The 55208-nt window shown below is 71.4% G+C and carries 56 protein-coding genes and 1 pseudogene (1 of these 57 running past the window's edge); 24 read left to right on the forward strand and 33 right to left on the reverse strand.

From position 1 onward, the window contains the following. Window positions 1-699: 699 nt before the first annotated feature. On the reverse strand, window positions 700-1353 hold the full coding sequence (locus tag ACH4UK_RS00005; RefSeq protein ID WP_398353795.1) for a DNA-3-methyladenine glycosylase: 654 nt from the start codon (window positions 1351-1353) through the stop codon (window positions 700-702). A gap of 87 nt (window positions 1354-1440) precedes the next feature. On the opposite strand from ACH4UK_RS00005, the gene ACH4UK_RS00010 reads away from it, so the two are divergent. From ACH4UK_RS00010 to ACH4UK_RS00020, 3 genes are all read left to right on the forward strand, one after another. Continuing rightward, window positions 1441-2223 carry a sporulation protein gene (locus ACH4UK_RS00010; protein ID WP_398353796.1) on the forward strand — a complete coding sequence of 261 codons (783 nt, stop codon included), beginning with the start codon at window positions 1441-1443 and terminating at the stop codon, window positions 2221-2223. A gap of 65 nt (window positions 2224-2288) precedes the next feature. Next, window positions 2289-2825, forward strand: coding sequence for a YbhB/YbcL family Raf kinase inhibitor-like protein (locus ACH4UK_RS00015; RefSeq protein ID WP_398353797.1), 537 nt, complete (start codon window positions 2289-2291; stop codon window positions 2823-2825). Between the two features lie 137 nt (window positions 2826-2962). Further along, window positions 2963-3472: an HNH endonuclease gene (locus ACH4UK_RS00020; RefSeq protein WP_398353798.1), complete on the forward strand. Its 510-nt coding sequence runs from the start codon at window positions 2963-2965 to the stop codon at window positions 3470-3472. Between the two features lie 109 nt (window positions 3473-3581). Here ACH4UK_RS00020 and ACH4UK_RS00025 read toward each other — a convergent pair whose 3' ends face one another. From ACH4UK_RS00025 to ACH4UK_RS00040, 4 genes are all read right to left on the reverse strand, one after another. After that, window positions 3582-4349: a sulfite exporter TauE/SafE family protein gene (locus ACH4UK_RS00025; RefSeq protein ID WP_398353799.1), complete on the reverse strand. Its 768-nt coding sequence runs from the start codon at window positions 4347-4349 to the stop codon at window positions 3582-3584. 84 nt (window positions 4350-4433) lie between these two features. Next, complete coding sequence (locus ACH4UK_RS00030) at window positions 4434-5423, reverse strand: SPFH domain-containing protein (protein WP_398353800.1); 990 nt, start codon at window positions 5421-5423, stop codon at window positions 4434-4436. A 164-nt stretch (window positions 5424-5587) separates the two neighbouring features. Continuing rightward, window positions 5588-6016 (reverse strand): NfeD family protein, encoded by a 429-nt coding sequence (locus tag ACH4UK_RS00035; protein WP_398353801.1) that lies wholly within the window; start codon window positions 6014-6016, stop codon window positions 5588-5590. A gap of 132 nt (window positions 6017-6148) precedes the next feature. Further along, window positions 6149-6946, reverse strand: coding sequence for an ABC transporter ATP-binding protein (locus tag ACH4UK_RS00040; protein ID WP_398353802.1), 798 nt, complete (start codon window positions 6944-6946; stop codon window positions 6149-6151). A 133-nt stretch (window positions 6947-7079) separates the two neighbouring features. Between ACH4UK_RS00040 and ACH4UK_RS00045 the strand changes: the two genes are divergently transcribed. Beyond that, on the forward strand, window positions 7080-7865 hold the full coding sequence (locus ACH4UK_RS00045; RefSeq protein WP_398353803.1) for a hypothetical protein: 786 nt from the start codon (window positions 7080-7082) through the stop codon (window positions 7863-7865). Window positions 7866-8018: 153 nt separating this feature from the next. Here the strand turns inward: ACH4UK_RS00045 and ACH4UK_RS00050 are convergent, their stop codons facing one another. The 3 genes from ACH4UK_RS00050 to ACH4UK_RS00060 all read right to left on the reverse strand — a co-directional run bounded on the left by ACH4UK_RS00050 (window position 8019) and on the right by ACH4UK_RS00060 (window position 10199). Then, complete coding sequence (locus ACH4UK_RS00050; RefSeq protein ID WP_371622721.1) at window positions 8019-8270, reverse strand: chaplin family protein; 252 nt, start codon at window positions 8268-8270, stop codon at window positions 8019-8021. Between the two features lie 146 nt (window positions 8271-8416). Further along, on the reverse strand, window positions 8417-9061 hold the full coding sequence (locus ACH4UK_RS00055; RefSeq protein ID WP_398353804.1) for a response regulator: 645 nt from the start codon (window positions 9059-9061) through the stop codon (window positions 8417-8419). Further along, the gene (locus tag ACH4UK_RS00060; protein ID WP_398353805.1) at window positions 9054-10199 is read right to left on the reverse strand and encodes a GAF domain-containing sensor histidine kinase; all 1146 of its coding nucleotides are present in this window, start codon (window positions 10197-10199) and stop codon (window positions 9054-9056) included. Before ACH4UK_RS00060 ends, ACH4UK_RS00055 begins: the two co-directional genes overlap by 8 nt. A gap of 241 nt (window positions 10200-10440) precedes the next feature. Between ACH4UK_RS00060 and ACH4UK_RS00065 the strand changes: the two genes are divergently transcribed. The 3 genes from ACH4UK_RS00065 to ACH4UK_RS00075 all read left to right on the forward strand — a co-directional run bounded on the left by ACH4UK_RS00065 (window position 10441) and on the right by ACH4UK_RS00075 (window position 13411). Continuing rightward, complete coding sequence (locus ACH4UK_RS00065; protein ID WP_398353806.1) at window positions 10441-11166, forward strand: SDR family NAD(P)-dependent oxidoreductase; 726 nt, start codon at window positions 10441-10443, stop codon at window positions 11164-11166. Between the two features lie 71 nt (window positions 11167-11237). Continuing rightward, entirely contained in the window at window positions 11238-12341 is a 1104-nt protein-coding gene (locus ACH4UK_RS00070) for an S-adenosylmethionine:tRNA ribosyltransferase-isomerase (protein ID WP_398354898.1), read from the forward strand. Window positions 12342-12613: 272 nt separating this feature from the next. Then, the gene (locus ACH4UK_RS00075; RefSeq protein ID WP_398353807.1) at window positions 12614-13411 is read left to right on the forward strand and encodes a transglycosylase SLT domain-containing protein; all 798 of its coding nucleotides are present in this window, start codon (window positions 12614-12616) and stop codon (window positions 13409-13411) included. 82 nt (window positions 13412-13493) lie between these two features. Here ACH4UK_RS00075 and ACH4UK_RS00080 read toward each other — a convergent pair whose 3' ends face one another. After that, window positions 13494-16169 (reverse strand): FHA domain-containing protein, encoded by a 2676-nt coding sequence (locus ACH4UK_RS00080; protein WP_398353808.1) that lies wholly within the window; start codon window positions 16167-16169, stop codon window positions 13494-13496. A 400-nt stretch (window positions 16170-16569) separates the two neighbouring features. On the opposite strand from ACH4UK_RS00080, the gene serB reads away from it, so the two are divergent. Beyond that, complete coding sequence (serB, locus tag ACH4UK_RS00085; protein ID WP_398353809.1) at window positions 16570-17856, forward strand: phosphoserine phosphatase SerB; 1287 nt, start codon at window positions 16570-16572, stop codon at window positions 17854-17856. Between the two features lie 115 nt (window positions 17857-17971). On the opposite strand, the gene ACH4UK_RS00090 is transcribed toward serB, so the two are convergent. The 4 genes from ACH4UK_RS00090 to ACH4UK_RS00105 all read right to left on the reverse strand — a co-directional run bounded on the left by ACH4UK_RS00090 (window position 17972) and on the right by ACH4UK_RS00105 (window position 20375). Then, window positions 17972-18490, reverse strand: coding sequence for a SixA phosphatase family protein (locus ACH4UK_RS00090; RefSeq protein ID WP_398353810.1), 519 nt, complete (start codon window positions 18488-18490; stop codon window positions 17972-17974). 92 nt (window positions 18491-18582) lie between these two features. Beyond that, window positions 18583-18789, reverse strand: coding sequence for a hypothetical protein (locus tag ACH4UK_RS00095; RefSeq protein ID WP_398353811.1), 207 nt, complete (start codon window positions 18787-18789; stop codon window positions 18583-18585). A gap of 147 nt (window positions 18790-18936) precedes the next feature. Beyond that, on the reverse strand, window positions 18937-19053 hold the full coding sequence (locus ACH4UK_RS00100; RefSeq protein ID WP_398353812.1) for an SGM_5486 family transporter-associated protein: 117 nt from the start codon (window positions 19051-19053) through the stop codon (window positions 18937-18939). Between the two features lie 17 nt (window positions 19054-19070). Continuing rightward, a complete protein-coding gene (locus ACH4UK_RS00105; RefSeq protein ID WP_398353813.1) occupies window positions 19071-20375 on the reverse strand; it encodes a CynX/NimT family MFS transporter in 1305 nt (434 codons plus the stop codon). A gap of 140 nt (window positions 20376-20515) precedes the next feature. Between ACH4UK_RS00105 and ACH4UK_RS00110 the strand changes: the two genes are divergently transcribed. After that, a complete protein-coding gene (locus tag ACH4UK_RS00110; protein WP_398353814.1) occupies window positions 20516-21190 on the forward strand; it encodes a FadR/GntR family transcriptional regulator in 675 nt (224 codons plus the stop codon). Window positions 21191-21250: 60 nt separating this feature from the next. On the opposite strand, the gene ACH4UK_RS00115 is transcribed toward ACH4UK_RS00110, so the two are convergent. The 3 genes from ACH4UK_RS00115 to fabG form a co-directional block, all read right to left on the reverse strand. Then, complete coding sequence (locus ACH4UK_RS00115) at window positions 21251-21622, reverse strand: hypothetical protein (RefSeq protein ID WP_398353815.1); 372 nt, start codon at window positions 21620-21622, stop codon at window positions 21251-21253. Window positions 21623-21808: 186 nt separating this feature from the next. Continuing rightward, on the reverse strand, window positions 21809-22576 hold the full coding sequence (fabI, locus tag ACH4UK_RS00120) for an enoyl-ACP reductase FabI (protein ID WP_398353816.1): 768 nt from the start codon (window positions 22574-22576) through the stop codon (window positions 21809-21811). 5 nt (window positions 22577-22581) lie between these two features. Then, window positions 22582-23301 carry a 3-oxoacyl-[acyl-carrier-protein] reductase gene (gene fabG / locus ACH4UK_RS00125; protein WP_398353817.1) on the reverse strand — a complete coding sequence of 240 codons (720 nt, stop codon included), beginning with the start codon at window positions 23299-23301 and terminating at the stop codon, window positions 22582-22584. A 216-nt stretch (window positions 23302-23517) separates the two neighbouring features. Between fabG and ACH4UK_RS00130 the strand changes: the two genes are divergently transcribed. The 3 genes from ACH4UK_RS00130 to tyrS are packed head-to-tail and all read left to right on the forward strand — an operon-like array spanning window position 23518 to window position 27756. Then, the gene (locus ACH4UK_RS00130; RefSeq protein ID WP_398353818.1) at window positions 23518-25041 is read left to right on the forward strand and encodes a TldD/PmbA family protein; all 1524 of its coding nucleotides are present in this window, start codon (window positions 23518-23520) and stop codon (window positions 25039-25041) included. Beyond that, window positions 25038-26432 (forward strand): metallopeptidase TldD-related protein, encoded by a 1395-nt coding sequence (locus ACH4UK_RS00135; RefSeq protein WP_398353819.1) that lies wholly within the window; start codon window positions 25038-25040, stop codon window positions 26430-26432. The genes ACH4UK_RS00130 and ACH4UK_RS00135 overlap by 4 nt, the downstream gene beginning before the upstream one ends. Window positions 26433-26484: 52 nt before the next feature. Further along, window positions 26485-27756 (forward strand): tyrosine--tRNA ligase, encoded by a 1272-nt coding sequence (tyrS, locus tag ACH4UK_RS00140; protein ID WP_398353820.1) that lies wholly within the window; start codon window positions 26485-26487, stop codon window positions 27754-27756. A 78-nt stretch (window positions 27757-27834) separates the two neighbouring features. On the opposite strand, the gene ACH4UK_RS00145 is transcribed toward tyrS, so the two are convergent. Then, on the reverse strand, window positions 27835-28113 hold the full coding sequence (locus ACH4UK_RS00145) for a GlsB/YeaQ/YmgE family stress response membrane protein (RefSeq protein ID WP_030590252.1): 279 nt from the start codon (window positions 28111-28113) through the stop codon (window positions 27835-27837). A gap of 201 nt (window positions 28114-28314) precedes the next feature. Between ACH4UK_RS00145 and ACH4UK_RS00150 the strand changes: the two genes are divergently transcribed. Together ACH4UK_RS00150 and ACH4UK_RS00155 are read left to right on the forward strand one after the other, a co-directional pair. Beyond that, window positions 28315-28692 (forward strand): DUF3099 domain-containing protein, encoded by a 378-nt coding sequence (locus ACH4UK_RS00150; RefSeq protein WP_398353821.1) that lies wholly within the window; start codon window positions 28315-28317, stop codon window positions 28690-28692. A 222-nt stretch (window positions 28693-28914) separates the two neighbouring features. Next, window positions 28915-29184, forward strand: a complete 270-nt coding sequence (locus tag ACH4UK_RS00155; protein WP_398353822.1) for a hypothetical protein — start codon at window positions 28915-28917, stop codon at window positions 29182-29184. Between the two features lie 3 nt (window positions 29185-29187). Here the strand turns inward: ACH4UK_RS00155 and moaA are convergent, their stop codons facing one another. The 3 genes from moaA to ACH4UK_RS00170 form a co-directional block, all read right to left on the reverse strand. Continuing rightward, window positions 29188-30177, reverse strand: coding sequence for a GTP 3',8-cyclase MoaA (gene moaA / locus ACH4UK_RS00160; RefSeq protein ID WP_398353823.1), 990 nt, complete (start codon window positions 30175-30177; stop codon window positions 29188-29190). Window positions 30178-30425: 248 nt separating this feature from the next. Then, on the reverse strand, window positions 30426-32069 hold the full coding sequence (locus ACH4UK_RS00165) for a cation acetate symporter (RefSeq protein WP_398353824.1): 1644 nt from the start codon (window positions 32067-32069) through the stop codon (window positions 30426-30428). Continuing rightward, on the reverse strand, window positions 32066-32431 hold the full coding sequence (locus tag ACH4UK_RS00170; RefSeq protein ID WP_398353825.1) for a DUF485 domain-containing protein: 366 nt from the start codon (window positions 32429-32431) through the stop codon (window positions 32066-32068). Before ACH4UK_RS00170 ends, ACH4UK_RS00165 begins: the two co-directional genes overlap by 4 nt. A gap of 332 nt (window positions 32432-32763) precedes the next feature. On the opposite strand from ACH4UK_RS00170, the gene ACH4UK_RS00175 reads away from it, so the two are divergent. After that, window positions 32764-34302, forward strand: a complete 1539-nt coding sequence (locus ACH4UK_RS00175) for a S8 family peptidase (RefSeq protein ID WP_398353826.1) — start codon at window positions 32764-32766, stop codon at window positions 34300-34302. A gap of 79 nt (window positions 34303-34381) precedes the next feature. Here ACH4UK_RS00175 and ACH4UK_RS00180 read toward each other — a convergent pair. The 3 genes and pseudogenes from ACH4UK_RS00180 to ACH4UK_RS00190 all read right to left on the reverse strand — a co-directional run bounded on the left by ACH4UK_RS00180 (window position 34382) and on the right by ACH4UK_RS00190 (window position 37112). Further along, a pseudogene (locus tag ACH4UK_RS00180) lies at window positions 34382-35441 on the reverse strand (zinc-dependent alcohol dehydrogenase family protein). Window positions 35442-35463: 22 nt separating this feature from the next. Continuing rightward, on the reverse strand, window positions 35464-36171 hold the full coding sequence (locus ACH4UK_RS00185; RefSeq protein WP_398353827.1) for a lysoplasmalogenase: 708 nt from the start codon (window positions 36169-36171) through the stop codon (window positions 35464-35466). Next, window positions 36168-37112: a sterol desaturase family protein gene (locus tag ACH4UK_RS00190; protein WP_398353828.1), complete on the reverse strand. Its 945-nt coding sequence runs from the start codon at window positions 37110-37112 to the stop codon at window positions 36168-36170. The genes ACH4UK_RS00185 and ACH4UK_RS00190 overlap by 4 nt, the downstream gene beginning before the upstream one ends. A gap of 146 nt (window positions 37113-37258) precedes the next feature. Here ACH4UK_RS00190 and ACH4UK_RS00195 point away from each other — a divergent pair, with 146 nt between their 5' ends. The 6 genes from ACH4UK_RS00195 to ACH4UK_RS00220 all read left to right on the forward strand — a co-directional run bounded on the left by ACH4UK_RS00195 (window position 37259) and on the right by ACH4UK_RS00220 (window position 45246). Further along, the gene (locus tag ACH4UK_RS00195; RefSeq protein WP_398353829.1) at window positions 37259-40351 is read left to right on the forward strand and encodes an NACHT domain-containing protein; all 3093 of its coding nucleotides are present in this window, start codon (window positions 37259-37261) and stop codon (window positions 40349-40351) included. Window positions 40352-40414: 63 nt separating this feature from the next. Next, complete coding sequence (locus tag ACH4UK_RS00200; RefSeq protein ID WP_398353830.1) at window positions 40415-41446, forward strand: DEDDh family exonuclease; 1032 nt, start codon at window positions 40415-40417, stop codon at window positions 41444-41446. A gap of 64 nt (window positions 41447-41510) precedes the next feature. Next, on the forward strand, window positions 41511-41744 hold the full coding sequence (locus ACH4UK_RS00205) for a hypothetical protein (protein ID WP_328909420.1): 234 nt from the start codon (window positions 41511-41513) through the stop codon (window positions 41742-41744). 78 nt (window positions 41745-41822) lie between these two features. Next, complete coding sequence (locus ACH4UK_RS00210; protein WP_398353831.1) at window positions 41823-42626, forward strand: SURF1 family protein; 804 nt, start codon at window positions 41823-41825, stop codon at window positions 42624-42626. 66 nt (window positions 42627-42692) lie between these two features. Next, window positions 42693-44486, forward strand: coding sequence for a glycoside hydrolase family 15 protein (locus ACH4UK_RS00215; protein ID WP_398353832.1), 1794 nt, complete (start codon window positions 42693-42695; stop codon window positions 44484-44486). A gap of 4 nt (window positions 44487-44490) precedes the next feature. After that, on the forward strand, window positions 44491-45246 hold the full coding sequence (locus ACH4UK_RS00220) for an SDR family oxidoreductase (RefSeq protein WP_398353833.1): 756 nt from the start codon (window positions 44491-44493) through the stop codon (window positions 45244-45246). 51 nt (window positions 45247-45297) lie between these two features. Here the strand turns inward: ACH4UK_RS00220 and amaP are convergent, their stop codons facing one another. The 5 genes from amaP to ACH4UK_RS00245 are packed head-to-tail and all read right to left on the reverse strand — an operon-like array spanning window position 45298 to window position 47617. Beyond that, window positions 45298-45876: an alkaline shock response membrane anchor protein AmaP gene (amaP, locus tag ACH4UK_RS00225; RefSeq protein ID WP_398353834.1), complete on the reverse strand. Its 579-nt coding sequence runs from the start codon at window positions 45874-45876 to the stop codon at window positions 45298-45300. A gap of 5 nt (window positions 45877-45881) precedes the next feature. Beyond that, window positions 45882-46565, reverse strand: coding sequence for a DUF6286 domain-containing protein (locus tag ACH4UK_RS00230; protein WP_398353835.1), 684 nt, complete (start codon window positions 46563-46565; stop codon window positions 45882-45884). After that, complete coding sequence (locus ACH4UK_RS00235; RefSeq protein WP_398353836.1) at window positions 46562-46915, reverse strand: hypothetical protein; 354 nt, start codon at window positions 46913-46915, stop codon at window positions 46562-46564. The genes ACH4UK_RS00230 and ACH4UK_RS00235 overlap by 4 nt, the downstream gene beginning before the upstream one ends. Beyond that, the gene (locus tag ACH4UK_RS00240) at window positions 46912-47103 is read right to left on the reverse strand and encodes a hypothetical protein (RefSeq protein ID WP_006123598.1); all 192 of its coding nucleotides are present in this window, start codon (window positions 47101-47103) and stop codon (window positions 46912-46914) included. The genes ACH4UK_RS00235 and ACH4UK_RS00240 overlap by 4 nt, the downstream gene beginning before the upstream one ends. A 43-nt stretch (window positions 47104-47146) precedes the next feature. Beyond that, complete coding sequence (locus ACH4UK_RS00245; RefSeq protein WP_398353837.1) at window positions 47147-47617, reverse strand: Asp23/Gls24 family envelope stress response protein; 471 nt, start codon at window positions 47615-47617, stop codon at window positions 47147-47149. Window positions 47618-47711: 94 nt separating this feature from the next. Here ACH4UK_RS00245 and ACH4UK_RS00250 point away from each other — a divergent pair, with 94 nt between their 5' ends. Further along, window positions 47712-48512, forward strand: coding sequence for a hypothetical protein (locus tag ACH4UK_RS00250; protein WP_398353838.1), 801 nt, complete (start codon window positions 47712-47714; stop codon window positions 48510-48512). A 57-nt stretch (window positions 48513-48569) separates the two neighbouring features. Here ACH4UK_RS00250 and ACH4UK_RS00255 read toward each other — a convergent pair whose 3' ends face one another. The 3 genes from ACH4UK_RS00255 to ACH4UK_RS00265 all read right to left on the reverse strand — a co-directional run bounded on the left by ACH4UK_RS00255 (window position 48570) and on the right by ACH4UK_RS00265 (window position 51647). Then, a complete protein-coding gene (locus tag ACH4UK_RS00255) occupies window positions 48570-49361 on the reverse strand; it encodes an enoyl-CoA hydratase/isomerase family protein (RefSeq protein WP_398353839.1) in 792 nt (263 codons plus the stop codon). A gap of 145 nt (window positions 49362-49506) precedes the next feature. Continuing rightward, a complete protein-coding gene (locus tag ACH4UK_RS00260; protein WP_006123601.1) occupies window positions 49507-49728 on the reverse strand; it encodes a helix-turn-helix domain-containing protein in 222 nt (73 codons plus the stop codon). Between the two features lie 320 nt (window positions 49729-50048). Continuing rightward, complete coding sequence (locus ACH4UK_RS00265; RefSeq protein WP_398353840.1) at window positions 50049-51647, reverse strand: ABC-F family ATP-binding cassette domain-containing protein; 1599 nt, start codon at window positions 51645-51647, stop codon at window positions 50049-50051. 203 nt (window positions 51648-51850) lie between these two features. Between ACH4UK_RS00265 and ACH4UK_RS00270 the strand changes: the two genes are divergently transcribed. Beyond that, on the forward strand, window positions 51851-52741 hold the full coding sequence (locus ACH4UK_RS00270) for a neutral zinc metallopeptidase (RefSeq protein ID WP_398353841.1): 891 nt from the start codon (window positions 51851-51853) through the stop codon (window positions 52739-52741). A 128-nt stretch (window positions 52742-52869) separates the two neighbouring features. Next, window positions 52870-53280, forward strand: a complete 411-nt coding sequence (locus ACH4UK_RS00275) for a VOC family protein (protein ID WP_398353842.1) — start codon at window positions 52870-52872, stop codon at window positions 53278-53280. A 69-nt stretch (window positions 53281-53349) separates the two neighbouring features. Here ACH4UK_RS00275 and ACH4UK_RS00280 read toward each other — a convergent pair whose 3' ends face one another. Together ACH4UK_RS00280 and ACH4UK_RS00285 are read right to left on the reverse strand one after the other, a co-directional pair. Continuing rightward, window positions 53350-54654: a hypothetical protein gene (locus tag ACH4UK_RS00280; RefSeq protein WP_398354899.1), complete on the reverse strand. Its 1305-nt coding sequence runs from the start codon at window positions 54652-54654 to the stop codon at window positions 53350-53352. A 183-nt stretch (window positions 54655-54837) separates the two neighbouring features. Then, window positions 54838-55208: the end of an alpha/beta hydrolase gene (locus ACH4UK_RS00285; protein ID WP_398353843.1), read on the reverse strand. The gene runs 757 nt beyond the window's last position; 371 of the gene's 1128 nt are visible here — the last part of the coding sequence; its start codon lies beyond the right edge, outside the window; it ends in the stop codon at window positions 54838-54840.

Here is a 55208-nt window from a genome sequence, read left to right on the forward strand (position 1 = left end):
TGAGCCAGGATCAAACTCTCCGTGAATGTTTACCCGTAATCGGGTGCACACACACGAGAGCGGAACAACCGGTCGGAATAAGACCCGTTGTTCACAGCGTCCTCGCTGTGTAATTGCCTGCCCGAATGTCACCGAAGCGACCCGTGCAGGACTTTTCAAAGGAACCACCAACCTGCCGAAGCAGGCCGGGGTATCAACATATCTGGCGTTGACTTTTGGCACGCTGTTGAGTTCTCAAGGAACGGACGCTTCCTTCGGTCCGGTTTCACCGGGGCCCTCCGGGCGCTTCCCTTCGTTCTTGCGTTTCCGACTCTATCAGACTCTTTCGCGTCCGATTCCCGGCCGAAGCGGGTCAAGCAGTTTTCGCTTTCCAGGTTCTTCGCTTTCGCGTTTTCCCTTTCCGGCGAGTCCGACTTTACCAGACTCATTTACGTTCCGTTTCCGGTCCGTAGGTGAATTCCGGCGGCCTGTCGAATGGCCTTGCCTTTCGGCGTGTTCACTACGTTAGCCGATTCCCTTGGCAGCTCATAATCGAGCCGAGAGGGCGAATTACGGGCATGCCGAATTCGCACCCGCCAGGGTGAGTCGTAGGTAGTGGTTTGGCCGCTTCGAGTGGCTCGGTGCGGTCCGATGGACCGTGCCGAGAGCTGTACCCGTGTCAAGCGGCTCGGACTACATTAGGCGTGCGCCGATGGCGCGTCAAGTCGCCTGGTGGCTCGCCCTGCGGCGCGGTGCGTGGGCGCGGTACGGGCTCACCGTGCGGTCTCCCTCGATCCAGAAGCGCCACGGCTGGTGGGCCCCGTCGCCGCCCACCCCGGTGCGGGGGCCGTTGCGTACGAGGTCCCGGGGCGGCGGGGTGCCGTGCAGTACGGACAGGGCCGGGGCGGGGCCGTCGAAGAGGTCGCTGCCGTTCAGGTCGCGGTCGACGTCGAGGGCGGTGGCGAGGCGGGCCGGGCCTTTGGCCAGTTCCTCGTCCGTGCGGGCGGAGCGGCGTCGGTCGCGGGCCAGGCCGGTGCCGACGTTGATCTCGCCGGCCCGGAGCAGGACTCCGCTCGCGTGGCCGTCCGGGCCGCAGACCAGGTTGAGGCAGTGCCACATCCCGTACGTGAAGTAGACGTACGTGTGACCGGGCGGGCCGAACATCACGCCGTTGCGCGCCGTGCGGCCCCGGAAGGCGTGCGAGCCCGGGTCGGCCTCACCGGCGTACGCCTCCACTTCGGTCAGGCGCAGCTCGATCGTGCCCCCCGGGCCCCGGCGGACCAGCGTGCGGCCCAGGAGATCGGGGGCGACGTCCAGGACGGGCCGGTCGAAGAAGTCGCGCGTCAGGGGGGCGCGGTCCGGGCTCTCGGTCATGTCGACCGAGGGTACTGGGATCGCGCATACGGGAACCGGCTACCGTCGTGGCGCGTATGTAGGGGTCAGGACCAAGAAGGAGTGACTATGGGCTTCAAGCGGCTGCTCGCGAGCATGGGTGCCGGCGGTGCCTCGGTGGAGACCGAGCTCACCGAGGTGAACGTCGTCCCCGGTGGGGTCGTCCAGGGCGAGGTGCGGATCCAGGGCGGTTCGGTGGCCCAGCAGATCGAGGGGCTCTCCGTCGGCCTGCAGGCACGGGTCGAGGTCGAGAGCGCGGACCAGGAGACCAAGCAGGACATCGAGTTCACCAAGCTGCGGCTCGGGGGCGCGTTCGAGGTGCAGGCGGGCGCGGTGCACGTGGTGCCGTTCGGCCTGGAGATCCCGTGGGAGACCCCGATCACGACGTTCGGCGGCCAGCAGCTGCGCGGGATGAACATCGGGGTGACCACCGAGCTGGAGATCGCCCGTGCGCTGGACTCCGGTGACCTGGACCCGATCAACGTGCACCCGCTGCCGGCTCAGGAGGCCATCCTGAACGCCTTCGGCCAGCTGGGCTTCGGCTTCCGCAGCGCGGACATGGAGCGCGGTCACATCCGCGGTACCCGCCAGCGCCTGCCGTTCTACCAGGAGATCGAGTTCATCCCGCCGACGCAGTACCGCGGACTGAACCAGGTCGAGCTGACGTTCGTCGCCGACGACCGCGAGATGGACGTCATTCTGGAGATGGACAAGAAGCCGGGTCTGTTCAGCGAGGGCAGCGACTCCTACCGCGCGTTCCAGGTGGGGCTGCACGACTACCAGCAGACCGACTGGGCGGCGTACCTCAACCAGTGGCTCGCCCAGGTCGGCGGACAGCGCAACTGGCTCTAGGGAGCGGCGCCGCCCCCTAGGGTCGGGTGGGAAGGCAGACGAACCGATCAGGAAAGGTGCGAGACGTGACCGAGCCGAAGAGGGCCCCACTGCCGCACGACTTCCATCCGGAGGTTCCGGCGTTCACCGTGGTGAGCGACGATCTCGCACCGGGGGCCGTGCTGGGCGACGCCCAGGTGCTTGCGTCCGGGAACACTTCGCCGCAGCTGCGGTGGGAGGGGTTCCCCGAGGGGACCAAGAGCTTCGCCGTGACGTGTTTCGACCCGGACGCCCCGACGGGCAGCGGGTTCTGGCACTGGGTGCTCTTCGACGTCCCGGTCTCGGTGACGGAGCTGCCGGCCGGTGCGGGCGGCGGGGAGTTCGCGGGGCTGCCCGAAGGGGCCGTCCAGGCCCGTAACGACTACGGGTCCAAGGACTTCGGGGGCGCCGCGCCGCCGCCCGGGGAGAACCACCGCTATGTGTTCACCGTGTACGCGGTGGACACCGAGAAGCTCGGGATCGACAGCGACGTGTCGCCCGCGGTGGCCGGATTCAATCTCCGGTTCCACACGCTGGGACGTGCGCAGCTGGTCGGTACGTACGAGGCTCCCGTCGGCGATTAGTTCGTTTGCTGTTTGCCCTGCTCTGGTCTTGGAGAGATCAGAGCAGGGCATTTTTATTGCGTTGTCCATCGCGGCCTGCCCAGCCAGAGTTGATCCGGGCCTGCCAGGGGGCGGGCGGCACACGGGAGGTGGGCAGGATGCGTGACACGTTGGTTCTCAACGCGAGCTTCGAGCCGCTGTCGACAGTGACACTCAACCGTGCGGTGGTCCTGATCCTGACGGACAAGGCCGTCGTCGAGCAGTCGCATCCCGAGCTCCGTATGCGTGGTGCCGCCGTGGACATTCCGGCGCCCCGGGTGATCAGGCTCTGCCGGTACGTACGGGTGCCGTTCCGAAGACAGGCTCCGTGGTCCAGAAGGGGTGTGCTGATACGGGACCAGCACCGGTGTGCGTACTGCGGGCGTCGGGCGTCCACCGTCGACCACGTGGTGCCGCGCGCCCAGGGCGGGCAGGACACCTGGCTGAACACGGTGGCCTCGTGTGCCGATGACAACCACCGCAAGGCCGCCCGGACGCCGGAGCAGGCGGGGATGCCGTTGCTGAAGCAGCCGTTCGTGCCCTCCCCCGCCGAGGCGATGCTGCTGGCGATGGGGGCCGGCGACCGCTCGGCGCTGCCCGAGTGGCTCGACCGGGCAGCGGCGGCGTAGGGCGTGGCGGTGACCGTGTGACGCGGCTGCGTGGAGCCGTGGCGTAGTCGCCGTACGCCTGGTGGCGGATGTGTGGGCCCGTCCCTGTGAGGGGGCGGGCCCACACGTTTCAGCGGAGCAGCAGTTGGACGATGGCCACCGTGCCGACGGCCACGATGAGGGCGCGCAGGAAGGTGGGGCTCAGCCGGCGGCCGACCTTGGCCCCTATCTGGCCGCCGATGGCCGAGCCGACCGCGATGAGGAGGACGGCCGTCCAGTCGAAGTGGGCGACGAAGAGGAAGAACAGCGCGGCGATGCTGTTGACCACGGCGGCCAGGACGTTCTTGACGGCGTTGAGGCGCTGCATCGTGTCGTCGAGCAGCATGCCCATCAGGGAGAGGTAGATGATCCCCTGGGCGGCGGTGAAGTAGCCGCCGTAGACGCTGGCGAGCATCAGGCCGGTGAACAGGAGCGGGCCGCCGTCGGGGCGGGCCTGGGCGCCGGTCCGGTCGCGGCGGCGCTGGACGGCTTTGCTGATGCGTGGTTGCAGGATCACCAGGACGAGCGCCAGGGTGACCAGGACCGGGACGATGGTCTCGAAGGCCGTGGAGGGCAGGGCGAGCAGCAGGGTCGCTCCGCAGAGGCCGCCGATCGCCGCGCCGACGCTCAGTTTGAGGAGGCGTCGGCGCTGTCCGGCGAGTTCCTTGCGGTAGCCGATGGCCCCGCTGATGGATCCGGGGATGAGGCCCAGCGCGTTGGACACGGTCGCGGTGACCGGGGGGAGGCCGGTGGCGAGCAGGACGGGGAAGGTGATCAAGGTTCCCGAGCCGACGATCGTGTTGATCGTGCCCGCGCCGACTCCGGCCGCGAAGACGGCGATTATTTCCCAGATGGACAAGGCCATCTCCTTCGGTGGTCAGTGACGCCTCCCCGCCATCAAGGTCGAGGGGCCTCACTGATCATGCACGAAGAGGCTCGGGGGTCAGGAGACCGGGGGTTCCTCGCGTCGTTCCACCGCGGGGGCACCCGAGTTGCCTCCGTTGCCGTTGCCTCCGTTGCCGCCGTTGCCGTTGCCGCCGGTGTTGAAGCCGGGCATGCCGCCGCCGAGGTTCCCGAAGGCTCCGCTGAGTCCCTTGAGGGCGTCGCCGATCTCGCTGGGCACGATCCAGAGCTTGTTGGCGTCGCCCTCGGCGATCTTCGGGAGCATCTGGAGGTACTGGTAGGAGAGGAGCTTCTGGTCGGGGTCGCCGGCGTGGATGGCCTCGAAGACCGTGCGGACGGCCTGGGCCTCGCCCTCGGCCCTGAGGGCGGAGGCCTTGGCCTCGCCTTCGGCGCGCAGGATCGCGGACTGCTTCTCGCCCTCGGCGGTGAGGATCTGGGACTGCCGGATGCCCTCGGCGGTGAGGATCGCGGCGCGCTTGTCGCGGTCGGCGCGCATCTGCTTCTCCATCGAGTCCTGGATGGAGGTCGGCGGTTCGATCGCCTTGAGCTCGACGCGGTTGACGCGGATGCCCCACTTGCCGGTCGCTTCGTCGAGGACTCCGCGCAGGGCCGCGTTGATCTCCTCACGGGAGGTGAGGGTCCGCTCCAGGTCCATTCCGCCGATGATGTTGCGGAGGGTGGTGACGGTGAGCTGCTCGATCGCCTGGATGTAGCTGGCCACTTCGTAGGTCGCGGCGCGGGCGTCGGTCACCTGGTAGTAGATGACGGTGTCGATGTTGACGACCAGGTTGTCCTGGGTGATCACCGGCTGCGGCGGGAAGGGCACCACCTGTTCACGGAGGTCGATCCGGTTGCGGATCGAGTCGATGAACGGGACGACGATGTTCAGGCCCGCGTTCAGCGTGCGGGTGTAGCGGCCGAACCGCTCCACGATGGCGGCGCTGGCCTGCGGGATGACCTGAATCGTCTTGATCAGGGCGATGAAGACGAGCACCACCAGAATGATCAGAACGATGATGATCGGTTGCATCGTGTCTCTCGTGCCCTTCGTTGGCCGGCGGATCGCGGTGATCGGGGTCGGTCCTCATGTGCGGCCGGTGGTCGGTGCGTTGCGGGCCGAGCCGGGTTCTCATGATGATCGACATGATCGACTTCGAGTCTGGCAGACCTCGGCCCGCCTCGTGCACGCTTCGGTCACATGACGACGGCCGTCGCTCCGTCGATGTCCACGACATCGACCTGGCTGCCGGGTTCGAAGACCTGGTCGGTGTCGAGCGAGCGGGCCGACCAGACCTCGCCGGCCAGCTTGATGCGGCCGCCGGAGGCCGACACCCGTTCCAAGACGACCGCCTGACGTCCTTTCAGGGCGTCGATGCCGCTGGCGTGCCCGGTCTGTCCGGCCCGGTGTCTGGCGGCGATCGGGCGCACGACGGCGATCAGCGCGACCGAGACCAGGACGAAGACCAGTACCTGGGCGACGATTCCGCCGCCGAGGGCGGCGACGGCCGATGCGGCCACTGCCCCGACGGCGAACATCCCGAATTCGGGCATCGCGGTCAGGACGAGGGGGATGCCCAGTCCCACCGCGCCGATCAGCCACCACACCCATGCGTCGATGTCCACATGGTCATCGTAGGACTGTCGGTGCGTCACCGACAGGGCGCACAGGTGGCCAACTCCGGTGAAGGGCTTACGGATCGTGGTGCGAGGGCGGTCGCGGCCGCCGGGGCGGCCCCGGGGTGGGCGGAGGGGGCGTCAGGAGAGCGGCAGGCCGTGGGCGGTGTAGCGGTCGCCGGTGTGCTCGACGATGAGCGGCAGGCCGAAGCAGAGGGAGAGGTTGCGGGAGCTGAGCTCGGTCTCCATGGGGCCGGCCGCGAGGATCTTGCCCTGGCGGATCATCAGGACGTGGGTGAACCCGGGGGCGATCTCCTCGACATGGTGGGTGACCATGATCATGGAGGGGGCGAACGGGTCGCGGGCGAGGCGGCCGAGGCGACGGACGAGGTCTTCGCGCCCGCCGAGGTCGAGTCCGGCGGCGGGCTCGTCGAGGAGCAGCAGCTCGGGGTCGGTCATCATGGCGCGGGCGATCAGGGTGCGCTTGCGCTCTCCTTCGGAGAGCGTGCCGAACCTGCGGTCCAGGTACTCGGTCATGCCGAGGCGGTCGAGGAAGGCGCGGGCGCGCTCCTCGTCGACGGCCTCGTAGTTCTCGTGCCAGGTGGCGGTCATGCCGTAGGCGGCGGTGAGAACCGTCTGGAGCACCGTCTGGCGCTTGGGCAGCTTGTCGGCCATCGCCACGCCTGCCACGCCGATCCGGGGCCGCAGTTCGAACACGTCGGTCCCGACGCCGCCGAGCTGCTCGCCGAGGATCGTGGCCGTTCCCCTGCTCGGGAAGAGGTAGCTGGACGCGAGGTTGAGGAGGGTCGTCTTGCCGGCGCCGTTGGGGCCCAGGATGACCCAGCGCTCCCCCTCCTTGACCGACCAGGAGACGTCGTCCACCAGAGCGCGTCCGTCCCGGACCACGGATACGTCCACCAGCTCCAGTACATCGCTCATGGCGCGTTGTCTCCCCAAGCAGTCTCGTCGATCGTCGCGTGCCGGTGGGCACGGCTCCCAGGGAAAACCTACGCCACCGCGCGAGTGCTTCCGGCGTGAGGTCCGTTCCGCAGGCGTTCCCTAGGCTGTCGGCATGCTTGTCGAACCACGTTCAGGGTTGTTGGCCGCCTGGGGAAACGCGTTGCTGGCGGGACTCGTCTCGCCGGACGAGGCGGTCCTCGCGATTGTCGGACAGGACGCGGTGCACCGCGTCGAGGGGGTGCCGGGTGAGTCGGGGCCGGTGGGGCTCACGCTGGCGCTCGGCCGGCTGAGGGGTCTGGGAGCGACCGGTTTCCGGGTCGCGCTGCCGGTGCCGGGGCATCCGCTGGGGCTGAGCGGTCCGCCCGATTTCAATGCGCGGGCGCTGGAGGCCCAGGAGGCGGTGGTCGCGTACGGGGTGCCGTACGGACTGGTGCCGGAGGTGAGCGAGGTCGGGCCGGAGGGGGATCTGCACGTCGAGGTGGTGTGGCGGGTGCTGCCGGTACGGGAGGCGCCGCCCGCGGACGTCCCGTCGCTGGGCGAGGCGGAGCGGGAGCTGGCGGAGGCGTTGCGGGATGCGACGGCGGCGCTGTCACGGCTGGACGTGGCCGGGTCCGGGCCCGTGGCGGAGGCGGCGATGGATGCCTACCGGGCGCGGGCGGAACGGGGGCGCGAGGTACTGGCGCCCGGCTATCCGCCGCGGGCGGTGCGGGTGCTGGAGATGGCGCAGCGGGTGGGCCTGCTGGTCTCGGTGGCGTACGAGAACGGGCACGGGGGTGCGGTGAGCGCGTCGGAGATCGCGGCGCGGGGGGAAGCGTTGCGGCCGGTGGAGCGGATCGCTCGGCGGGCTCAGGTGGCGGCGTACAACGCGTATGTGGAGGGCGGTGAGGTGCGGCGGTAGGGCCGCGGGCCTTCTGTCCTCGAGCCCGGACGGGCTGACCGGCTGGGCCTGGGCGGCTGGAAGAGGGGGCCCCGGCCCGGGGGTTTGTCGGGCCCGGGGCCCCCGCGTCCAGGGTTCCGTCCTCGGATGCCGGACGGACTGGGACGGGGTGGGTCAGTGGTTGAGGCCGAGGTTGCCGAAGGCCGGGTTCAGCAGGCCCACCACGTTGACCGTGTTACCGACCACGTTCACCGGGACGGCGACGGGAACCTGCACGAGGTTGCCGCTGGCGACACCCGGGGAGTGGGTGGCCACGCCGTGGGCGTCGGCACCGCTGTGGCCGGTGGCGGAGGCCGCTCCGGCGCCGGCGGCGATGAGCCCGCCCGCGATCATGGTGACGGCGGCGGCCTTCTTCAGGTTCTTCACTTCAGGATCCTCCTAGAGAGGCTGCGGCGAGCCGCCGCAGCACGCTCTGGAGAACGCCGTGCGGTCCGGAAGGATGCGCCGTTCGGGTGACATACACCCGACAGTATGAATCTCAGCCCGGACGGGAACCCGCCGCGGCGGCGACGTCAGCCCGCCGCTCCGTGGCGTACCGCCCACAGCGCCGCCTGGGTCCGGTCGGACAGATCGAGCTTCATCAGGATGTTCGACACATGGGTCTTGACCGTCTTCTCGGAGAGGACGAGCGCACGCGCGATCTCGCGGTTCGAACGGCCGTCCGCGATGAGGCCGAGCACCTCGCGTTCACGTTCGGTCAGGGTGCTCCCCCGGCCCGTTCCGGTCCCCGCGTCCTCCTGGGCGAGCAGCGCCCCGGCGACCTCCGGCTGGAGCAGGACGTGACCGGCGTGGACGGAGCGGATCGCCCCGGCCAGGGCGTCCGGGTCGACGTCCTTGTAGACGTAGCCGGAGGCTCCGGCGCGCAGGGCGGGGACCACCGTGCGCTGTTCGGTGAAGCTGGTGACGATGAGGACCTTGGCAGGGTTGTCGAGCTCCCGGAGACGGCGCAGGGCCTCGATGCCGTCGGTGCCGGGCATCTTGATGTCCATCAGCACGACGTCGGGCCGGAGCTCCTCGGTCCGGGCCACGCCCTCCGCGCCGTCGGACGCCTCGCCGACGACCTCTATGTCGTCCTGGATCTCCAGGAACGTACGCAGTCCGCGGCGGACGACCTGATGGTCGTCGACCAGCAGCACCCTGATGATCTTGTCAGCCACCGGGGACCTCCATCTCGATCGTGGCGCCCTTGCCGGGCTCCGAGGCAACGGTGAGTCGGCCGCCGACGCTGCTCGCCCGGTGGCGCATGGAGACGAGGCCGAGGTGGCGGCCCGCCCGCCGGACGGCGGTGGGGTCGAAGCCGCTCCCGTCGTCGGTGACGCGCAGGACGGTGGCGGTGCCGCGGCGGGCCAGGGTGACGCTCACGCGCTCCGCCCCGGAGTGGCGCAGGGCGTTGTGCAGGGCCTCCTGGGCGACCCGGAGCAGCGCCTCCTCCTGGGCGGCGGGCAGGGCGCGCACTCCGCAGCTCTCGAAGGCGACCTCGGCGGTGTGCGCCCGGTCCAGGACCTGGATCTGGGTACGGAGGGTGGCGATGAGCCCGTCCTCGTCGAGGGCGGCCGGGCGCAGCTCCACGACGGCGGCCCGCAGCTCGTCGACCGCCTCGGCGGCGAGGACGGCGACCTGCTGCATCTCGTCCTTGGCGCGGGCGGGGTCGCGGTCGACGAGGGCGGTGGCGGCCTGGGCGGTGAGACGGAGCGAGAACAGTTTCTGGCTGACCGCGTCATGCAGCTCGTGGGCCAGGCGGGAACGTTCCTCGGCGATGGTCAGCTCGCGGCTGCGCTCGTAGAGGCGGGCGTTGGTCAGGGCGATGGCCGCGTGCTGGGCGAGGATCGAGAGCAGTTCCTCGTCCTCCGCGGTGAAGCCGCAGCCGCCCTCGGGCTTGGGGCACTGCTTGTTGGCGAGGAACAGGGCGCCGATGATCTCGTCGCCGTCCGTGATGGGCAGGCCGAGGAAGTCGGACATGTCCGGGTGGGCGTCGGGCCAGCCCCCGAAGCGGGGGTCCTCGCGGACGTCGGCGAGGCGTTCGGGCTTCGCCTGGTGGAGCATCGCGGCGAGGATGCCGTGCTGGCGGGGCAGCGGGCCGATGGCCTTCCACTGTTCGTCGCTGACCCCGTCGACCACGAACTGCGCGAAGCCGCCGCGGTCGTCCGGGACGCCGAGGGCCGCGTACTGGGCGTCGAGCAGCTCGCGGGCGGAGGCGACGATCGTCTTGAGGACGTCGCCCACTTCGAGGTGCCGGCTCATGGCGAGCAGTGCGGCACTCACCGCGGCGAGGCCCGACGGTGGGCGATGGCTCATGGGATCACCGTACCGGCGGGGTCGCGCGGCCGTATCGGGCCGGGGTCGGTGGTCGGCGGGCGGGGGCCTAGGCCCGGCCGGCGGGCCCCTCCGCCCAAGGTCCTAGGACCTCTCGGGACCTACGACCAAGTGCCGGGTACGGGTGCGGCTCACGGGCGAGGCGTGGTGCGGCCGGGGCTTCCTACGGTGAAGGCGCCGGGGTCTCCCGGCGGACGCCGAGCAGGGAGAGGGGACGGTCACCATGCCGGTCGCGATGATCACGGGCGGTTCGAAGGGGCTGGGGCGCGCGCTGGCGGCGGCGCTGGCGGGTCAGGGGTGGGACCTGGTGCTGGACGCCCGGACCGCCGGGGTGCTGGCGGACACGGCAGCGGAGCTGCGCGGCCGGTACGGGACGCGGGTGGTGGCGGTGCCGGGGGACGTCACGGACGCGGCGCACCGGGCGGATCTGGTGGCGGCCGCCGGGGCGCTGGGCGGTCTCGACCTGTTGGTGAGCAACGCGAGCGCCCTGGGGACGGAACCGCTGGTCCGGCTGGACGCGCTGCCGTTGGAGGGGCTGCGGCGGGCGCTGGAGACGAATGTCGTGGCGGCGCTCGGTCTCATACAGGAGGCGTTGCCGTCGCTGCGGGCCTCGGAGGCGGGGGCGGTGGTCGTGATCAGCTCGGACGCGGCCGCGGAGCCGTATCCGACCTGGGGCGGTTACGGGGCGTCGAAGTCGGCGCTGGACCAGCTGGCGGCGGTGCTGGGCGAGGAGGAGCCGGGGCTGCGGGTGTGGGCGGTCGACCCGGGCGACATGGCGACGGAGCTGTACGCCGCCGCGGTACCGGAGGAGGCGGACGAGCCCCGGCCGTCGCCGGAGAGCGTGGCTCCCGCGTTCCTGCGCCTGCTGCGGGGGCGGCCGGCCGGTGGGCGGTTCTCGGCCCCCGCCCTGCTGGAGGGCCCGGCGGGACCTGGCGGAGGTCCGCGGTGAGCGCGCAGGGGTGGCGGGCGGGCGGGGTGCGGACGGGCGGGGTGGACCCGGACCGGAGCGCCCCGGACCGGATGGCCCCGGGCGGCCCGGTGGCCCTGGAGGCGTTGCGGGTTCCGGAGGCTCTGTCGGCCCGGGTGCCGGCCGAGCAGCGGGGTGCGGGGCGTGATGACGTACGGCTGCTCGTGTCGCGGGGGCGGGCGGTCTCGCACCATGCGTTCCGGGAGCTGCCCGGGGAGCTGCGGGCCGGGGACGTGCTGGTGGTGAACACGTCCATGACGTTGCCCGCCGCGGTGAACGGGCGGGTGGGCGGGGAGCGGGTCGTCGTGCACTTCTCGACGCGGGGTGCGGACGGCCGGTGGGCGGTGGAGCTGCGGGCTCCCGGCCGGGCGGGGGTCACCGGGCCCCGGCCGGGCGGTCCGGCGGGCGCGGTGGTGCGGCTGCCGGGCGGGCGGGCGCTGGTGCTGGAGGAGCCGCTGGGGCCTACGACGGGGGCCCGGCTGTGGTGGGCGCGGGTGCCGGAGCCGGTGGCGGAGCTGTTGCGGCGGTACGGGCGGCCGATCCGGTACGGGTACACAGAGCGGGATCAGCCGCTGTCGGCGTATCGAACGGTGTTCGCGACGCCGTCGGGCGACGGGAGCGGTTCGGCGGAGATGCCGAGTGCGGCGCGGCCCTTCACGGCCGCGCTGGTGGCGGAGCTGGTCCGCCGGGGGGTGTTGTTCGCTCCCCTGTCGCTGCATACGGGGGTGTCGTCGGCGGAGGCGCACGAGCCGCCGTACCCGGAGCGGTTCGCGGTGCCGGCGGCGACGGCCTGGCTGGTGAACGCGGTACGGGCGGCGGGCGCCGGGCGGGTGATCGCGGTGGGGACGACCGCGGTGCGGGCGCTGGAGTCGGCCGCGGGGGCGGACGGGGTGGTGCGGCCGGTCGCCGGGTGGACGGATCTGGTGGTGACGCCGCGGCGGGGCGTGCGCGTGGTGGACGGCCTGCTCACCGGGCTGCACGAGCCGCAGGCCTCGCATCTGCTGATGCTGGAGGCGGTGGCGGGGCGCGAGGCGCTGCGCCGCGGGTACGAGGCGGCGCTCCAGGAGCGGTACCTCTGGCACGAGTTCGGGGACGTCCACCTCATCCTGTCGGATGAGGAACGTAACGCTCTGGATTGCTTCAGCAACGAATGGTGAGACCGTTACGTCGCCGATGTGAGCCCAGGCATAGGGCCTACGTCACTTACGAACGTACCTAGTGGGCATATAAGGGCGATTTGAGCAGGCGTAAGTAGGGGTCATTTCGGGCGAACGGGACCCTGCTCCACTACTCAGCTTCGTACGTCACACCTTTGCCTCAGGATTTTGCGGCCGCTAAGAATTGCTCTCGTCCCCGACGGAGGTGCGCATCACCGCCTCCGGTCTCGTCCTCCGTGAGGACACCTGAGCATTCGAAGAGGTAGCCCTACATGTCTGCGACTCGCATACCCAGCCGTGTCCGTCGTCTGAACAAGGTCCAGAAGATCTCCGTGGCCGGTGTGTCGGCCCTCGGCGTCGCCGCCCTGACCTTCTCGCTCGTCCCGTCGAACGCCGAGGCCGAGATCGCCCCGCAGGCCGCGGCCGCCGCCGCGCCCGTGGCTTTCACCAACGCCGCCGGATCCGCCCAGGCCAAGACCGTCCAGAACAGCATGATCGAGCAGCACTCCACCGCGGAGAAGCTGGTGAAGGCCGCCGACGCCGCCAAGGCGAAGGCCGCCGCCGAGACCAAGGCCGCCGCCGCGAAGGCCAAGGCCGCGTCCGAGGCGAAGGCCAAGGCCGCCGCCGACGCCAAGGCGAAGGCGAAGGCCGCCGCCGACGCGAAGGACAAGGCCGCCAAGGCCAAGGCGGACGCGAAGAAGCGCGGCACCGAGGCCGCGAACCGCTCCACCGCGCGCAAGCCCGTCTACGCCAACAACCTGGACGGCTGGATCCGCGAGGCCATGTCGATCATGAAGAAGGAAGGCATCCCCGGCTCCTACGAGGGGATCCACCGCAACATCATCCGGGAGTCCAGCGGTAACCGCTGGGCCATCAACAACTGGGACATCAACGCCCAGAACGGCATCCCGTCCAAGGGCCTGCTCCAGGTGATCCAGCCGACCTTCGACCGCTACCACGTGGCGGGCACCAAGAAGGACCTGTACGACCCGGTCGCCAACATCGTCGCCGCCTGCAACTACGCGGCCGACCGCTACGGCACCATGGACAACGTCGACAGCGCGTACTGAGTCCAGCCCATCTCACGCCGGAGGCCGGCACCCCGCGGGGTGCCGGCCTCCGGCGTCGTTCCGCCACGGCGGACGTCACGGACTACTTGCGCATGACCTCGGGCTCATGGCGCCGCAGCAGGCGGGCGACCGCGATACCGCAGATCACGCCGAGCGCGAGCAGGACGGTGATGTTGATGCCCCACTGGCCCGCGGTGTGCTCCCACAGCGGGTCGAGGTCGGTGGGCTTCTTCGGGTCCCACGGCGGCATCAGATGCGCCAGGTCCAGCGTGGTACCGGCCGCGGCCATCGCCCAGCGGGACGGCATCAGCCAGGCGAACTGCTCCAGGCCGGGCGACCCGTACACCTGGAAGAGCACGCCGGTGAAGACGACCTGGATGATCGCGAACATGACCAGCAGCGGCATGGTCTTCTCGGAGGTCTTCACCAGCGAGGAGATGACCAGGCCGAACATCATCGAGGTGAAGCCCAGCGCGATGATCGAGAGGCAGATCTCGACGGCCGGCGGCATGATCAGGCCCTCCGCGGGCAGATCGCGGGTGGCGAAGCCGATGCCGCAGATGATCACGCCCTGGAAGGCGGTGATCACGCCGAGGACGATCACCTTGGACATCAGGTACGCGGAGCGGGAGAGGCCGGTGGCCCGCTCCCGTTCGTAGATGACCCGTTCCTTGATCAGCTCTCGTACGGAGTTGGCGGCGCCGGAGAAGCACATGCCGACCGCGAGGATCAGCATGATCGTTCCGGCCTTGCCGTTGAACCGGGACGGCGGATCGGGCTCCGCGAGACCGAACTCCGCCGGGATGACCACGCTGACCACGCCCAGCACGGCGGGCAGGATCAGCATCAGGCCCATGAAGCCCTTGTCGGACGCGATGACGGAGGAGTACCTCCGGATCAGCGTCCACAACTGCGCCATCCAGCCCTGCGGCTTCGGCGGGCGCATCTGCTGCGGGGGCGGCATGTTGACCGGCTGGGCCGCGACCGCGTCGATGTCGGCGGCGTACATCTGGTAGTGCTGCGAACCGCGCCAGCGGCCCGCCCAGTCGTAGTCGCGGTAGTTCTCGAAGGCGGAGAAGACGTCGGCCCAGCTGGTGTAGCCGAAGAAGTTCAGCGCTTCCTCCGGCGGACCGAAGTAGGCGACGGAACCGCCGGGGGCCATCACCAGGAGCTTGTCGCAGATCGCCAGCTCGGCGACCGAGTGCGTGACCACGAGCACCGTGCGGCCGTCGTCGGCGAGGCCGCGCAGCAGCTGCATGACGTCGCGGTCCATGCCCGGGTCGAGACCGGAGGTCGGCTCGTCCAGGAAGATCAGCGAGGGCTTGGTGAGCAGCTCCAGGGCGACCGATACGCGCTTGCGCTGGCCGCCGGAGAGCGAGGTGATCTTCTTGTCCTTGTGGATGTCGAGCTTGAGCTCGGCGAGGACCTCGGTGATCCGGGACTGGCGCTCGGCCTCGGTGGTGTCCGCGGGGAAGCGGAGCTTGGCCGCGTACTTGAGGGCCTTGGTGACGGTCAGTTCCTTGTGCAGGATGTCGTCCTGCGGGACCAGACCGATGCGCTGGCGCAGCTCGGCGAACTGCTTGTACAGGTTTCGGTTGTCGTAGAGGACGTCACCCTGGTTGGCGGGCCGGTAGCCGGTGAGCGCCTTGAGCAGGGTGGACTTTCCGGAGCCGGACGGGCCGATGACGGCGATCAGCGACTTCTCGGGGACGCCGAAGGAGACGTCCTTGAGGATCTGCTTCCCGCCGTCGACCGTCACCGTGAGGTGGCGGGCGGAGAAGGAGACCTCACCGGTGTCGACGAACTCTTCCAGCCGGTCCCCGACCAGCCGGAACGTCGAGTGGCCGACGCCGACGATGTCGTTCGGGCCGATGAGGGCCGAGCCGGACTTGTGGAGCGGCAGACCGTTGACGTACGTGCCGTTGTGCGAGCCGAGGTCGCGGATCTCGAAGCGGCCGTCGGGCGTCGCGTGGAACTCGGCGTGGTTGCGGGAGACCTGGAGGTCGGAGACGACCAGCTCGTTCTCCAGCGCACGACCGATGCGCATGACCCGGCCGAGGGCCAGCTGGTGGAACGTGGTCGGGCTGCGGTCGCCGTAGACCGGCGGCGCCCCCGCGGCACCGCCCTGTCCCGGTCCGGCCGGATGCCCGGGGTTCTGCTGGTGCGGCACCTTCTGGTGCGGCGGCTGCTGGTGCGGGACCTGCTGCTGAGGCTGCTGCCAGGCCTGGTGCTGGGCAGGCGCCTGGTGCTGCTGCGCGGGCGCCTGGTGCGCAGGGGCCTGGTGCTGCTGCGCGGGCGCCTGGTGCGCAGGGGCCTGGTGCTGCTGCGCGGGCGCCTGGTGCGCGGGCGCCTGGTGCTGCTGCGCGGGGGCCTGCTGTCCGGGCCAGCCCGCGCCGCCGCCCTGCGGCTGCTGGTGGGGCTGCTGCACGGGAGCCTGCTGGGCACCGGCCGCGGCGGCGGCGCTGAGGCTCACCCGGGGCCCGTCGGTGGCGTTGCCCAGGTTCAGCACGGAGCCAGGGCCGATTTCCACCTGCTGGACGCGCCGGCCCTGCACATAGGTGCCGTTGGTGCTGCCGTGGTCCTCGATGAACCAACTGCGGCCGCTCCAGCTGATCGTGGCATGCCGCCACGACACTCTGGCGTCGTCGATCGGCAGGTCGCCCTGCGGATCGCGACCAAGGGTGTATGACCTGGACGGATCGAGCGTCCAGGTGCTGCCATTCAATTCCAGTACGAGTTCCGGCACTCCGCGCCCCACTAGTTGTCCCCCGATTTTCCCCCGTCGCAGGGAGTCTAGGGATGCTGAACATCGTGGGGAACTATTCCAGGACCAGTCCCCGATCCGAAAGTCGGGCGGGTGAAGAGCGGGCGGAGACCTGCGCGGACCCCTCGATAACGGGGGGTGAAAAGACAACGGACCGGAAGAAGACGGGATGAAGAACCGGTTACCGGCCAGAGAATGTTCAGTGACTTCATAACGGTGAAAACAGGACACCCGGCGTGGCCGGACACAAGACCCGTACCGGCCAGATCAGCGACTTCTCCCGCACCCGGGCGCAGACCGCGGCCCGACGCCGTGAGCGGGGCCGGTCCCCTCCGTCCCGGCACTCGGGACGAGCGGCCGCGGAAGGCGGCCGGACCGATACGGTGGGAGCACCATGAGCGCATCTCAGCCACCTCAGCCCCCCTCGTCTCCTGAGCCCTCTGAGTCCCGTCGGATCGGTGAGATCGGCGACGGGCCCCCTCCGGGCAGCGACGCACCCACGCTGCTCGTCAAGATCTTCGGCAAGGACCGTCCCGGCATCACCGCCGGGCTCTTCGACACCCTCGCCGCGTACGCGGTCGACGTCGTGGACATCGAGCAGGTCGTCACCCGTGGCCGCATCGTGCTGTGCGCCCTGGTCACCTCACCCACCGCGGGCGGGACCACCGAGGGCGATCTGCGGGCGACCGTGCACAGCTGGGCCGACTCCCTGAAGCTGCAGGCCGAGATCATCTCGGGCATCGGCGACAACCGCCCGCGCGGTGACGGCCGTTCCCATGTGACGGTGCTGGGGCACCCGCTCACCGCGGAGTCGACCGCCGCCATAGCGGCCACCATCACCTCGACCGGCGGCAACATCGACCGCGTCTTCCGGCTGGCGAAGTACCCGGTGACCGCGGTCGAGTTCGCGGTGTCGGGGACCGGCACCGCGGAGCTGCGGACCGCGCTGGCGACCGAGGCCGCGGAGATCGGCGTGGACGTCGCGGTGGTCTCGGCCGGACTGAGCCGCCGGGCCCAGCGGCTGGTGGTCATGGACGTCGACTCCACGCTGATCCAGGACGAGGTGATCGAGCTCTTCGCGGCGCACGCGGGCTGCGAGGACAAGGTCGCCGAGGTGACCGAGCAGGCGATGCGCGGCGAGCTGGACTTCGAGCAGTCGCTGCACGCCCGGGTCGCGCTGCTGGCCGGCCTGGACGCCTCGGTGGTGGACAAGGTGCGCGCCGAGGTGCGGCTCACCCCCGGCGCCCGCACCCTGATCCGTACGCTGAAGCGGCTCGGCTACCAGGTCGGCGTCGTCTCCGGCGGCTTCACCCAGGTGACGGACGATCTCAAGGAGCGGCTCGGCCTCGACTTCGCCTCGGCCAACACCCTGGAGGTGGTGGACGGCAGGTTCACCGGCCGGGTCGTCGGCGATGTGGTGGACCGGGCGGGCAAGGCCCGGCTCCTGCGGAGCTTCGCCGAGCAGGCGGGGGTGCCGCTGGCCCAGACGGTGGCGATCGGGGACGGGGCGAACGATCTCGACATGCTGAACACCGCCGGGCTCGGCGTCGCGTTCAACGCCAAGCCGCTGGTCCGCGAGGCGGCGCACACCGCGGTGAACGTGCCGTTCCTGGACACCGTGCTCTATCTGCTGGGCATCACCCGCGAAGAGGTCGAGGCGGCGGACGGTCTCGTCGACTGACGGCGGACGGAAGAGGGCCCCGGCACGGGGAACGTGCCGGGGCCCTGCCTGTTCTCGGTGCTCAGCGGTACGGGGCGCTCAGCCGGTACGGGGTACGCAGCCGTGCCGCACGCGTTCAGTCGTTGGGCGTCCAGTACTCGATGAGCTTGCCCGCGCCGTGCTCCACGCTCTTCCAGGTGCCGGGGAACTCCACCACGGCGTAGGCCGCGGTGGAGAAGCCGTCCCGGGTCATCCGGGCCAGGGCGTCGCCGTCGGCCGAGCCGGAGAGGGCGTCGGCGGCCCCGTGCATTCCGGGGTTGTGGCCGATGACCAGGAGGTTGCGCACCTCGTCCGGGGTCTCGTTGAACAGGGCGATCAGTTCGCCGAGGGAGGCCTCGTACAGCCGCTCCTCGTAGACGGTCCGGGGGCGCTGGGGGAATTCGTGGACCGCCAGCTTCCAGGTCTCCCGTGTCCTGGCGGCACTGGAGCAGAGGGCCAGATCGAAATCGATGCCGGAACCGGCGAGCCTGCGGCCGGCCACGGGCGCGTCCTTGCGGCCGCGCTCGGCCAGCGGACGCTCATGATCGGAAGCCTGTGACCATTCCGCCTTGGCATGCCGGAGAAGGACGATCCTGCGAGGTGTCTCGACGCTCATACACCTCAGCTTCGCATGAATTGCGGCCTCTGGCGCAGGGTGTTGACGGGCTCGTCCGGGGAGTTGGCGCGCTGGTCCGGGGCGGCTTCGTCTCAGCGGGACACCAGCTGGAGGGTCCGCTCGATCAGCTGTCCGAGCGCGGGGTCGCCGGTGGCGGCCTGGGCCTGCCCGGGGCTGAGGATCATCAGCAGCAGAGCGGCGAACGCGACGGCGGGCAGGGCGACGGCCCACCACGGCAGCCGGATCTCGACGCCGTCGGCCGCCGGTCGATGGGGCCTGGTGTGCGTCGGTGCCGGCATGTCCGCCTCCGTCAAGTCATCGGGTCGTTACCGAAGAACCTACGGACCCGGGGCGGCCGGCCCCATCCGGTGACCCACCCACTTCACCCTGACCCTGGCCCCCTAGGGGAAGGTGGGGCTAGCCCCACCCTCGCAGGGCCCCGGGCGTCAGGGCGAGGCGATCGTGGCGATCACACCGATGATCACCGTGATGAGGAGCATCGCCCCGAACACGAGGAGAAGCTTCTTCTGACCGTTCTGGGGATGCGGATCGAGCACAGGCATGAGGTCAGTCTCGCATCTCAGCACTCGTCCTCGATCGTCCGGTCCCGGCCGGCCAGGATCCCGGCCACCATCTGCGGAATCATCAGGCCCGCCATCAGGGCGATCGGCAGCCCCCAGCCGCCGCTGTGCTGGTAGAGCACGCCGACGAGCAGCGGGCCGGGGATCGAGAGCAGGTAACCGGTGGACTGGGCGAAGGCGGAGAGCCGGACCACGCCCGCGCCGGACCGCGCCCGCATGCCGATCATGGTGAGGGCGAGGGGGAAGGCGCAGTTGGCCACGCCGAGCAGCAGGGCCCAGGCCCAGGCTCCGGCGGCGGGGGCGAGGTAGAGGCCGCCGTAGCCGATCAGGCCGCACAGGCCGAGGACGACGACGATGGGGCCCTGCTGCTTGAGCCGGGAGGCGACCCGCGGGATGACGAAGGCGAGCGGGACGCCCATCGCCATGGTGACCGCGAGCAGGAGTCCGGCCGTGCCGGCGGAGACCCCGGCGTCCCGGAAGATCTGCGGCATCCATCCCATGGTGATGTACGCGGCGGTGGCCTGGAGCCCGAAGAAGCAGGCGAGGCCCCAGGCGGTGCGGCTGCGGGTGATCCGGAGGGCGGGCGCCTCGGCGGCGTTCGCGGCGGCCGGGCCGGGCGCCTGCTGGCCGGGGGCCGGGGTGCGGTCGCGTACGAGAACGATCCAGGGCAGCACGGCGACGGCGGCGAGCACGGCCCAGACGACGAGACCCGCCTGCCAGTTGCCGCCGAGCGCCCCGGTGACGGGGACGGTGACGGCGGCGGCCAGGGCGGTGCCGAGCGCCAGGGCCATGGAGTAGAGACCGGTCATGGTGCCGACGCGGTCGGGGAACCAGCGCTTGACGATCACCGGCATGAGGATGTTGCTGACGGCGATGCCCATCAGGGCCAGCGCGCTGGCGACCAGGAACCCGGCGGTGGAACCGATGTAGGGGCGGATGGCCAGGCCGGCCGCGATGGCGACCAGGCCCGCGCAGACGACGGCGCCCGCGCCGAAGCGGCGGGCCAGGCGGGGCGCCATGACGCCGAAGACCGCGAAGCAGAGCGGCGGTACGGAGGTGAGGAGACCGGCCACGCTGCCGCTCATGTGCAGCCCCTCGCGGACCTCTTCGAGGAGGGCGCCGAGGCTGGTGATGGCGGGGCGGAGGTTCAGGGCGGCCATGACGAGCCCCACGGCGATGAGGCGCAGCAGCCAGGGCGCGGGGGCCTCGGCGGCACCGGGGAGCCGCTCGGCTCGGGGGTCGCGGGAAGGGCGCGCGGCGGGACCGCGGTTCAGGGTCGGGGTCTGCGTCTCGTCGTCCGGCATAGACCCATCATAGAATCATGGGATGATTGATTGTCCAATCCGTCCCGCCCCCTGATTCTCCCGGGCTTCCTGGAAGAATCCGGCCGTTACCTCTTCGGCCCGGACACCCTCTCCGGGCCGGCCCACGAGCAAGGAGCACCATGGCGTTGACGTCTCCGCGGCGTTCGGCACTCGCCGACCAGGTGATCGCCCAGCTGAGGAATCAGATCACTTCGGGCGAGTGGCCGGTCGGCTCGCGGATTCCGACCGAGCCCGAGCTGGTCGAGCAGCTCGGCGTGGCCCGCAACACCGTGCGCGAGGCCGTGCGGGCCCTCGCGCACAACGGGCTGCTGGACATCCGGCAGGGCTCCGGCACCTATGTGATCGCCACCAGCGAGCTGGCCGGGGTGATGCACCGCAGGTTCGCGGCCGCCGATCCCCGGCACATCGCGGAGCTGCGCTCGACGCTGGAGTCGTCGGCGGCCCGGCTGGCGGCGGCCCGGCGCACCGAGCGGGATCTGCGGCAGCTGGACACGTTGATGGCGCGCCGGGAGGAGGCCTGGGCGTCGGGCGACGCGGAGGCGTTCGTCGCGGCCGACGCGACGCTGCACCTGGCGGTGGTCGCCGCCTCGCACAACGACGTCCTGACCGAGCTCTACGCCGACCTGGGGGATCTGCTGCGCGACTATCTGCGCGGCGACGTGGGGCCCGAGCTGCGGCCGGAGAACCACATGGACCACGGGCGGCTGGTCGAGGCGATCCGGGCCGGGGACGCGGAGACGGCGGCGGCCGAGGCGGCGAGCCATGCGCTGAACTGCCTGGCGGACCGGGTCTAGGGCCTGTCGACAAACTGCCGTCGCCCGGCAGGCGGCAGTTTGACGACAGGTCCCAGGGCCTCAGACCGGGGCGGGGCGGTGGCTGACCCAGGCCGTGGCGATCTCCTTCCAGCAGCGGTCCTCCAGCCGTACGGTCCGGCCGGGCTCCACCGCGACCGCCGCGCCGTCCGCGTCCACGTCCCACCAGCGGTCGCACTCGGTGTGCAGCCGGACCAGGTCGGTGGAGGGGTAGGGGTTGTGGCAGTACGCGACGACCCGGGAGCCCTCGACGGACGTACGGCACTCGGAGCCGGCCGGCTCGGGCTTCGGGGGCGTCGCTCCCGTACCGGAGTCGGCTCCCCTGGCGGCGTGGAATCCCAGGGGTACGGCGAGGGCGGCGACGGCCAGCGAGGCGGCCAGGAGGAGACGGGTTCGGTGACGCCTGGGGCGCACAGCGATCTCCCTCCCGCAGCCTGACAAGAAGTCCGGTTCCTCCCTATTCTGCGGTGGATCGGCCGAGTTTTCGACCGGAGCGGCAGCGGGAGGCCACGGACCGTGACGGCCCCCGGCCGCGTACCGCCTCCGGAGAACCGGGAGGGGGTACGCGGCCGGGGGCCGTCCAGCAGGGGTGGTGCGCGGTCAGGCGCCCATCATGTGCACGCCGCTGTCGACGTGGATGATCTCGCCCGTGGTCTTCGGGAAGAAGTCGGAGAGCAGGGCCACGATGCCGCGGCCGGCCGGCTCCGGGTCGGTCATGTCCCAGGCGAGCGGGGCGCGGTGGTTCCAGACGTCGGCCAGGTCCGTGAAGCCCGGGATGGACTTGGCGGCCATGGAGCGGAGCGGTCCGGCGGAGATCAGGTTGCAGCGCAGCCCGTCCTTGCCCAGGTCCCGGGCGAGGTAGCGGGAGGTGGCCTCCAGCGCGGCCTTGGCCGGGCCCATCCAGTCGTACTGCGGCCAGGCGTACTGGGCGTCGAAGGTGAGCCCGACGATCGAGCCGCCCTCGCTCATCAGCGGCTTGCAGGCCATGGCCAGCGACTTCAGGGAGAACGCCGAGACGTGCATCGCGGTGGCGACGGACTCGAACGGCGTGTTGAGGAAGTTGCCGCCGAGCGCGTCCTGCGGCGCGAAGCCGATGGAGTGGACGACGCCGTCCAGCGAGCCGAGCTCCTCGCGCACCAGGCCGGCCAGCCGGTCCAGGTGCTCCTGGTCGGTCACGTCCAGCTCGAGGACCTTGGCCGGCTTCGGCAGCTTCCTGGCGATGCGCTCGGTCAGGGTGGGGCGGGGGAAGGCCGTCAGGATGACCTCGGCCCCCTGCTCCTGGGCCACCTTCGCGGCGTGGAACGCGATGGACGACTCCATCAGCACCCCGGTGATCAGGATGCGCTTGCCGTCGAGAATTCCGCTCATGGTGATCAGTGACCCATGCCCAATCCGCCGTCAACGGGAATGACGGCTCCAGTGATGTACGACGCGTCGTCGGAGGCGAGGAAGCGCACCGCGGCGGCGATCTCCCCGGGCTGCGCGTAGCGCCCGAGCGGCACCTGCGACACGATGCCCTTGCGCTGCTCCTCGGTGAGCGCCTGGGTCATGTCGGTGTCGACGAAACCGGGGGCGACGACGTTGAAGGTGATGTTCCGCGAGCCGAGTTCACGGGCCAGCGACCGGGCGAAGCCGACGAGCCCGGCCTTGGAGGCGGCGTAGTTGGCCTGGCCGGCCGAGCCGAGGAGGCCGACGACGGAGGAGATCAGGACGACGCGGCCCTTCTTGGCCCGCAGCATGCCGCGGTTGGCGCGCTTGACGACCCGGAAGGTCCCGGTGAGGTTGGTGTCGAGGACGGAGGTGAAGTCCTCCTCCGACATCCGCATCAGCAACTGGTCCTTGGTGATCCCGGCGTTGGCGACCAGCACCTCCACGGGGCCGTGCCGGTCCTCGATCTCCTTGTAGGCCTGCTCCACCTGCTCGGCGTCCGTGATGTCGCAGCGGACCGCGAGGACACCCGCCTCGGTGAGGACCTGCGGCGGCTCTCCGGAGCGGTAGGTGATCGCGACCTGGTCGCCGTTGTCGGCGAAGGCGCGGGCGATGGCGAGGCCGATGCCCCGGTTTCCTCCGGTGACGAGAACCGAGCGGCTCAACGGATCACCCTTTCCTTGGCTGTCTGGTACCTCGAAAACCTATCGTTACCGTGCACCGATCGAGGAATCGGGCCCTGACAGTGGCTTGTCCGGGGTGCTGTCGGGTTCCTACAGTGCGCCCCCCTGCGTGGCCCGCCCACGCGTCTGCGATATCCCCCGGTGCGGTCACCCTCCGGCATGGTTCACTGCCGTGGTGTATCGAGAAGGGAACTCCCTGTGCCCCACGAGGTAGATCAGTCATTTCTGGCCCTGCCGTCGCGCGCGCTGGCCGACGCGGCGCTCGCCAGAGCGCGGGCCCTGGGCGCCACGCACGCCGACTTCCGGCTGGAGCGGGTGCGCAGCGCCTCCTGGCGGCTGCGGGACGCCCGGCCGGCCGGGGCGTCGGACAGCACGGATCTCGGGTACGCGGTGCGCGTGGTGCACGGCGGGGCGTGGGGGTTCGCGTCCGGGGTCGATCTGACGATGGGCGCGGCCGCGAAGGTGGCCTCGCAGGCGGTCGCGATGGCGAAGCTGTCGGCGAAGGTGATCGCGGCGGCGGGTTCCGACGAGCGGGTCGAGCTGGCGGACGAACCGGTGCACGGCGAGCGGACCTGGGTCTCGGCCTACGACGTCGACCCCTTCTCCGTACCGGACGAGGAGAAGGCGGCGCTGCTCGCCGAGTGGAGCGGCCGGCTGCTGGGCGCGGAGGGCGTCGCGCATGTGGACGCGTCGCTGATGACCGTGCACGAGAACAAGTTCTACGCGGACACGGCGGGCACCGTCACCACCCAGCAACGGGTGCGGATCCACCCGCAGTTCACCGCCGTCGCGGTGGACGGCACGACCGGCGGTTTCGACTCGATGCGGACCGTCGCGCCGCCGGCGGGCCGGGGCTGGGAGTACCTCACCGGGACCGGCTGGGACTGGGGCGCCGAGCTGGAGCGGATCCCCGGGCTGCTCGCGGAGAAGATGCGCGCGCCGAGCGTCGAGGCGGGGGCGTACGACCTGGTCGTCGACCCGTCGAACCTGTGGCTGACCATCCACGAGTCGATCGGTCACGCGACCGAGCTGGACCGGGCGCTGGGGTACGAGGCGGCGTACGCCGGGACCTCGTTCGCCACCTTCGACCAGCTGGGCAAGCTGGCGTACGGCTCCCCCGCGATGAACGTGACCGGCGACCGCACGGCCGAGCACGGGCTCGCGACGATCGGGTACGACGACGAGGGCGTCGAGGCGCAGTCCTGGGACCTGGTGAAGGACGGCACGCTGGTCGGCTACCAGCTGGACCGCCGGATCGCGAAGCTGACGGGCCTGGGCCGTTCCAACGGCTGCGCGTACGCGGACTCGCCGGGCCATGTCCCCGTACAGCGCATGGCGAACGTGTCGCTCCGGCCGGATCCCGGCGGGCTGTCCACGGAGGACCTGATCGGCGGGGTGGAGCGCGGGATCTACGTGGTCGGCGACCGGTCCTGGTCGATCGACATGCAGCGCTACAACTTCCAGTTCACCGGTCAGCGGTTCTTCCGCATCGAGAACGGGAAGCTCGCCGGGCAGCTGCGCGATGTGGCGTACCAGGCGACGACCACGGACTTCTGGGGCTCGATGGAGAAGGTCGGCGGCCCCCAGACCTATGTGCTCGGCGGTGCGTTCAACTGCGGCAAGGCCCAGCCGGGCCAGGTCGCGGCGGTCTCGCACGGCTGCCCCTCCGCCCTCTTCCGAGGCGTGAACATTCTCAACACGACGCAGGAGGCCGGACGATGAGCCGCGTCAGCAAGCCGTACGAGATCGTCGAGCGGGCCCTGGAGCTGTCCACCACGGACGGCCTGGTGGTCATCGCCGACGAGGAGTCCTCCGCCAATCTGCGCTGGGCGGGCAACGCCCTCACGACGAACGGGGTGACCCGGGGCCGGACCCTGACCGTCATCGCGACGGCCGACGGGGCGAAGGGCACCGCGTCCGGGGTCGTCTCCCGGTCCGCCGTGACCGCGGACGACCTGGAGCCGCTGGTGCGGGCCGCCGAGGCCGCCGCCCGCGGGGCCGGGCCGGCCGAGGACGCGCAGCCGCTGGTCGGCGGAGTGCCGTCCTCCCCCGACTTCACCGACGCGCCCGCCGAGACCGGCTCGGAGGTCTTCGCGGACTTCGCCCCGGCGCTCGGCGACGCCTTCGCGCGGGCCCGCTCCGGGGGGCGCGAGCTGTACGGGTTCGCGAACCACGAGCTGACCTCCAGCTACCTGGGGACGTCGACGGGGCTGCGGCTGCGCCACGACCAGCCGAACGGGACGCTGGAGCTGAACGCGAAGTCGCCGGACCGGACGCGCTCCGCGTGGGCGGGCCGGGCGACCCGGGACTTCAAGGACGTCGATCCGGCGGCGATGGACGCGGAGCTGGCGCAACGGCTGCGCTGGGCGGAGCGGCGCATCGAGCTGCCCGCCGGGCGGTACGAGACGCTGCTGCCGCCGACCGCCGTGGCGGACCTGCTGATCTACCAGCTCTGGTCGTCCACCGCGCGGGACGCCGTCGAGGGCCGGACGGTGTTCTCCACGCCGGGCGGCGGGACACGGCTGGGCGAGACGCTCGCTCCGCTCCCGCTGACGCTGCGCAGTGATCCGCACGCGCCGGGACTGGAGTCGGCGCCGTTCGTGATCGCCCACTCCTCCGGCGACAGCGGTTCCGTCTTCGACAACGGGTTGCCGCTGGCCCCGACCGACTGGATCCGCGAGGGGAAGCTGGAGCGGCTGACGACGACCCGGCACGCGGCGGGTCTCACCGGGCTGCCGGTCGCCCCGGCCATCGACAACCTGGTGCTCGACGGGGGCGGCGAGCGGTCGCTCCAGGAGATGGTGGCCGCGACGACCGGGCGGGCGCTGCTGCTGACCTGCCTGTGGTACATCCGCGAGGTGGACCCGGCGACGCTGCTGTTGACCGGGCTGACCCGGGACGGCGTCTATCTGGTCGAGGACGGCGAGGTGGTCGGCGAGGTGAACAACTTCCGGTTCAACGAGTCGCCGGTGGACCTGCTGTCCCGGGCGTCGGAGGCGGGACGCACCGAGAAGACGCTGCCGCGCGAGTGGGGCGACTGGTTCACACGGGCCGCGATGCCCGCGCTGCGCATCCCGGACTTCAATATGAGCTCGGTCAGCCTGGGGGTGTGACCCGCCTAGACTGACACCCAGATCTCTTCCAGTCATAAGGAGCACCGGAACCGTGACGGACATCGTCGACGAGCTGAAGTGGCGTGGGCTGTTCGCCCAGTCCACCGACGAGGACGCATTGCGCAAGGCGCTCGCGGACGGTCCCGTCACCTTCTATTGCGGCTTCGACCCGACCGCGGCGAGTCTGCACGTGGGGCACCTCGTGCAGGTGCTCACCATGCGGCGGCTCCAGCAGGCCGGGCTGAGGCCGCTCGCCCTGGTGGGCGGGGCCACGGGCCAGATCGGTGACCCGCGGCCCACCGCCGAGCGCACGCTGAACGACCCGGAGACCATCGCCGCCTGGGTGGCCCGGCTGCGGTCGCAGATCGAGCCGTTCCTGTCCTTCGAGGGCGAGAACGCGGCGACGATGGTCAACAACCTGGACTGGACCGCGGGCCTGTCCGCGATCGAGTTCCTGCGGGACATCGGCAAGCACTTCCGGGTCAACAAGATGCTCACCAAGGACTCGGTTGCGCGCCGGCTGGAGTCGCAGGAGGGCATCAGCTACACCGAGTTCAGCTACCAGCTGCTCCAGGGGATGGACTTCCTGGAGCTGTACCGCCGGCACGGCTGCACCCTTCAGCAGGGCGGCAGCGACCAGTGGGGCAACCTCACCGCGGGCATCGACCTGATCCACCGGCTGGAGCCGGGCGCAGCCGTGCACGCGCTGGCGACGCCGCTGATGACGAAGGCGGACGGGACGAAGTTCGGCAAGTCCGAGAGCGGCGCCGTCTGGCTCGACCCGGAGATGACGACGCCGTACGCGTTCTACCAGTTCTGGCTGAACGTGGACGACCGCGATGTCTCGCGCTACCTGCGCATCCTCAGCTTCAGGAGCCGTACGGAGCTGGAGGAGCTGGAGCAGCTGACCGAGGAGCGCCCGCAGGCGCGTTCCGCACAGCGTGCGCTGGCCGAGGAGCTGACCACGCTGGTGCACGGCGGTGCGCAGTGCGCCGCGGTCATCGCGGCGTCGAAGGCGCTGTTCGGGCAGGGTGACCTGGCCGAGCTGGACGAGGCGACGCTGAGCGCGGCCCTGTCGGAGGTGCCGCACGCCACCGTCGCCGAGCTGGGTCCGCTGGTGGATCTGCTGGTGGAGGTCGGCCTGGCGCCCAGCAAGTCGGGGGCGCGCCGCACGGTCAAGGAGGGCGGCGCCTACGTGAACAACGTGAAGGTCGCCGACGGTGAGGTCGCACCGTCCGCCGGGGAGCTGCTGCACGGGCGCTGGCTGGTGCTGCGCCGGGGCAAGAAGAACCTGGCGGCCGTGGAAGTCCGTCCGGCGGGCTGACCCTCCCGATCGGCACAGCGCCGCGGCCGGACACGTTCTCTCACGTGTCCGGCCGCGGCGCTGTGCTGACCTCGGTGGTCAGGTTCTCTGTTTCCGGTTGCCCCGGAAGGCCTGCCAGGCCATGTCGCCGACGGCGACGACCGCCACGGCGCCCGCCAACTGCAGCAGGTGACGGATCCAGTCGATGCCCTTGGTGTCCTCGACACCGATCCAGCCGGCCACGGCATTGCCGAGGATGCTGCCGAGAATACCGAACACGGCCGTCAGCCAGAGCGGGATGTCTTGTTTACCGGGCAGGATCGCTCTGGCGATGACACCGAGAACCAATCCCACGATGATGGCCCACAACCAGCTCATTTCGCCTCCTCGTGCGGCGCGGAGTGCGCGTCCGCCCAGTCTCGGCCCGCGGTCGGTGCGGCGCATGCCCGGTTGGGCCGTACGGGGGACCCCGATCCCACCCGTGGAGCGCGCCCCGGTCGCCTGCCCGGCGGGTGCCGGGCGTACCGTGGATGCGGCCCGGTCCGGGGAGCGTCCGGCGACGAGATCTGGTGGTGGAGCATGCTGCGGAAGAACGCGGGTTCGGAGGTCTTCCGGATCACGGGCGCCCGTCAGGGGCTGGCGGACGACGTCCGCGGCCGACAGCGACGCTATGTGATCTCGATGTCGGTGCGCACGGTGTCGGTGGTGCTGGCCGCGGTGCTGTGGAATGTGGAGCGGCATGTGGCGACCGTGGCGCTCGTTCTGGGGGTGCTGCTGCCGTACGTGTCGGTGGTCATCGCCAACGCGGGCCGGGAGAACGCGACTTCACTGCCGACGACGTTCGTGCAGATGCCGATGCAGCCCGCCGTGGAGGCCGCTCCGGCGGCCGGTTCGGCGGAGTCCGGGGACTCCGGGGGCGCGTCCGGCCATGTCCCGCCGCCACACGAGCACATCTGAGCCCGTACGTCCCGCGAAGCTCAGGAAAAGCTCAGATCAATCATGACGTTCCGGTGCACCGGACCCCGGTCCCCGTGACATACTTCGAAAGCGCTCCGCATCCCCCGTCGGAGCGACGGACCGACGCCGGGCAGCTCCCCCCGTGGCTGCTCGGCGTCGCCCTTTCTCCGGCCGGGGGATGCGTCAGGAACCTTGCGGAGCACCTGACTTAGGCTGGGTGGCGTGATCTTTCCCGAGACGTCCGCCGAGAGTCCCACCGGTGCCCCGCTCTGTTCCGCCAAGGGCTGCCGGGCCGCCGCCGTGTGGGTGCTCGCCTGGAACAACCCCAAGCTGCACACGCCCGAGCGGCGCAAGACCTGGCTGGCCTGCGACGAACACCGGGAGCACCTGTCCTCGTTCCTCGATGTCCGGGGTTTCCTCAAGGACGTCGTGGCACTGGAGGACTGGGAGTCCGGGGACGGCGGCGGGTCGCCGGACACCCCTCGGGGCTGAGCCTCAGCCGCCGATCGCCGACATCGGGCGGTCGGGCTGCAGGAAGGTCGGGTCGTCCAGTCCGGAGCCCGCCTTCTTGCCCCACATGGCCGCCTTCCAGAGCCGGGCGATCTCCTCGTCCGGCGCGTCCCCGCGCAGGGCCCCGCGCAGGTCCGTCTCCTCGCGGGCGAAGAGGCAGGTGCGGACCTGGCCGTCGGCGGTGAGCCGGGTGCGGTCGCAGGCGCGGCAGAACGGGCGGGTGACGGAGGCGATCACTCCGACGCGGTGGGGGCCGCCGTCGACGGTCCAGCGCTCGGCGGGGGCGGAGCCGCGGGCCTCGTCGCTCTCGGCGGTGAGGGTGAAGCGGGTGCGCAGGGAGGCGAGGATGTCCCCTGCGGTGATCATGCCGTCGCGCTTCCAGCCGTGCTGGGCGTCCAGGGGCATCTGCTCGATGAAGCGGAGCTCGTAGTCGTGGGCCACGGCCCAGGCGAGCAGGTCGGGGGCCTCGTCGTCGTTGAGTCCCGGCATCAGGACGGAGTTGACCTTCACCGGGGTGAGCCCGGCCTCGCGGGCGGCCTCCAGGCCGTCCAGCACGTCCTGGTGGCGGTCACGGCGGGTGAGGGTCTTGAAGACGTCCGGGCGCAGGGTGTCCAGGGAGACGTTGACCCGGTCGAGGCCCGCGGCCTCGAGGGCGGCGGCGGTCCGCTTGAGGCCGATGCCGTTGGTCGTGAGCGACATGCGGGGGCGCGGGGTGAGCGCGGCGCACTGCTCGACGATGGAGACGAGGCCGGGCCGCAGCAGGGGCTCGCCGCCGGTGAAGCGGACCTCGGTGATGCCGAGCGAGGTGACGGCGATGCGGATCAGGCGCACGATCTCGTCGTCGGAGAGCAGCTCGCTCTTGCCGAGCCACTGGAGGCCCTCTTCGGGCATGCAGTAGGTGCAGCGCAGGTTGCATTTGTCGGTGAGTGACACGCGCAGGTCGGTGGCGACCCGGTCGAAGGTGTCGATGAGCACGGTGGGTCCCTCCCCCGGTGGTGTCCGCGGTGGTGCGGTCGCTCCTGTCGAGCCGTCCCCCCTGCCGGGTCGTCGCCTTGTCCAAGACGCGGGCCCTTCGGGGTTCTGGTACTACCGAGCCTACGTGAGACGGGTGACATCGGGGTGGCCCGTTTGCCACGAGGCGCGGCCGGGCCGCGTCGTAGGACTCTACGACGCGGCCCGGCCGGCGGTGGTGGGCGATGGGCCGAAGGGCCCGCCCCGGGGTGTCAGTGGGCTCCGACGCCGGTGAGGGACTTGACCTCCAGTTCGGCGTACTTGTCCGTGTCGGGCTTCTCCTTGGAGAGCAGCGAGCCGACCCAGCCGAGCAGGAAGCCGAGCGGGATCGAGATCAGGCCGGGGTTCTCCAGCGGGAACCAGGCGAAGTCGACGTCCGGGAACATCGAGCTCGGCTTGGAGGAGACGACCGGCGAGAACAGCACCAGCAGGACGGAGGAGGTGAGCCCTCCGTAGATGGACCAGAGGGCCCCCTGCGTGGTGAAGCGCTTCCAGAAGAGGCTGTAGAGGATCGTCGGCAGGTTGGCGGAGGCCGCGACCGCGAAGGCCAGGGCGACGAGCCCGGCGACGTTCAGGTCGCGGGCGAGTGCGCCGAGGCCGATGGAGACGACACCGATCGCGACGGTGGCCCAGCGGGCGGCGCGGACCTCTTCCTTCTCGGTGGCCTTGCCCCGGCGGATGACGTTGGCGTAGATGTCGTGCGCGAAGGACGAGGAGGAGGCGAGGGTGAGTCCGGCGACGACGGCGAGGATGGTGGCGAAGGCGACGGCGGAGATCACCGCGAGGAGGATGGCGCCGCCGGTGGATCCGGAGCCGCCGCCGATCTCCAGTGCGGCCAGTGGCGCGGCCGTGTTGCCCGCCTTGTTCGAGGCGATGATGTCGCCGGGCTTGAGCAGCGCCGCGGCGCCGAAGCCGAGCACGATCGTCATCAGGTAGAAGGCGCCGATGATGCCGATCGCCCAGTTCACGGACTTACGGGCGGCCTTGGCGGTGGGCACGGTGTAGAAGCGGATCAGGATGTGCGGCAGGCCCGCGGTGCCGAGGACCAGGGCGATGCCCAGGGAGATGAAGTCCAGCTTGGAGACGCTGTCGGCGCCGTACTTCAGGCCGGGCTCCAGGAAGGCCGAGCCCTTGCCGCTGTTGCTGGCGGCGGTGCCGAGCAGGTCGGAGATGTTGAAGTTGAACTTCAGCAGGATCAGGAAGGTGATGAGCAGGGTGCCCGCGATGAGCAGGACGGCCTTGACCATCTGCACCCAGGTGGTGCCCTTCATGCCGCCGATGGTGACGTAGAGGATCATGAGCACGCCGACCAGGGCGACGATGAGGATCTTCCCGGCGTCGCTGGTGATGCCGAGCAGCAGGGAGACCAGGACGCCGGCTCCGGCCATCTGGGCCAGCAGGTAGAAGATCGAGACGACGATCGTGGACGTGCCGGCGGCGGTGCGCACGGGGCGCTGGCGCATCCGGTAGGCGAGCACGTCGCCCATGGTGTAGCGGCCGGAGTTGCGCAGCGGTTCGGCGACCAGGAGCAGGGCGACGAGCCAGGCGACGAGGAAACCGATGGAGTACAGGAAGCCGTCGTATCCGAAGAGCGCGATGGCTCCGGCGATGCCGAGGAAGGACGCGGCGGACATGTAGTCGCCGGAGACCGCGAGTCCGTTCTGGAATCCGGTGAACTGGCGGCCGCCCGCGTAGAAGTCGGCGGCGCTCTTGGTCTGGCGGCCCGCCCACACGGTGATGAAGAGGGTCGCCACGACGAAGGCGGCGAACAGCGTGATGATCAGCGGCCGGTGCTCGCTCGCCCCCTCGGTGGCGGCGAGCTGGACGGTGGGATAGAGGGCGTGGGCGGCGCTCATACGTCGGCCTCCATACGGGACTTGATCGCGTCGGCCTTGGGGTCGAGCTTGGTGGCGGCGTGCCGGGAGTAGAGCCAGGCGATGAGGAAGGTGGTGGCGAACTGGGCGAGCCCGAGGACGAGCGCCACGTTGATGTTGCCGACGACCTTCGTGGCCATGAATCCGCCCGCGTAGCTGCAGAGCAGGACGTAGAGCAGGTACCAGGTCACAAAGGCGACGGTCAGGGGGAAGGCGAAGGAGCGGTGGGAGCGGCGCAGGTCGGCGAACTCCGGGCTCGCCTGCATCGCGACGAACGCCTCGGTGGTGGGCTGGGCGGGTCCGGTGGGCGAACCGCCCTCGGGCGGCGGGGCATCGGTAGCCACGGAATCTCCTCGCGACGCGGGTGCGGTGATCGGGGGGACGGCGGGTGTCAAGGGAGACCTCGCTGCCGGGGGACGGTGATGTGTCTCCTGGACAACGGCACGGAGGGCGGGACGAAGCGGTTCACCGTGCCTTTCGCCTTCTCGGGGGTGTCGCCGGTGCGCCCGATGGCCCAGAAGTCACCCGTCCACATTCCGCCGCATCGGTCACTCTTCGAACTCACTTGCCCGTAATCGTTGATGCACCGGGATGATCAGCGATAGCTTCACTCGTCATGTACGCGACCGGACGCGCCAGGTGTCCGGTCGTTCGGCACGGATGATGTGGAGAACCCATGGCTCATCTGGCATCGAGACGGACCCGCGCACTCGCGGTGCCCGTCGGGCTCGCACTGACCGCCTCGCTCGGCTTCCTGCCGACGGCGACGGCGACGGCGTCGCCCACCGGCGAGCAGGCTGCCGCGAGCGTCCGGACCGACGGGCCGAAGCTGTCCTACGTGGTCAACACCCGGGGCGGCCACGGCACCGTCAAGAACATCAAGAAGGCGATCGCCAAGGCCGGCGGCACGGTGGTCGTCGCCCATGAGCAGATCGGCGTGATCGTCGTCCACTCGCAGAACCCGGCCTTCGGCGAAACGATCCGCCGGGTACGCGGCGTGGAGTCGGCGGGCGCCACCCGGACGAACCCGATCGTGCCGCAGGCCACCAACGACGTCGGCGCGATCGCGCAGCCGCTCACCGCCGAGCAGGCGGCGGCCGCCGCCGCGGACGCGACGTCGGACCAGGACCCGCTGGAGCCGCTCCAGTGGTCGCTGCCCGCGATCAAGGCGGACAGGGCGCACCAGAAGTCGCTGGGCTCGAAGCGGGTGACGGTCGCCGTCATCGACACGGGCGTCGACGACACCCACCCGGACCTCGCCCCGAACTTCGACCGCCGCGCCTCGGTCGACTGCTCCTCGGGCTCCCCGGACACCACCGACGGCGCCTGGCGTCCGAAGGCGGGCGGGAGCGACCACGGCACGCACGTGGCCGGCACCATCGCCGCCGCGAAGGACGGCACCGGGGTCACCGGCGTCGCCCCGGGCGTGAAGGTGTCGGGCATCAAGGTGTCGAACCCGGACGGGTTCTTCTACACCGAGGCCGTCGTCTGCGGGTTCCTCTGGGCCGCCGAGCACGGCGTCGACGTGACCAACAACAGCTATTACACCGACCCATGGCTGTTCAACTGCAAGAACGACGTCGACCAGGGCGCCCTGGTCGACGCCCTCGGCCGCGCCGTGAAGTACGCGGAGCGCAAGGGCACGGTCAACGTCGCGTCGGCGGGCAACTCCCGCCACGACCTGGCGTCCAGCGCGATCGAGGACACGACCAGTCCGAACGACTCCGAGGCGGTCACCCGGACGATCGACCCGAAGGCCTGCCCGGACATCCCGGCCCTGCTGCCGGGCGTCGTGACGGTCTCCGCGACGGGTGCGAAGGGGCTGAAGTCCTCGTACTCGAACTACGGCAGGGGCATCATCGACGTGGCGGCCCCGGGCGGTGACTCGACGGTCTACCAGACCCCCGAGGCCCCGGCCGTCAACGGTCTGATCCTGTCGACGCTGCCGGGCGGCAAGTTCGGCTACAAGGCCGGTACGTCGATGGCGGCCCCGCACGTCGCGGGCGTCGTGGCGCTGATCAAGTCCCGTCACCCCCACGCCTCGCCGGCCGCGGTGAAGGCGCTGCTGACGCTCCAGTCGGACGCGAAGGCGTGCGGTGCGCCGTACGACATCGACGGCGACGGAACCGTGGACGCGGTCTGCGAGGGCGGGAAGCAGAACAACGGCTTCTACGGGGCCGGAGTGGTGGACGCGCTGGACGCGGTGCGCTGGTAGCAGCCGGCCGCACGACGGCGTAAGGCTGCGGGGCCGGGGAGATCGATCTCCCCGGCCCCGCAGCCCGTTCCCCGCCGGGTCACGGCGTGATGAGCACCTTCAGCGCGGTCCGCTCGTCCATCTCCCGGTAGCCGAGGGGCACCTCGTCCAGGCCGATGGACCGGTCGAAGACGGGCGACGGGTCGATCGTGCCGTCGAGCACGTCCGGGAGCAGTTCCGGCAGGTAGCTGCGCACCGGGGCGACGCCGCCGCGCAGGGCGATGTTCCGGTCGAACATCACGCCGAGGTCCACGCCGGTGGCGCTGCCGTGCGGGACGCCGACGTAGCCGATGGAGCCGCCGTCGCGGACGATGCCCAGAGCGGTGCGCATCGACTGCTCGGTGCCGACGGCCTCGATGACGCTGCGCGCTCCCTCGCCCCGGGTCAGCTCGCGGACGGCGGCGACGGCCGCCTCGCCCCGCTCGGCGACCACGTCGGTGGCGCCGAAGCGGCGGGCGATGTCGGTGCGCGCGGTGTGGCGGCCGAGCGCGATGATGCGCTCCGCGCCGAGCCGCTTGGCGGCGAGCACCCCGCACAGGCCGACCGCGCCGTCACCGACGACCGCGACGGTGCCGCCCCGGGCCACCTCCGCGCCGACGGCGGCGTGGTGGCCGGTGCCCAGGACGTCGGAGAGCGCCAGCAGGGCGGTGAGCAGGCGGTCGTCGGACGCGGCGGCGGCCGGGAGCTTGACCAGGGTGCCGTCGGCGTACGGGACGCGGACGGCCTCGCCCTGGCCGCCGTCCGACTGCTTTCCGTCCGGGCCGACCGAGCCCCAGAAGCCGCCTCGGGGGCAGGAGGTGGTGAGGCCCTCGGCGCAGTAGGAGCAGGTGCCGTCGGACCAGACGAACGGGGCGACGGCCAGATCGCCGACGGCGAAGCCGCCGACCCCGGGTCCCGCCTCCTCGACGATGCCGAGGAACTCGTGGCCGATGCGCTGACCGGGCCGCCGGGCCGACTCGCCCCGGTAGGCCCACAGGTCACTGCCGCAGATGCAGGCCCGCAGGACCCTCAGCACCACGTCGGTGGGCTGCTGGATCCCCGGGTCCGGCACCTCCTGCACCCGGATGTCGTGGGGGGGCGTGGATGACGGTGGCGCGCATACGTTCGGGGTCCTTGCCGGTCTCAGATGCTGATACCCCGTTCACGGTACGCCCCGGTTCGCCCGGCTCCTCGTGCCGCCCCCGCCGTGAGGGCCCCCAGGGTCAGCAGGGCCTGTGCGGCGATGTAGGTGAGCATGACCCAGAAGTCGGGGGCGGGTGCCTGCGGCCATTCCGCGATGCCGGTGGCGATGAGGGCGTCGGAGACCAGGAAGAGCGCCCCGCCGGCCGCCGCGTACGGGCCGAGCGCGCCGGCCCGCCAGGCCATGGCGGTGAGCAGCAGGCTGTAGCCGGTCAGCGGGGCGCGCAGGTCCGCCGGGAGGTCCGGCCAGATCAGCACGAGGAAGACGACGAGGACCAGGACGTATGCGGCCCCCGTGGCCAGCGGGGCACGGGCCCGGTCGCGGCCGAACAGCGTCAGGTAGCAGACATGGCCGACGGCGAAGGAGCCCATGCCGACGAGGAAGGCCAGGTCGTTGTCGGCGAGCAGGAAGACATCGCCGCCCCACCCGAAGAGAAGGGCCGCGACGAGCAGCCGGGGTCCGCCGCGCAGTGCCGCGTACCCGGCGAGCAGCGGCATCAGCAGCGGCTTGGCGACCAGGTGGACGGTCTCGGCCCCGGCGAGGAGTCCGGCCAGGTCGGCCGCGGCGGCGACGAGGAAGGCGAGGAGCACGGGGCGGGCGAGGCGCTCGGCTCCTTGGCTGCGCGCGGGGCGGGACGCCGTGGCGCTCACCGGGTGCGTTCCGGGGCCGGGGCGGCCGCAGCCTGGACGGGCACGGTGGCGGGCGCCGGGGTAGCAGGCGACGCGGTGGCGGGCGCCGGGGCTCCGGCTCCCGCCTTCGGCGCCGGCTGCCAGCCGGGTCCCCGGAAGATCCGCCCGGCCCGCTCGCTCCAGGTGCCGGCGGCCCGGACGTCCCGGGCGATGGCGGCGTACTCATGGGTCGCGACGCGCAGCGGGTTGTGGGTCGAGATGTTCTTGGTGAGCCCGTAGACGGGCCGCTCGGTCTCGGCCGCGAAGGATCCGAACATCCGGTCCCAGACGATCAGGATCCCGCCGTAGTTGCGGTCCAGGTAGCCGCCCTGCGAGGCGTGGTGGACGCGGTGGTGGGAGGGCGTGTTGAGGACGTACTCGAAGGGCCTCGGGAGCTTGCCGACGCGCTCGGTGTGCACCCAGAACTGGTAGACGAGGTTGGCCGACTGGCAGAACGCGAGCGCCGCCGGGTGCACCCCGCAGGCGATCAGCGGCAGGTAGAACGGCCAGACGGTCGCGGAGGTCCAGGGCTGGCGCAGCGCGGTGGTGAGGTTGAACTTCTCGCTGGAGTGGTGGACCACATGGCAGGCCCACAGGATCCGGATCACGTGGTGGCCGCGGTGGGACCAGTAGTAGAAGAAGTCCTGGGCGAGGAGCATCAGCAGGACGGTCCACCACAGCACGGGCACCCGCAGCGGCGTCAGCTCGTAGACCCCCATGTAGATCGCCAGGATGGGGATCTTCCACAACAGGTCGAAGCCCAGACTGCCGAGGCCCATGGTGAGGCTGGTGGCGGCGTCCCTGGTCTCGTAACCGGCCGCGTCCTCGTCCGGGTGGAGGCGATAGCTGACCATCTCGATCACGGTGAGCAGCACGAAGGCGGGTATTGACCACAGCACGACATCGGGCAGGTTCGGCTCCATGCGAGCACCGTAGGGCCGTCGGCCGGTGAGGGCTAGACGTTGTTACCCACAAGTATGCGAGACCTGGTGTCAGCAGTCTTTGGCACCTTCTGCCAATCGCCCGCACCGTAGGATCTGCGGTACAGGCCCTGGCGGGAGGAACGTGCGTGTCCGGTACGGAAGTTGCCCTGTTACGGCTGGCCACGACGGTGGCCGGTGCGGCGGCCAAGGCGCTGCTGACCCCCAGACCGGGCGCGGGACTGGTCCCGGATCCGGTCCGCCCCCTCCCCCGCCCCGCGAAGCCGGACCGGCTGGCCAAGGTGCTCGCGGCCCGCATGGCCGCCGCCTTCCCCGACCTCCCCGAGCACGAGCGGCTGGCCGCGCTCGCCTCCGTACAGGACACGTTCGCGGCGGCGGGCGAGCCGGACGCCGGGCGGCTGTTCGCGCTGGAGCTGGACCCCGAGCGGCTGCGCGCGGACCTGTCGGCCCCGGCAGCCGGGCTCTCGGAGCGGGCCCGGGAGCTGTACGAGGACCTCCTCGGCGGTTGCTGCGCACAGCTGGTGGAGCAGCTCACCGCGCACCCGTCGTTCGCGGCGCGGGCGGCGGTGGAGCAGGTCCGCGCGGCGGGGCGGACGCAGGAGCTGGTCGCGGACGTACGGGACCGGGTCGGCCCGCTCCCGGACGCGGCGGACCTGGAGTTCGAGCGGCGGTACGCGGAATTCATGGCGACGGCGAACAGCCGGATGGGCCTGTTCGGGCTGACGTTCGGCAGGTCGGCGAGCGAGTGGCCGCTGGAGACGGCCTACATCAGCCTCTCGGTCAGCGGTTACGAGGGCACGGGCCCGCACAGTCTGCATCACCCGGTCCGGACGACGGTCAGGGTCGAACAAGCCCTCGGCGAGGGGGACCGGCTGATCCTGCGCGGTCCCGCCGGGTCCGGCAAGAGCACGCTGGTGCAGTGGCTGGCGCTGAACGCCGCGCGACAGACGTTCGGCAGCGAGCTGGCGGACTGGAACCGGTGCGTCCCCTTCGTGCTGCGGCTGCGCGCCTTCACGACGCAGGACACACTGCCCGGCCCGGAGGACTTCCTGCGCGCGGCCGGCGTACCGCTGCACGGCTCGGCTCCGGTCGGCTGGGCGGACCGGCTGCTCTTGGCGGGCCGGGCACTGGTCCTGGTGGACGGAGTCGACGAGGTGCCGGACCGCCTGCGCCAGCGCACGGAACGCTGGCTGAAGGATCTGATCGCCGCCTACCCTCGGGCCAGGTACGTGGTGACGACCCGCCCCTCGGCGGTCCCGGAGAGCTGGCTGTCCGGCTCCGGCTTCGAGCCGCACACGCTGCTCACCATGGGCCGCGCCGACATCAACGCCTTCATCGGCCACTGGCACCGGGCGGCCCTCTCGGAGTGCCGGTCCGACGAGGAGAGCGCCGAGCTGCACCGGTACGAGAGCGCGCTGCGCCGTGCGGTCGGAACGCGCCGGGACCTGGGCCGGCTGGCGACGAACCCGCTGATGTGCGCCCTGCTCTGCGCGCTCAACCGGGACCGGCGGATGCAACTGCCGCGAGCGCGCAAGGAGTTGTACGACGCGGCGCTGGACATGCTGCTGGTCCGGCGCGACACCGAGCGCGAGATCGTCGGCGTGGAGGGCGTCGACCTGACGCGCGAGGAGCAGACGGCTCTGCTCCAGCGGCTGGCGTACTGGCTGATCCGCAACGATCTCGTCCAGGCCGGTCGGGACGAGGCGATCTCCCTGATCGCCGACTGGCTGCGGTCGATGTCCCAGGTCCGGGGCACCCCAGGACAGGTCTTCACGCACCTGCTCAACCGCAGCGGTCTCCTGCGTGAACCGGTGCCCGGCGCGGTGGACTTCGTCCACCGGACGTTCCAGGATTATCTGGGAGCGAAGGCGGCGGTGGAGGCCCGCGACTTCGGCGTCCTGGTCCGCCATGCCCACGAGGACCAGTGGGACGACGTCGTGCAGATGGCGGTGGGGCACGCCCGGCCGGACGAGCGGGCGTCCCTGCTGACCGCCCTCCTGCGGCGGGCGAGTGCGGAAGCCGTCCACGAACACCGGCTGGTCCTGCTGGCGGCGGCGAGCCTGGCCCATGCGCCGGAGCTGGATCCAGGGGTACGGGAACGGGTGGAGGGACGCACGGAAGGACTTCTGCCGCCGGACAGCCAGGAGAGCATCAACGAGCTGGTCACCGTCGGCGAGCTAGCACTGGAGCTGCTGTCGTCGATGCTGGACGAGCTCACCGAGCGCGAGACCGCGGCCGTCGTGCGGACCGCCGCAGCGGTGGGCGGCGACATGGCGTTCGACCTGGTGAAGCAGTTCCGGGACGACAACCGGAGCCAGGTGCTCTACGAACTGTCCGCCGCCTGGGAAGGGTTCGAACCCGAGCTCTACGCACAGGAGATCATGGCGGACCGCCCGTGGAACGACGTCAGCGCGTACGTGCGGACCGGCGCCCAGCTGTCCGCACTGCGCCACATCCCCCGCCTGGGCAACGTCCACGTGACAGGAAACCTGCAGAACCTCACGCCTCTGACGTCCCGGCCCGACGTGGAGCAGGTCTTCCTCTGGCTCAACGCGTCGGTGGACGACCTGCGCCCCCTCGCAGCGATGCCCAGGCTGCGCAGGCTCGGCATGAGCAGCTGTCCTCGGGTTCGTGACCTCTCTCCACTCGCCCGCCCCGGCCTGGAGTCCCTGTCCCTGGTCCAGCTGCACCTCGATCTCGACCCCTCGCCGCTCACCGCGATGCCGGACCTGCGCCATCTGGTGCTCGGCCACCCCTTCCTCCTGGAACGCATCTCCGAACTGCCCGTGTGCGAAAAGGTGATCGCCCTGGAGCTGTTGACCGAGACGCGGTATCTCGGCCTGGAGGGGCTGGCGGCCTGGACCGGCCTGCGGGATCTGCGGCTGTCCGGCGCCACCCACCTTCGGCAGCTCAACCGGATGCCGTCGCTCCACACACTGGAGAGGATGCGCCTGCTCAAGATGGCGGATGCCGATCTGCGCCTGCTGGAGCCCCTCACCCGCCTGCGGGAACTCACGCTCGTCGCCTGCGGTCTCACCTCGGATCTCAGCGCCCTCGCGGAACTGCCCTCTCTCACCTCACTCAGCATCAACGGTGGCGAGGACGTCATCGACCTCACCCCTCTGTCCGGTGCGCATCATCTGACGATCCGACTGGCCCACGACACCCACGTCACCGGCGCCGACCTCTTCCCGCCCGACCGCATCGTCCGCCTCCTCTGACCGCGGGACCGCGTCGCCGCGACCGGCCGAATAGGGGACTGTCAGTCGCGGCCCGTATTCTCTGTGACCATGCTCGACGACCGCCAGACAGCCGCACCATGGCCGACCGCCTACCCCCAGGGGTACGCGGTCGTCGACGTGGAGACCACCGGACTCGCCCGCGACGACCGGATAGTGTCCGCCGCCGTCTACCGGCTGGACGCCCTGGGCAATGTCGAGGACCACTGGTACACGCTGGTCAACCCGGAGCGGGACCCCGGTCCCGTCTGGATCCACGGGCTGACGAGTGACGTCCTGGAAGGCGCGCCGCTCTTCCCGGAGGTGGCCGCCGAGCTGTCGGCGCGGCTCGCGGACCGGGTGCTCGTCGCGCACAACGCGGCGTTCGACTGGTCGATGATCGCCCGGGAGTACGCACGGGCCTCGGTGATCGCCCCGGTGGAGCACCGGCTGTGCACGATCGCGCTGGCCAAGGAGCTGCGGCTGCCGCTGCCCAACCACAAGCTGGCCTCCCTGGCCGCGCACTTCGGGGTCGTACAGCAGCAGGCCCACCACGCCCTGGACGACGCCCGCGTGCTGGCCGAGGCGTTCCGGCCGAGTCTGCACGCGGCGGCCCGGGGCGGGGTGCGGCTCCCGTTGCTGGAGTGCCGGCCGCTGACCGAGTGGTCCGACTCCCCCGTCGCCCCGCGCGTCGGGTATCAGCCCTCGCGGCAGCAGAACAGCTGGCGGCCCTCGCGCAAACGGCCGGCCTGCCCGTATCCCAATCCGGGTCGGTACACGAAGGAGAAGCCGCTCCAGCAGGGGATGCGGGTGGCGTTCTCCGGGGACACCTCGATCGACCGGGAGCTGCTGGAGGACCGGGCGGTGGAGGCCGGTCTGCATGTGGCGACCAGCGTGTCCCGGCTGACCAGCCTGCTGGTGACCAACGACCCGGACGCGGCCACCTCCAAGACGCAGAAGGCGAAGTCGTTCGGCACGCCGATCCTGGAGGAGAGCGCCTTCACCCATCTGCTGCGGGATGTGGCCCCGGCCGAGGGGGCAGCGCTGCCGCACCAGGCGCCCCCGCCGTCACCGGAGGGAATCCCGTCATCGGAGTGAACCGGGCACGACTCGCCCGGCAGCCGCTCGCCTGCCGGCCGCCGGGCGTCCCACCCTGTGGCGCATGGCACGTTGTGAGGTTTGCGGAAACGACTACGGCATGTCGTTCGAGGTGCACGCGCAGGGCGCGGTGCACGTCTTCGACTGCTTCTCCTGCGCCATCCACCGCATGGCGCCGATCTGCGAGCACTGCCGGGTCCAGGTGATCGGGCAGGGCGTCGAGGTGGAGGGGCACTGGTACTGCGGCGCCCACTGCGCCCGCGCCGAAGGGAGGGCGGGCATCGTGGACAAAGTGTGACGGAACGTCTCGTTGTCGGGTCGTCCCGGCAGCACCCCTGAGTGCCGCACCCCATGACCCCGGTTGTACGGTCATGGGGTGTACCGCTTCCTGTTGACCCGGCAGTGGGTGATCCTCACCCTTCTCGGCCTCGTGCTGATCCCGACGATGATCGAGCTGGGTTTCTGGCAGTTCCACCGGCACGAGCACCGGGTCGAGCAGAACGGGCTGATCTCGCGGAACCTCGACGCGCAGCCGGTCCCGGTGGCCGACCTCACCACTCCCGGGCACACGGTGCCGCGCGCCGACTACTGGCGGGCGGTCACCGCGACCGGCACCTTCGACACCGAGCACGAGGTGGTCGTCCGCCGCCGGACCTCGGACGACGACCGCATCGGCGTCCATGTCCTGACCCCGCTGGACCTCCGGGACGGCGGCACCGTCCTGATCAACCGGGGCTGGGTCCCCGCCGCGCCGAACCAGACCGCGTTTCCCGACGTGCCGCCCGCTCCCCGGGGCGAAGTGACCGTCACCGGCCGCCTCAAGGCCGACGAGACGACCGGCAGCAGCGGGATCAAGGACCTCGCGGGACTGCCGGACCGGCAGGTGATGCTGATCAACAGCGACCAGCAGTCCCAGCTGCTGTCCCGGACGGTCCTCGGCGGATACATCGAGCAGACCGCTCCCGAGCCGACGGGTGATCTGCCCGAGCAGATCGCCTCCCCCGACGACAGCTCGATCGGTCCGCACATGGCCTACGCCGTCCAGTGGTGGCTGTTCGTCGCCGCGGTCCCGGTCGGCTGGCTGATTCTCGTACGCCGTGAGAAGCGCGACCGGGAGCAGGCCGCGGCCGAGAACGCCGCGGTGGACGCCCCCGAGCAGCCCGAACCGGCGAGCGCCTGAGGGCTCCGGCGCCCTCCCAAACAAGTTGGCTGGTTGACAACGGCCTGGTTCGGGAAAACGCCAGGCGTGACCCCACGCATTGAGGACTACGCCCTGATCGGCGATCTCCAGACCGCCGCGCTCGTCGGCAGGAACGGTTCTGTCGACTGGCTCTGCCTGCCCCGCTTCGACTCCGGAGCCTGCTTCGCCGCCCTGCTCGGCACCGAGGAGAACGGCCACTGGCGCATCGCACCCCAGGGCGTCGGCGCCTCCGACACCTGCACCCGGCGCGGCTACGTGGGTGACTCCCTGGTCCTGGAGACGTACTGGCAGACGCGGACCGGCACGGTGAAGGTCATCGACTTCATGCCGCAGCGCGACAAGTCGCCGGACCTGATGCGGATCGTCGAGGGCGTCAGCGGCACCGTGGACATGAGCTCGGTGCTGCGGCTGCGCTTCGACTTCGGTTCGGTGGTGCCCTGGGTGCGGCGTTCGCACGGCCACCGGGTCGCGGTCGCGGGCCCCGACTCCGTCTGGCTGCGCAGCGAGCCGCCGGTCAAGACCTGGGGCCAGCAGTACAGCACCTGCTCCTCGTTCACCGTCAGCGAGGGCGAGAGCGTGGCGTTCGTGCTGACCTGGCACCCCTCGCACTCGGCGCGGCCGAAGCTGATCGACCCGCACAAGGCGCTGAAGCACACGCTGCACGACTGGGCGAAGTGGACCGGGCGGTGCACCTACACGGGCCCCTACCGGGACGCCGTCCTGCGCTCGCTGATCACCCTGAAGGCACTGACGTACGCCCCGACCGGCGGCATCGTCGCGGCCCCGACGACCTCCCTGCCGGAGGAGATCGGCGGCGTACGGAACTGGGACTACCGCTTCTGCTGGCTGCGGGACGCCACCTTGACCCTCGGGGCGATGGTCTCGGCCGGCTATCTGGAGGAGGCGGCGGCCTGGCGGGACTGGCTGCTGCGGGCCGTCGCCGGGGACCCGGCCGACCTCCAGATCATGTACGGGCTGGCGGGCGAGCGCCGGCTCCCCGAGATGGAGCTGCCCTGGCTCGCCGGGTACGAGAACTCCCGGCCGGTGCGCACCGGCAACGCGGCCGTGCGCCAACGCCAGCTCGATGTCTACGGCGAGGTCATCGACGCTCTCCGGCTGGCCCGCGTCGCCGGCCTCGGCGACAAGCCGCACGCCTGGAACCTCCAGCTCAGCCTGCTCGGCTTCCTGGAGTCGACCTGGCGCGAGCCGGACGAGGGGCTGTGGGAGATCCGCGGTGCGCGGCGGCACTTCGTGCACTCCAAGGTGATGGCCTGGGTCGCCGCCGACCGGGCGGTGCGCTCGCTGGAGGACGACCCGGAGCTGCCCGGCGACGCCGACCGCTGGCGGGCGATGCGGGACGCCGTGCACGCCGAGGTCTGCGAGAAGGGGTACGACCCCGTGCGGAACACCTTCACCCAGTCCTACGGGTCGCGGGAGCTGGACGCCTCGACGCTGCTCATCGTGCGGACCGGGTTCCTGCCGCCGGACGACCCCCGGGTGATCGGCACGGTCGACGCGGTCCGCGACGAGCTGGGCAGCGACGGCCTGGTCCGCCGTTACAGCACCGAGAGCGCCTCCGTGGACGGACTTCCGGGCGGCGAGGGGGCGTTCATCGTCTGCTCGTTCTGGCTGGTCGACGCGTTGCAGCGGACCGGCAGGCCGGAGGAGGCGCGGGTCCTGTTCGAACGGCTGCTGGAACTGCGCAACGACCTCGGGCTGCTGGCCGAGGAGTACGACGTCACGGCGGGGCGGCAGCTGGGCAACTTCCCCCAGGCGTTCAGCCATATCGGACTGGTGAACTCCGCTGTCGACCTCGCCGGTGAGGACCCGGCAGGATAGGGCCATGGATCTTGGACTGAAGGACCGCGTCTACATCGTCACCGGAGCGACCCGGGGCCTCGGCAACGCCACGGCCCGTTCGCTGGCCGCCGACGGCGCGAAAGTGATCATCACCGGCCGGGACGGCAAGGCCGCCGCCGAGGCCGCCGCCGAACTGGGCCCGGACGCGGTCGGGATCGCCGCCGACAACGCCGACCCGAGCGCCGCCCAGCGCCTGGTGGACACGGCGCGGGAGAGTTTCGGGCGGCTCGACGGCATCCTCATCAGCGTCGGCGGGCCGGCCCCCGGCTTCCTCGCGGACAACACGGACGACCAGTGGCAGACGGCGTTCGAGACCGTGTTCCTGGGATCGGTGCGGCTCGCCCGGACGGCGGCCGCCGCGCTCGGCGAGGGCGGGGTGATCGGCTTCGTGCTCTCCGGATCGGTCCACGAGCCGATCGCCGGGCTGTCCATCTCCAACGGGCTGCGCCCCGGCCTCGCCGGATTCGCCAAGTCGCTGGCCAACGAGCTGGGCCCGCGCGGCATCCGGGTCGTGGGCGTGCTGCCCGCCCGGATCGACACCGACCGGATCCGCGAGCTGGACGCCCTGTCCGGCGACGCGGAGGCCGCCCGCGCCGCGCACGAGGCGCGGATCCCGCTGCGGCGCTACGGGACGCCCGAGGAGTTCGGGAAGACAGCGGCCTTCCTGCTCTCCCCCGCCGCCTCCTACCTCACGGGGATCATGGTCCCGGTGGACGGCGGATCACGGCACGGGTTCTGACCGGGCCGGGTTACCGTACCGCCGCCGCCCGCTCCGTACGCCCACGGGCCGTCAGGACACCCGCTCCGCGCGGTGCTTGACGGCCTTCAGGCGCACCTCGGCGGGAAGTTCGTCCAGACCGGCCGAGTCCCTGGCGTGCGCCAGCGCCCCGTCGGCCACCGCGTTCAGCGTCCCGAGCGGGGCGGCGTGCGGTTCCATCAGGAGCCGGAGCCGGGCCCGGGGCGCGGTGCGGCGGCCGGTCAGCATCGCCTGGGCGCGGGCCACTCCGTCCAGGTCGCTCGTCTCCCCGGCGAGCACGTTCTCCAGGGCCCGGCCCCGCAGCTGTGCCCCCTCGCCGTCGCCGCTGTCCACCAGCACGTCGGCGAGCCGGCCGCGGCGGAGCTGGGCGAGGAGCCACCACAGGGCGAGGACCACGAGGACCGCGAGGACGGCGATCACCGTCGGCCACCACCAGCCCTCGTCGCGCCAGCGCTGCCGGCCGGCCACGCTGAGCAGCACGTCGTTCTTGCCGTCCCAGGGCCACCAGGACGGCACGGACGCGCCGAGACCGGCGGCGAGCACGGCTCCGCCGACGAGGAGGAGCACCAGTCCGGCCAGGGCCAGCAGGACCCGGTTGACGGTGGAGCGCATGCGGCTCATCCCTTCTTCGCCGGACGGCTGACCCGGACCGAGAGACCCGGCGGTTTGGCCAGGCCCAGTTCCTGGACGGCGGTGCCCAGCACGGTGTTCAGGTCGGTCGACACGTCGTCGAGTTCCCGGAAGTGCGAGAGCGCGCGCACCTTCGCCTTCCGCCGTCCCATCGCGACCCGCACGGACTGCACGCCGGACACTTCCACGGCCCGGTCCCGCAGGACCAGTGCGGCGGCGGTGCGGTCGAGTCCGGCCCGGACGTCGGCGCGGTCGCGGCGCATCGGCAGCAGGTCGCGCAGTCCGGGGGTGAGGGCCAACAGGATCAGCCAGAGGCCGATCGCCGCGGCCACCGCGGCGCCGACGAGCACCGGGACGTCGTCCAGATGCCGTTCGGCCAGGCCGTCGGCGAGGGAGCGGCGCCACTGCATGGCCGGATGGTCGGCGCGTACGGCGGCGATGTCGTAGAGCAGCAGTCCGGCCGCGCCCAGGAGCACGAGGGCCAGCAGGGCGGCCGGGACCCGGCGCGCGGACCAGAAGCGGCCCGCCCTGCCGTCGCCCTGTTCCAGGGTGGGGACCGGAGCGGAGCCGTCGGCCGACGCGTCCGGAGCCTGCGGGGGCGCGTCGCCCCCGCGCTGCTCCACGGTGGGCATCCGCCGGGTGGAGCCGGTCGGTTCACCGGGTTCGGTCATCGGATCCTCCCCTGTGCGGCGGCGCTCGCGCCGACCGGGTGAAGCCGTTCGACCTGCACGGCCACTTCGGGTACGTCCATGCCTGCCAGCGCCTTGACGCGCTGGACGACCCGGCGACGTACGGCACCGCACTGACGGCCGATGTCGCAGGGATAGCCCAGCTCCAGGCTGACCCGGACCCGGGCGGCGTCGCGGTGCACCGTGACGGTGGCACGCGGCGACGCCCCGTCCTCGGGCGGGGCGTCGACCGCCTCCTTCGCCGCCTGGGCGGCGATCTTGGCGACGACCCGGTCGGCGATCCGGGTCTCGCCCCGTTCCGCGGCGGCGACCCGGCCGGTCACCGCCGTCACCGTCGCCGGTCGCCGCGCTCGCGACTCCGGAAGAAGTCGCCGGGCTCCAGATCACCGTCCAGGAATCGGCCGGCGATGAAGCCGATCGCGCCCAGCGCGGCCACCAGTACGAAGGCTCCGAACCCGCCGAAATATCCGGCGAATCCGAGTGCCATGCCGGCCAACAGGCCGGCGACAGCCATGCTCATCGTGTTCTCTCCTCAACTGCCGTGCGACGGAGATGCGAAAGGGTCACTGGACCCGCTGCTCGGGCTCGTCCTCGTCGTCCTCCTCGTCGGGCAGCTTGACGTCGCTGACCGCGATGTTGACTTCGACGACCTCGAGGCCGGTCATGCGCTCCACCGCGGCGACGACGTTCTCGCGCACGTCGCGGGCCACGTCGGAGATGGACACGCCGTAGTCGACGACGATCTCCAGGTCCAGGGCCGCCTGGGACTCACCGACCTCGGCCTTCACGCCGCGGGTGACGGACTTGCCGCCGCCGGGAACCCGGTCGCGGACGGCGCCGAACGTCCGCGACAGACCGCTGCCCATCGCGTGGACGCCGACCACGTCGCGGGCCGCCATCCCGGCGATCTTCTCGACGACGCCGTCGGCGATGGTGGTACGGCCCCGGGTGCCGGGGTCGCCACCGCCGCGCTTGCCGAGGGTCTTGTCGCCCGGACCGCTGTCGGGGTTGTTGCGCTGGGAGGTGTCAGTCATCGCCGCTCTTCCCTTCGGGGCAGGGTTGGGACTTCCTTGCCCACGTTAAGTGCGCTTTCCCCATCCCGCGCCGTGGATGCGGCAGGGTGGGGCAATGACAACGGCGCGGGGCCCGCAGAGGGTCGACGGATGGACCGCTGCGGTACGACAACGGCTGGGCCTGGGCAGGCTGCTGCCGCTGGGCGGCCCCGCGGACGGCGCGTGGATCGCGGAGACGGCCGCCGCCTCGGTGCTGCGCGGGGCGGCGGCCCGTCCCGGGACGGTGCTGGGGAAGCTGCGGATCGGCCCGGCCACGGAGGCGACGGCGGACGGGGAGGTTCCGGGGGCCTCATCGGAGCCGGGGGCGCCCCCGGCTCCGCCGAGCGCGCTGCCGCCGGGTCCGCTGCGGATCGAGGCGGAGTTCTCGGCCGCCCCGGACCGGCCGCTGCCCGCCGCCGCGGCGGCCCTGCGTGCGGCGCTCCTCACGGCGGCCGCCGCCCGGCTGGGTCTGGAGATCGCCGAGGTGGACCTGACGGTGACGGCATTGCTGGAGGACGGTGCGGCCGATCAGGTGACGGCGCCCGCGCCGGTCGCGGCGCGTCCGGGCGTGGAGCCGGAGGGTCCGGTGGCCGCGGCGGCGGCCGGGACGCCGGGCGTCGTCTCGCTGACCCGGGTCTTGGGCAGCCCGGTGCACACCACGGGCGAGCACGTACGGGTCGAGGTGGCGACGGCCGGGGACCACCGGGCGCTGGATGTGGCCCGGTCGGTGCGCACGGCGGTGGCGGCGGCCACGGAGGGCACGCTGCCGGTGTCGGTGCTGGTCACGGATGTGGTGGGGCCGGATGCGGTGGGGCCCGACGTGGTGCGGCCGGACGTCGTGGGGACGGACGTGGTGCGGCCGGGCTCCGGCGGCTGAGCCCGGACGCCGGCGAACCCGTGGGAGGCCCGCCGGCCGGTGGCCCCTCGTGGGGTGTCAGTCGGTGATGCCCGCCAGGTCGCGGAGCCGGCGGCTCTGGGCGGCCCGCTCGGCGACACGCTGCTGCTCGAGGTCGCGCGAGAGCGCGCCGCCGAGCAGTGCCTTGGTCTCGATGACGGCGTCGCGGGGGGCGGCCACCAGGGCGGCGGCGAGGTCGCGGGCCGCCGCGTCGAGCTGGTCGGCGGGGACCACGAGGTTGGCGAGACTGGTGCGTTCGGCCTCCTCGGCGTGCACGAAGCGGCCGGTGGCGCAGATTTCGAGCGCGCGGGCATACCCCACGAGGTGCACCAGGGGGTGGGTGCCCGTGAGGTCGGGAACGAGGCCGAGGCTGGTCTCGCGCATGGCGAACTGCACATCCTCGGCGACGATCCGCAGATCGCAGGCGAGGGCGAGCTGGAAGCCGGCGCCGATGGCATGGCCCTGGACCGTCGCGATCGAGACGAGGTCGTTGCGGCGCCACCAGGTGAACGCCTCCTGGTACTCGGCGATGATCGCGTCGAGCTCGGCCTCCGGGCCGCGCGCCATGTCGAGGAACGACGGCTCGCCGTCGAAGCCCTCGGGAGTGAAGGCCTGCCGGTCGAGGCCCGCGGAGAAGGACTTGCCCTCGCCGCGGAGCACCACGACCCGCACCGTGCCGGGCAGCGCCCGTCCGACCTCGGTCAACGCCCGCCACAGAGCGGGAGACTGAGCGTTGCGCTTGGCCGGGTTGGTGAGCGTCACCGTGGCGACGGCATCGTCGACGGTGAGCCGTACGCCGTCCTTGTCGAGCACAGTGTCGAGCGAGGTCATGGGGAGCCTCCGGATGGGGTGCAGTCAGCACTCGGAATTAAGTGACTGAACAGTAACCACCCGGACGACCTTGCGGTCAGCCGGGTGGTCACCCCGAATTCCGTTGGGCCCGCATGACGCCGAAGACGCCGAGAACTCAGAGGCCTCAGGCCGAAGCGGCCTTCTTGCCTCGTGTCGCGCCGCCGCGTCCCCGCAGCGTCACTCCGGACTCACTGAGCATCCGGTGGACGAACCCGTAGGAGCGGCCGGTTTCCTCGGCCAGCGCCCGGATGCTCGCACCGGAGTCGTACTTCTTCTTCAGGTCTGCCGCGAGCTTGTCACGCGCGGCGCCGGTTACCCGGCTGCCCTTCTTCAGAGTCTCGGCCACCCGTGCCTCCTCGTGGGAAGTGCGCTCTGGACTCTCATGATCACCCCTCCCGCGCTTCCTGGCCACCCATTCGGCAAGGTCGGTGCGAGCGGTTTCCCGGACGAGAAGCGCTTCGACACGAGCGGAATCCCTGATTCCAGCGGGCGCAGGCGGGCGCTCGGCCCGGACCGGCAGGAGAACAGGCAGGTCAGGGCCGTACGGGGAACGGCGGCCGGAAAAGGGGCGCACGGCGGGTCAGCGCCGGGCGCACCACCGGAGTACGAGACGTTCTCACGCAGATGATGGATCACGCGTAGGCCGAATGATCTATCCCCGGTGGATCAGGCGAGGGCGACGAGGTCGCGGTAGTCCGCGCCCCACAGGTCCTCGACGCCGTCCGGGAGCAGGATGATCCGCTCCGGCTGGAGCGCCTCGACGGCGCCCTCGTCGTGGGTGACGAGGACGACCGCGCCCTTGTAGGTGCGCAGCGCGCCGAGGATCTCCTCGCGGCTGGCGGGGTCGAGGTTGTTCGTCGGCTCGTCGAGCAGGAGCACGTTGGCGGAGGAGACGACCAGGGTCGCGAGGGCGAGCCGGGTCTTCTCACCGCCGGAGAGGACTCCGGCCGGCTTGTCGACGTCGTCGCCGGAGAAGAGGAAGGAACCGAGCGTCTTGCGGACCGCGACGAGGTCGAGGTCGGGCGCGGCGGAGCGCATGTTCTCCAGGACCGTGCGCTCCGGGTCGAGAGTCTCGTGCTCCTGGGCGTAATAGCCGAGCTTGAGCCCGTGGCCCTCGATGATCTGGCCGGTGTCGGGCTTCTCGGCGCCGCCGAGCAGGCGCAGCAGCGTGGTCTTGCCGGCGCCGTTGAGGCCGAGGATGACGACGCGGGAGCCCTTGTCGATGGCGAGGTCGACGTCGGTGAAGATCTCCAGCGATCCGTACGACTTGGAGAGGCCCTCCGCCATCAGCGGGGTCTTGCCGCAGGGCGAGGGGTCGGGGAAGCGCAGCTTGGCGACCTTGTCGGAGACCCGTACGGCCTCCAGGCCCGAGAGCAGTCGGTCGGCCCGCTTGGCCATGTTCTGCGCGGCGACGGTCTTGGTGGCCTTGGCGCGCATCTTGTCGGCCTGCGCGTTGAGGGTCGCGGCCTTCTTCTCAGCGTTCTGGCGCTCGCGCTTGCGACGCTTCTCGTCGGCCTCGCGCTGCTGCTGGTAGAGCTTCCAGCCCATGTTGTAGACATCGATCTGGGAGCGGTTGGCGTCGAGGTAGAACACCTTGTTGACGACCGTCTCGACCAGTTCGACATCGTGGGAGATCACGATGAAGCCGCCGCGGTAGGACTTGAGGTAGTCGCGCAGCCAGACGATGGAGTCGGCGTCCAGGTGGTTGGTCGGCTCGTCCAGGAGCAGGGTGTCGGCGTCCGAGAAGAGGATCCGGGCCAGCTCGACCCGGCGGCGCTGACCACCGGAGAGCGTGTGCAGGGGCTGGCCGAGCACCCGGTCGGGCAGGCTGAGCGCGGCGGCGATGGTGGCGGCCTCGGCCTCGGCGGCGTACCCGCCCTTGGTGAGGAACTCCGTCTCCAGGCGCTCGTACTTCTTCATCGCCTTCTCGCGGGTGGCGCCCTGGCCGTTCGCCATCCGGTCCTCGTTCTCGCGCATCTTGCGCAGGATCGCGTCGAGACCGCGGGCGGAGAGGATGCGGTCGCGGGCGAGGATCTCGAGGTCGCCGGTGCGCGGGTCCTGCGGGAGGTAGCCCACCTCGCCGGACTTGGTGATGGTGCCCCCGGCGGGGGTGCCTTCGCCCGCGAGGCACTTGGTGAGGGTGGTCTTGCCCGCTCCGTTGCGGCCGACGAGGCCGATGCGGTCGCCCTTGGCGATACGGAAGGAGGCGGACTCGATGAGAATGCGGGCGCCGGCGCGCAGCTCGATGCCGGTAGCGGTGATCACGGAAAAACTCCAGGGCAGTTTGGACGGCGGAGGGACGAGGGCGGAGGTCTCTCGACGCCGCTAATGCACAAGGAGGAAGGCCATAGGGCCCATTCTACTGGCGCTGCGCAACTTCTTTTCCGCGTGCCCGGTGGGACGAACCATCCGATACTCGGCGCAGGGCGGCACCTCGCCGCCCGGCCGAGCCCGAGGGTGGTGCGACCGTGCAGTTCGACGACGACGCCGATCTGGACACGTCCGAGGTCCAGGATGTCCGCGGCAGCCGGATCCCGGGCGGGAGGGCCACCGTGGGCGGCGGCATCGCCGGGGTGATCGCCCTGATCCTGGGCCTGCTCTTCGGCGTCGGGCCCGATCAGCTCGGGCTCACCTCCGACGGGGCGGACCCGGCGGCGACCTCGTCGTCGGCCGGGCAGGTGCAGGAGAGCTGCCTGAAGGGGCAGGACGCGAACAGCCGGGAGGACTGCCGGACGGTGGCGGTGGTCAACAGCGTGCAGGACTTCTGGCGTCAGGAGTTCGAGCGGCGCGACGCCTCCTACACGGGCGCCCGGACGGTGCTGTTCAGCCAGCAGGTGGGCACCGCGTGCGGGGCCGCCACCTCGGCGGTCGGGCCCTTCTACTGCCCCGGCGACCGCAAGGTCTATCTGGACCTCGGGTTCTTCGACGACCTGCGGACGAAGTTCGGCTCCAGCGGCGGGCCGTTCGCCCAGGCGTACGTCGTGGCGCACGAGTACGGCCACCATGTGCAGAACCAGATGGGCACGCTGAGCCGGTCGCAGGACGGGCGGCAGGGCGAGAACAGCAACGCGGTGAAGGTGGAACTGCAGGCCGACTGCTACGCCGGGGTCTGGGCGCACCACGCGACGACGACGCCGGACGAGTCGACCGGCCGGCCGCTGATCACGGAGCTGACCCGGGCGGACGTCCGGGACGGCCTGGACGCGGCGGCGGCGGTCGGCGACGACCGGATCCAGGAGCGGTACCAGGGCCGGGTCACCCCGGAGTCGTGGACGCACGGTTCGGCCGCACAGCGGCAGCAGTGGTTCTCCACCGGGTTCCGCACGGGCGATGTGGCCCAGTGCAACACCTTCGCCTGAAGGAATCCCGCCTGACCTGCGGAAACCCTTCTCGGGCGAGCGTTGTCAGTGGCGGGTGGAAGACTGAGACGCAGATCACATCAGGGTGATCCGGACAGCAGGGCGCGGCACCAGGAGAGGTGAGGGCGATGGCAGGCGCGGCGAGCGGTGTTCCCACGATCTACCCGACGGTTCTGTACGACGACGCGAAGGCCGCGATCAGGACGCTCACACAGGGCCTCGGCTTCACCGAGGAGGCGGTCTACGAGGGGGAGAACGGCAGTGTGCTGCATGCCGAGCTGTCCTTGGGCAACGGCAGGGTGATGCTCGGTTCCAAGGGGCGCGAGGGCGTGTTCGCGCAGGCGATGGCGGGCGCGGGCCCGGCGGGGGTGTACGTGGTGGTGGACGAGGTGGACGAGCACTACGCCCGTGCGAAGGAGTTCGGCGTGGAGATCCTGATGGAGCCGACCGACCAGGACTACGGCTCCCGGGACTACATGGCGCGGGACGCCGAGGGCAATGTGTGGAGCTTCGGGACGTACGCCCCGGGGTCCGGCTGAGCGGCCCCCGGGGGCGGGCGCGGGGCCACGGGGTGCGGTCGGCGCGGTCGGCCCCCGGGGCGGGCGGGCTCAGGCTCCGCCGGTGTGCACCTGGAAGGCGGCCCGGCGGACCGCCTTGGCCAGGGCCGGGTCCGGGTGGGCGGCGGCCAGGGCGACCAGGACCTGGACCGTGCGGGGGTGGCCGACGGCCCTGACCTCGTCGAGCAGGGCCGGGACGGTGCCCTGGACGGCGGAGTCGAGGTGGCGCACCAGCAGCCCGGTCTCGCCGTGGTCGGCGACGGCGGCGGCGGTGTCGACCCAGAGCCAGGTGGCCTCCTCGCGGCTGAGGACGTCCTGGGCGTCGTCCGGGTCGTTGCCCTCGTACTCGGCGAGCCAGAGCAGCGCGTAGGGCCGCAGCGAGGGTTCGGTGAGCACGGCGCGGACCTCGGGTTCGGCCGGTGCGCCGACGACCCGGAGTGCCTCGAAGGCCAGTCCGCGCAGCAGCGCGTCCTCGCCCCGGGCGACGGCCAGGAGTTCGGCAACGGCGCTGCCGACAGTGCGGGCGGCAAGCCAGGCGCGGTATTCGTCACGGGCCGGGCCGGGGGTGAGGCGGGCACAGCCCAGCAGCATGTCGGCGGCGGACTGCTCGATGTTCCCGGCGGGGCTCTGGGCGGCGACGCAGATCTGCTCGAGTTTGACCCAGACCGCCCAGTTCCCGAGCGGGGTCAGGGTGGCCTGCCCTTTCCCGAGGGTCAGCGCCCCCACGGCGGCCAGCCCCTCCAGGGCCCAGTCCAGCAGCAGGGCGTTGAGGTCGGCGCTCCGGGCGGGAACGGGAGCGGGCGCTGCTCTGCCGGGTCCCAGAGGCACTTCGCAGCGCTCCTCCTGGAGCTCGGCGACCCGCTGACCGAGAAGGTCCAGCAACGCGGGGACCGTGACGGGGCCCGCCGACAGCTGAAGAAGAGAAAGCACCTGAGGCACGGCCTCGACGGCTTCGGCGACGGCGCCCGCCTCGATGCCCTCGGGCGCGGCATGGACGAGCGACCAGGCATCGAACAACGCCACCCAGCCACGGAGCACAGCGGAATCGTCACGGTCCCAGGCCCGCAGCCGCCAGCCGGGCCGCGCGGTCCCGCCATGCAACTCGATGAGACCGGCCAGCCGGGCCCGGTCCCAGCCCGTGCGGACCTGCGCCGGAGAGAGCTCCAGAGCGGTGGCCGCCCGTTCGAGGGCATGGGCCGCGAGCGGGGCGGCGGTGCCCGGACCCGGAGTACCGGCCGCCCAGTGGGCGATGCGTACGGCTTCGGCGAGCACCCCCCTGGCCTGGCGGGCCAGTTCCGTGCGGGGCGGGGTGCCCTCGGGGGGCCGGGGAGCCGGCCTGGTGCGCCGGGTGGTCACGGCCTTGCGGGCGGTGGCAAGGGGTCGCGGGCGGACAAGTCGCAGCCTGGAGTCGCGCGGAGTACGGGACGTCACGGGAGCAGTCTTGCCCCTGTCGGCCCGAAAGCCCAAACGGAAGGCCTTTCACCGGTACGTGAAAGGTTCTCCCGGTGCGGCGCAAGCGGGAGAGTTCACCCCATCGGCTCACATCAGGGGCGTGAGAAAGCGTCGCAGGGTCTCCTCGTAGCGGGCCGGATCGGCGTTCCACATCGATGCATGCGGAGCCTGCGCCACGGCATGGAGGCTGACCAGATCCGGGCGTCGGGCGGCGAGCTCGCGGGAGGGGCCCCAGGGGGCGATCGTGTCGTCCGGGCCGTGCAGGATCAGGGTCGGGGTGCGCAGGGAGGCCGCCGCGGAGGTCTCCAGCACCGGGGCGCCGCTCATCCGGGTCCTGCCCTGGGCCGCGCGGACGGCGAGCGGCAGCAGTGCGGCCGGAACGCCGCGGGCGGCGGCCAGGGCGCGCAGGGTGACCTGCCAGTCCAGCACCGGGGAGTCGAGGACGAGGCCGCTGATCC

Source organism: Streptomyces sp. NPDC020884 (genome assembly GCF_044333935.1).
Taxonomy (GTDB): domain Bacteria; phylum Actinomycetota; class Actinomycetes; order Streptomycetales; family Streptomycetaceae; genus Streptomyces.

What these genes read in the sequence shown, in the direction of transcription:
- ACH4UK_RS00070 (WP_398354898.1), top strand. Translation starts at nt 11,238, where the DNA reads ATGGCCCCGGGCGGCCCGGTGGCCCTGGAGGCGTTGCGGGTTCCGGAG.
- amaP (WP_398353834.1), bottom strand. Translation starts at nt 45,876, where the DNA reads ATGCGCTCCACCGTCAACCGGGTCCTGCTGGCCCTGGCCGGACTGGTG.
- ACH4UK_RS00020 (WP_398353798.1), top strand. Translation starts at nt 2,963, where the DNA reads ATGCGTGACACGTTGGTTCTCAACGCGAGCTTCGAGCCGCTGTCGACA.
- fabI (WP_398353816.1), bottom strand. Translation starts at nt 22,576, where the DNA reads ATGAGCGGAATTCTCGACGGCAAGCGCATCCTGATCACCGGGGTGCTG.
- ACH4UK_RS00230 (WP_398353835.1), bottom strand. Translation starts at nt 46,565, where the DNA reads ATGACCGAACCCGGTGAACCGACCGGCTCCACCCGGCGGATGCCCACC.
- ACH4UK_RS00240 (WP_006123598.1), bottom strand. Translation starts at nt 47,103, where the DNA reads ATGAGCATGGCTGTCGCCGGCCTGTTGGCCGGCATGGCACTCGGATTC.
- ACH4UK_RS00250 (WP_398353838.1), top strand. Translation starts at nt 47,712, where the DNA reads ATGACAACGGCGCGGGGCCCGCAGAGGGTCGACGGATGGACCGCTGCG.
- serB (WP_398353809.1), top strand. Translation starts at nt 16,570, where the DNA reads ATGAGCGCATCTCAGCCACCTCAGCCCCCCTCGTCTCCTGAGCCCTCT.
- ACH4UK_RS00245 (WP_398353837.1), bottom strand. Translation starts at nt 47,617, where the DNA reads ATGACTGACACCTCCCAGCGCAACAACCCCGACAGCGGTCCGGGCGAC.
- ACH4UK_RS00105 (WP_398353813.1), bottom strand. Translation starts at nt 20,375, where the DNA reads ATGCCGGACGACGAGACGCAGACCCCGACCCTGAACCGCGGTCCCGCC.
- ACH4UK_RS00100 (WP_398353812.1), bottom strand. Translation starts at nt 19,053, where the DNA reads ATGCCTGTGCTCGATCCGCATCCCCAGAACGGTCAGAAGAAGCTTCTC.
- ACH4UK_RS00275 (WP_398353842.1), top strand. Translation starts at nt 52,870, where the DNA reads ATGGCAGGCGCGGCGAGCGGTGTTCCCACGATCTACCCGACGGTTCTG.
- ACH4UK_RS00255 (WP_398353839.1), bottom strand. Translation starts at nt 49,361, where the DNA reads ATGACCTCGCTCGACACTGTGCTCGACAAGGACGGCGTACGGCTCACC.
- ACH4UK_RS00165 (WP_398353824.1), bottom strand. Translation starts at nt 32,069, where the DNA reads ATGAGCGCCGCCCACGCCCTCTATCCCACCGTCCAGCTCGCCGCCACC.
- ACH4UK_RS00040 (WP_398353802.1), bottom strand. Translation starts at nt 6,946, where the DNA reads ATGAGCGATGTACTGGAGCTGGTGGACGTATCCGTGGTCCGGGACGGA.
- ACH4UK_RS00135 (WP_398353819.1), top strand. Translation starts at nt 25,038, where the DNA reads ATGAGCCGCGTCAGCAAGCCGTACGAGATCGTCGAGCGGGCCCTGGAG.
- ACH4UK_RS00220 (WP_398353833.1), top strand. Translation starts at nt 44,491, where the DNA reads ATGGATCTTGGACTGAAGGACCGCGTCTACATCGTCACCGGAGCGACC.
- ACH4UK_RS00090 (WP_398353810.1), bottom strand. Translation starts at nt 18,490, where the DNA reads ATGAGCGTCGAGACACCTCGCAGGATCGTCCTTCTCCGGCATGCCAAG.
- ACH4UK_RS00065 (WP_398353806.1), top strand. Translation starts at nt 10,441, where the DNA reads ATGCCGGTCGCGATGATCACGGGCGGTTCGAAGGGGCTGGGGCGCGCG.
- ACH4UK_RS00010 (WP_398353796.1), top strand. Translation starts at nt 1,441, where the DNA reads ATGGGCTTCAAGCGGCTGCTCGCGAGCATGGGTGCCGGCGGTGCCTCG.
- ACH4UK_RS00045 (WP_398353803.1), top strand. Translation starts at nt 7,080, where the DNA reads ATGCTTGTCGAACCACGTTCAGGGTTGTTGGCCGCCTGGGGAAACGCG.
- ACH4UK_RS00190 (WP_398353828.1), bottom strand. Translation starts at nt 37,112, where the DNA reads ATGGAGCCGAACCTGCCCGATGTCGTGCTGTGGTCAATACCCGCCTTC.
- ACH4UK_RS00095 (WP_398353811.1), bottom strand. Translation starts at nt 18,789, where the DNA reads ATGCCGGCACCGACGCACACCAGGCCCCATCGACCGGCGGCCGACGGC.
- ACH4UK_RS00145 (WP_030590252.1), bottom strand. Translation starts at nt 28,113, where the DNA reads ATGAGCTGGTTGTGGGCCATCATCGTGGGATTGGTTCTCGGTGTCATC.
- ACH4UK_RS00075 (WP_398353807.1), top strand. Translation starts at nt 12,614, where the DNA reads ATGTCTGCGACTCGCATACCCAGCCGTGTCCGTCGTCTGAACAAGGTC.
- ACH4UK_RS00205 (WP_328909420.1), top strand. Translation starts at nt 41,511, where the DNA reads ATGGCACGTTGTGAGGTTTGCGGAAACGACTACGGCATGTCGTTCGAG.
- ACH4UK_RS00005 (WP_398353795.1), bottom strand. Translation starts at nt 1,353, where the DNA reads ATGACCGAGAGCCCGGACCGCGCCCCCCTGACGCGCGACTTCTTCGAC.
- ACH4UK_RS00030 (WP_398353800.1), bottom strand. Translation starts at nt 5,423, where the DNA reads ATGCAACCGATCATCATCGTTCTGATCATTCTGGTGGTGCTCGTCTTC.
- ACH4UK_RS00175 (WP_398353826.1), top strand. Translation starts at nt 32,764, where the DNA reads ATGGCTCATCTGGCATCGAGACGGACCCGCGCACTCGCGGTGCCCGTC.
- ACH4UK_RS00060 (WP_398353805.1), bottom strand. Translation starts at nt 10,199, where the DNA reads ATGAGCCATCGCCCACCGTCGGGCCTCGCCGCGGTGAGTGCCGCACTG.
- ACH4UK_RS00150 (WP_398353821.1), top strand. Translation starts at nt 28,315, where the DNA reads ATGCTGCGGAAGAACGCGGGTTCGGAGGTCTTCCGGATCACGGGCGCC.
- ACH4UK_RS00110 (WP_398353814.1), top strand. Translation starts at nt 20,516, where the DNA reads ATGGCGTTGACGTCTCCGCGGCGTTCGGCACTCGCCGACCAGGTGATC.